General features: G+C 49.7%; 49 protein-coding genes and 1 tRNA gene (1 of these 50 running past the window's edge). 41 read left to right on the forward strand and 9 right to left on the reverse strand.

Going from position 1 to position 57671, the window contains the following annotated elements; translation table 11 throughout:
- From ABC831_RS20505 to ABC831_RS20580, 16 genes are all read left to right on the forward strand, one after another.
- A partial coding sequence (locus ABC831_RS20505; protein WP_343249933.1) for an RNA-guided endonuclease TnpB family protein occupies positions 1–459 on the forward strand: 459 nt, incomplete at its 5' end.
- 130 nt (positions 460–589) lie between these two features.
- Positions 590–1894, forward strand: coding sequence for an amidohydrolase (locus tag ABC831_RS20510; protein WP_343249934.1), 1305 nt, complete (start codon positions 590–592; stop codon positions 1892–1894).
- 172 nt (positions 1895–2066) lie between these two features.
- Positions 2067–3776 (forward strand): efflux RND transporter periplasmic adaptor subunit, encoded by a 1710-nt coding sequence (locus ABC831_RS20515; protein ID WP_343249935.1) that lies wholly within the window; start codon positions 2067–2069, stop codon positions 3774–3776.
- A 9-nt stretch (positions 3777–3785) separates the two neighbouring features.
- Positions 3786–4502: an ABC transporter ATP-binding protein gene (locus ABC831_RS20520; protein WP_343249936.1), complete on the forward strand. Its 717-nt coding sequence runs from the start codon at positions 3786–3788 to the stop codon at positions 4500–4502.
- A complete protein-coding gene (locus ABC831_RS20525) occupies positions 4489–5778 on the forward strand; it encodes an ABC transporter permease (protein WP_343249937.1) in 1290 nt (429 codons plus the stop codon). The genes ABC831_RS20520 and ABC831_RS20525 overlap by 14 nt, the downstream gene beginning before the upstream one ends.
- A gap of 12 nt (positions 5779–5790) precedes the next feature.
- The gene (locus ABC831_RS20530; RefSeq protein ID WP_343249938.1) at positions 5791–6474 is read left to right on the forward strand and encodes a response regulator transcription factor; all 684 of its coding nucleotides are present in this window, start codon (positions 5791–5793) and stop codon (positions 6472–6474) included.
- A gap of 82 nt (positions 6475–6556) precedes the next feature.
- Complete coding sequence (locus tag ABC831_RS20535) at positions 6557–7936, forward strand: HAMP domain-containing sensor histidine kinase (RefSeq protein ID WP_343249939.1); 1380 nt, start codon at positions 6557–6559, stop codon at positions 7934–7936.
- A gap of 359 nt (positions 7937–8295) precedes the next feature.
- The gene (locus ABC831_RS20540; RefSeq protein ID WP_158342600.1) at positions 8296–8613 is read left to right on the forward strand and encodes a PadR family transcriptional regulator; all 318 of its coding nucleotides are present in this window, start codon (positions 8296–8298) and stop codon (positions 8611–8613) included.
- 3 nt (positions 8614–8616) lie between these two features.
- On the forward strand, positions 8617–9303 hold the full coding sequence (locus tag ABC831_RS20545; protein WP_343249940.1) for a DUF1700 domain-containing protein: 687 nt from the start codon (positions 8617–8619) through the stop codon (positions 9301–9303).
- A gap of 3 nt (positions 9304–9306) precedes the next feature.
- On the forward strand, positions 9307–10230 hold the full coding sequence (locus ABC831_RS20550) for a DUF4097 family beta strand repeat-containing protein (RefSeq protein WP_343249941.1): 924 nt from the start codon (positions 9307–9309) through the stop codon (positions 10228–10230).
- Between the two features lie 129 nt (positions 10231–10359).
- Positions 10360–10566: a PspC domain-containing protein gene (locus ABC831_RS20555; protein ID WP_343249942.1), complete on the forward strand. Its 207-nt coding sequence runs from the start codon at positions 10360–10362 to the stop codon at positions 10564–10566.
- An 84-nt stretch (positions 10567–10650) separates the two neighbouring features.
- Complete coding sequence (locus tag ABC831_RS20560) at positions 10651–10860, forward strand: alpha/beta-type small acid-soluble spore protein (RefSeq protein WP_158351833.1); 210 nt, start codon at positions 10651–10653, stop codon at positions 10858–10860.
- Between the two features lie 319 nt (positions 10861–11179).
- Complete coding sequence (locus ABC831_RS20565; RefSeq protein WP_343249943.1) at positions 11180–11626, forward strand: GNAT family N-acetyltransferase; 447 nt, start codon at positions 11180–11182, stop codon at positions 11624–11626.
- Positions 11627–11894: 268 nt separating this feature from the next.
- On the forward strand, positions 11895–12074 hold the full coding sequence (locus tag ABC831_RS20570; protein ID WP_343249944.1) for a spore coat associated protein CotJA: 180 nt from the start codon (positions 11895–11897) through the stop codon (positions 12072–12074).
- On the forward strand, positions 12067–12327 hold the full coding sequence (locus tag ABC831_RS20575; RefSeq protein ID WP_343249945.1) for a spore coat protein CotJB: 261 nt from the start codon (positions 12067–12069) through the stop codon (positions 12325–12327). Before ABC831_RS20570 ends, ABC831_RS20575 begins: the two co-directional genes overlap by 8 nt.
- Positions 12327–12935 carry a manganese catalase family protein gene (locus ABC831_RS20580; protein WP_158342592.1) on the forward strand — a complete coding sequence of 203 codons (609 nt, stop codon included), beginning with the start codon at positions 12327–12329 and terminating at the stop codon, positions 12933–12935. Before ABC831_RS20575 ends, ABC831_RS20580 begins: the two co-directional genes overlap by 1 nt.
- Before the next feature lie 64 nt (positions 12936–12999).
- Here ABC831_RS20580 and araB read toward each other — a convergent pair whose 3' ends face one another.
- From araB to ABC831_RS20595, 3 genes are all read right to left on the reverse strand, one after another.
- The gene (gene araB, locus ABC831_RS20585) at positions 13000–14676 is read right to left on the reverse strand and encodes a ribulokinase (protein ID WP_343249946.1); all 1677 of its coding nucleotides are present in this window, start codon (positions 14674–14676) and stop codon (positions 13000–13002) included.
- 28 nt (positions 14677–14704) lie between these two features.
- Positions 14705–16201 carry an L-arabinose isomerase gene (araA, locus tag ABC831_RS20590; protein WP_343249947.1) on the reverse strand — a complete coding sequence of 499 codons (1497 nt, stop codon included), beginning with the start codon at positions 16199–16201 and terminating at the stop codon, positions 14705–14707.
- A gap of 152 nt (positions 16202–16353) precedes the next feature.
- A complete protein-coding gene (locus ABC831_RS20595; RefSeq protein WP_343249948.1) occupies positions 16354–17436 on the reverse strand; it encodes an AraC family transcriptional regulator in 1083 nt (360 codons plus the stop codon).
- A 206-nt stretch (positions 17437–17642) separates the two neighbouring features.
- Here ABC831_RS20595 and ABC831_RS20600 point away from each other — a divergent pair, with 206 nt between their 5' ends.
- The 11 genes from ABC831_RS20600 to ABC831_RS20650 all read left to right on the forward strand — a co-directional run bounded on the left by ABC831_RS20600 (position 17643) and on the right by ABC831_RS20650 (position 39619).
- The gene (locus tag ABC831_RS20600; RefSeq protein ID WP_343249949.1) at positions 17643–19154 is read left to right on the forward strand and encodes a tyrosine-protein kinase domain-containing protein; all 1512 of its coding nucleotides are present in this window, start codon (positions 17643–17645) and stop codon (positions 19152–19154) included.
- Positions 19155–19895: 741 nt separating this feature from the next.
- Positions 19896–21305, forward strand: coding sequence for an extracellular solute-binding protein (locus ABC831_RS20605; RefSeq protein ID WP_343249950.1), 1410 nt, complete (start codon positions 19896–19898; stop codon positions 21303–21305).
- 74 nt (positions 21306–21379) lie between these two features.
- Complete coding sequence (locus tag ABC831_RS20610; protein WP_343249951.1) at positions 21380–22264, forward strand: carbohydrate ABC transporter permease; 885 nt, start codon at positions 21380–21382, stop codon at positions 22262–22264.
- On the forward strand, positions 22261–23091 hold the full coding sequence (locus ABC831_RS20615) for a carbohydrate ABC transporter permease (protein ID WP_343249952.1): 831 nt from the start codon (positions 22261–22263) through the stop codon (positions 23089–23091). Before ABC831_RS20610 ends, ABC831_RS20615 begins: the two co-directional genes overlap by 4 nt.
- 8 nt (positions 23092–23099) lie before the next feature.
- Positions 23100–24113, forward strand: coding sequence for a glycoside hydrolase family 130 protein (locus tag ABC831_RS20620; protein WP_343249953.1), 1014 nt, complete (start codon positions 23100–23102; stop codon positions 24111–24113).
- Positions 24114–24143: 30 nt separating this feature from the next.
- Entirely contained in the window at positions 24144–24911 is a 768-nt protein-coding gene (locus ABC831_RS20625) for a hypothetical protein (RefSeq protein ID WP_343249954.1), read from the forward strand.
- 29 nt (positions 24912–24940) lie between these two features.
- Positions 24941–33199, forward strand: a complete 8259-nt coding sequence (locus ABC831_RS20630; protein WP_343249955.1) for a discoidin domain-containing protein — start codon at positions 24941–24943, stop codon at positions 33197–33199.
- Between the two features lie 107 nt (positions 33200–33306).
- Positions 33307–34269, forward strand: coding sequence for a type I phosphomannose isomerase catalytic subunit (locus tag ABC831_RS20635; RefSeq protein ID WP_343249956.1), 963 nt, complete (start codon positions 33307–33309; stop codon positions 34267–34269).
- 97 nt (positions 34270–34366) lie between these two features.
- Positions 34367–36109, forward strand: coding sequence for a cache domain-containing sensor histidine kinase (locus ABC831_RS20640; RefSeq protein ID WP_343249957.1), 1743 nt, complete (start codon positions 34367–34369; stop codon positions 36107–36109).
- Positions 36106–37719 carry a response regulator gene (locus ABC831_RS20645; RefSeq protein ID WP_343249958.1) on the forward strand — a complete coding sequence of 538 codons (1614 nt, stop codon included), beginning with the start codon at positions 36106–36108 and terminating at the stop codon, positions 37717–37719. The genes ABC831_RS20640 and ABC831_RS20645 overlap by 4 nt, the downstream gene beginning before the upstream one ends.
- Before the next feature lie 109 nt (positions 37720–37828).
- Complete coding sequence (locus tag ABC831_RS20650) at positions 37829–39619, forward strand: phospho-sugar mutase (protein ID WP_343249982.1); 1791 nt, start codon at positions 37829–37831, stop codon at positions 39617–39619.
- On the opposite strand, the gene ABC831_RS20655 is transcribed toward ABC831_RS20650, so the two are convergent.
- From ABC831_RS20655 to ABC831_RS20660, 3 genes are all read right to left on the reverse strand, one after another.
- On the reverse strand, positions 39616–40398 hold the full coding sequence (locus ABC831_RS20655; protein ID WP_343249959.1) for a Fic family protein: 783 nt from the start codon (positions 40396–40398) through the stop codon (positions 39616–39618). The genes ABC831_RS20650 and ABC831_RS20655 overlap by 4 nt on opposite strands.
- 146 nt (positions 40399–40544) lie before the next feature.
- Positions 40545–40730: a substrate-binding domain-containing protein gene (locus ABC831_RS26565; RefSeq protein ID WP_425524611.1), complete on the reverse strand. Its 186-nt coding sequence runs from the start codon at positions 40728–40730 to the stop codon at positions 40545–40547.
- A 199-nt stretch (positions 40731–40929) separates the two neighbouring features.
- Positions 40930–41000 (reverse strand) — tRNA-Gly (locus ABC831_RS20660).
- A gap of 201 nt (positions 41001–41201) precedes the next feature.
- On the opposite strand from ABC831_RS20660, the gene ABC831_RS20665 reads away from it, so the two are divergent.
- Positions 41202–41825 carry a DedA family protein gene (locus ABC831_RS20665; RefSeq protein ID WP_343249960.1) on the forward strand — a complete coding sequence of 208 codons (624 nt, stop codon included), beginning with the start codon at positions 41202–41204 and terminating at the stop codon, positions 41823–41825.
- Positions 41826–41872: 47 nt separating this feature from the next.
- Here the strand turns inward: ABC831_RS20665 and ABC831_RS20670 are convergent, their stop codons facing one another.
- Positions 41873–42109 (reverse strand): hypothetical protein, encoded by a 237-nt coding sequence (locus ABC831_RS20670; RefSeq protein WP_343249961.1) that lies wholly within the window; start codon positions 42107–42109, stop codon positions 41873–41875.
- A 227-nt stretch (positions 42110–42336) separates the two neighbouring features.
- On the opposite strand from ABC831_RS20670, the gene thyA reads away from it, so the two are divergent.
- The 12 genes from thyA to ABC831_RS20730 all read left to right on the forward strand — a co-directional run bounded on the left by thyA (position 42337) and on the right by ABC831_RS20730 (position 54860).
- Positions 42337–43185: a thymidylate synthase gene (gene thyA / locus ABC831_RS20675; protein ID WP_343249962.1), complete on the forward strand. Its 849-nt coding sequence runs from the start codon at positions 42337–42339 to the stop codon at positions 43183–43185.
- 60 nt (positions 43186–43245) lie between these two features.
- Positions 43246–43734: a dihydrofolate reductase gene (locus ABC831_RS20680; protein WP_343249963.1), complete on the forward strand. Its 489-nt coding sequence runs from the start codon at positions 43246–43248 to the stop codon at positions 43732–43734.
- Positions 43735–43767: 33 nt separating this feature from the next.
- Positions 43768–44964: a GGDEF domain-containing protein gene (locus ABC831_RS20685; RefSeq protein ID WP_343249964.1), complete on the forward strand. Its 1197-nt coding sequence runs from the start codon at positions 43768–43770 to the stop codon at positions 44962–44964.
- 189 nt (positions 44965–45153) lie between these two features.
- Complete coding sequence (locus tag ABC831_RS20690; RefSeq protein WP_343249965.1) at positions 45154–46224, forward strand: branched-chain amino acid aminotransferase; 1071 nt, start codon at positions 45154–45156, stop codon at positions 46222–46224.
- A gap of 569 nt (positions 46225–46793) precedes the next feature.
- Positions 46794–47516, forward strand: a complete 723-nt coding sequence (locus tag ABC831_RS20695) for a GntR family transcriptional regulator (RefSeq protein WP_343249966.1) — start codon at positions 46794–46796, stop codon at positions 47514–47516.
- A 31-nt stretch (positions 47517–47547) separates the two neighbouring features.
- Entirely contained in the window at positions 47548–48594 is a 1047-nt protein-coding gene (locus ABC831_RS20700) for a sugar ABC transporter substrate-binding protein (protein ID WP_343249967.1), read from the forward strand.
- A gap of 110 nt (positions 48595–48704) precedes the next feature.
- Positions 48705–50183: a sugar ABC transporter ATP-binding protein gene (locus tag ABC831_RS20705; protein ID WP_343249968.1), complete on the forward strand. Its 1479-nt coding sequence runs from the start codon at positions 48705–48707 to the stop codon at positions 50181–50183.
- A 36-nt stretch (positions 50184–50219) separates the two neighbouring features.
- The gene (locus ABC831_RS20710; protein ID WP_343249969.1) at positions 50220–51179 is read left to right on the forward strand and encodes an ABC transporter permease; all 960 of its coding nucleotides are present in this window, start codon (positions 50220–50222) and stop codon (positions 51177–51179) included.
- 19 nt (positions 51180–51198) lie between these two features.
- Positions 51199–51906: an N-acetylmannosamine-6-phosphate 2-epimerase gene (locus tag ABC831_RS20715; protein WP_343249970.1), complete on the forward strand. Its 708-nt coding sequence runs from the start codon at positions 51199–51201 to the stop codon at positions 51904–51906.
- Positions 51907–51932: 26 nt separating this feature from the next.
- Positions 51933–52847, forward strand: coding sequence for an ROK family protein (locus ABC831_RS20720; RefSeq protein WP_343249971.1), 915 nt, complete (start codon positions 51933–51935; stop codon positions 52845–52847).
- A gap of 73 nt (positions 52848–52920) precedes the next feature.
- Positions 52921–53982 carry an SIS domain-containing protein gene (locus ABC831_RS20725; protein ID WP_343249972.1) on the forward strand — a complete coding sequence of 354 codons (1062 nt, stop codon included), beginning with the start codon at positions 52921–52923 and terminating at the stop codon, positions 53980–53982.
- Positions 53983–53984: 2 nt separating this feature from the next.
- Positions 53985–54860 carry a class II fructose-bisphosphate aldolase gene (locus tag ABC831_RS20730; protein WP_343249973.1) on the forward strand — a complete coding sequence of 292 codons (876 nt, stop codon included), beginning with the start codon at positions 53985–53987 and terminating at the stop codon, positions 54858–54860.
- 43 nt (positions 54861–54903) lie between these two features.
- On the opposite strand, the gene ABC831_RS20735 is transcribed toward ABC831_RS20730, so the two are convergent.
- Together ABC831_RS20735 and ABC831_RS20740 are read right to left on the reverse strand one after the other, a co-directional pair.
- Positions 54904–55074, reverse strand: coding sequence for a hypothetical protein (locus ABC831_RS20735; RefSeq protein WP_343249974.1), 171 nt, complete (start codon positions 55072–55074; stop codon positions 54904–54906).
- A 137-nt stretch (positions 55075–55211) separates the two neighbouring features.
- On the reverse strand, positions 55212–56432 hold the full coding sequence (locus ABC831_RS20740) for an argininosuccinate synthase (protein ID WP_343249975.1): 1221 nt from the start codon (positions 56430–56432) through the stop codon (positions 55212–55214).
- Positions 56433–56774: 342 nt separating this feature from the next.
- Here ABC831_RS20740 and argC point away from each other — a divergent pair, with 342 nt between their 5' ends.
- On the forward strand, positions 56775–57671 hold the 5' portion of the coding sequence (gene argC, locus ABC831_RS20745; protein WP_343249976.1) for an N-acetyl-gamma-glutamyl-phosphate reductase. 144 nt of this gene lie beyond the right edge of the window; 897 of the gene's 1041 nt are visible here — the first part of the coding sequence; the start codon lies at positions 56775–56777; the stop codon falls past the right edge of the window.

Here is a 57671-nt window from a genome sequence, read left to right on the forward strand (position 1 = left end):
CGCAAGCTTTCCAAAATGCAAAAAGGTTCAAACAACCGCAACAAACAGCGTATCAGAGTAGCCAAACTCAACGAAAGGGTTGCCAATCAACGCAAGGATTTTCTACATAAAGAGTCAAGACAGATAACCAATGCTTATGATTGTATATGCATAGAAAAACTTGATATGAAAGCAATGGCGCAAGCCTTGAATTTTGGCAAATCAGTAGCTGATAACGGTTGGGGAATGTTTGTAACATTCCTGCAATACAAGCTTGAAGAAATGGGAAAACAGCTTGTAAAGGTAGACAAATTCTTTGCAAGCTCCCAAATCTGCAATATTTGTGGGTACAAAAATCCCGAAACGAAAAATCTTAGTATTCGTGCGTGGGATTGCCCTGAATGCGGTACACATCACGACAGAGATATAAATGCCGCAATAAACATAAAAAATGAGGGTATGCGGTTAGTAACTCCGTAGCGAAAATACATAAAACCGTGGGACACACGGGGTTAGCTCGCTTATGCTTAGTACATTGGTACTATCGAACGAGAAGCCCCCGCCTCTTTAGGCGGCGGGAGCATGTCACAAAACAGAGGAGGTACTTTCAGTGGAACACAACTATGAACAACAACTGCTTCACTTCCGGCGGGATTTTCACCGCCATCCGGAGACTGCATGGCTGGAGTACAGGACCAGCGCGGTTCTGGCCGGCCGGCTTGAGGAACTGGGGTATGAGGTGAGGGTAGGAGAAGAGATGATAGATTTGGATAAGATGATCTCGCCTCCAGAGGAGGAAACCCGGAACCGCCGGAAAGACAGAGTTCTGGAGGAAATGCCCGGACGAAAACCCTATCTGGCACGGATGGGAAATGCCACAGGGGTGATCGGGGTGATGGACACCCACAGGCCCGGTCCGCTGACCGCCTTTCGTTTTGACATAGACGCGCTGCCGATAGATGAGACAAAGGACAGCAGCCATAAGCCCTGCCGGCAGAAGTTCCGGTCCCTATGGGAACAACGGATGCATGCCTGCGGACACGACGGACACAGCGCCGTCGGTATCGTACTGGCAGAAGCAATTATGGATAATGCGGCCATATTATGCGGCCGGATCATGTTCCTGTTCCAGCCGGCGGAAGAAGGGGCGAAAGGGGGAAAGTCCATGTCAGATTCCTGGAAGTATCCCATTCCCGATTATCTGTTCGCCTTTCATATCGGCTTCGCTGAGCCGGATGAGCTGGTATGCGGTGTCGATCAGTTTCTGGTAACTACAAAATTTGATGTCACTTTCACGGGAGAGTCCGCCCACGCGGGAACCACTCCGAACAAAACCAGGAACGCGCTTCTGGCGGCAGCCGAGGCCACTCTTCAGTTTCAGGAGATTCCGCCCAGCCCGGAGGGAACCATCCGGGTAAATATAGGCTGTCTGACGGCCGGAGAAGCCAGGAATGCCATTGCTGCCAAAGCCTTTCTGCAGGGAGAAACCCGGGGAGAGACAGAAAAGCTGGATGCTTACGTTATAAATGAGGTGCAAAAGCTGGTACCTCAGTGCGCAGCCCGCTATCAGACGGAAGCAGAGTTTCGCGTGGTGGGCAGGACAGCCAGCGAACCCAGCGATGCGCGGCTTTGCCGGCTGATCGCCCGGCAGGCAGAAGACCTGGGCATTTACCGCAGAATTACGCTCCATAAGCATTTCCCGGCCAGTGAAGATGCTACCTGGCTGATGCGGATGGTCCGGGAACAGGGAGGAAAGGCTTCTTATCTGTTATTCGGCACCCCGATGGAGGCCGGGCATCACAGTCCGGATTTTGATTTCGACGAGGAGGTACTTACGAAAGCTTTTACACTTCTGTTCCGGTTGGCTTGTGTGGTTAACCAGGCGGGAGAGGAACTGGAATATTTGGATGATTGAGGTACAGGAGGGGCTGTCAGGAATATTTCCCGACAGCCCCTTTTTTGGTCCTTTGCTTGTGTTCGATTCCGGTTGTGTCCGGGGAGTTCATTAAATTTACATATAAAGTTTATATTGAGTTTAAACTGGCGTGATAATTTACTGAAAGATCTTAGCAGAACGGAGGATTAAGGTGAAAAATAAACTGGGTAAGGGATGGAACTTTATAAAACGTCATAAAAAGATGGGAATCGCTTTCGTGTTGATCGTGGCAGTGGGCGTGGTGATTGTCCAGGTGGTCAGCGCCATGGGGAGCAAAGCAGCCATGCCGGCGGACCTTTTGCAGCAGACAGCGGCTGTGGAGCGGCGGGATCTGATGAACACGCTGAGCGCTACAGGCACGGTAGAGAGCCAGGAGCAAAAGGAGATCAGTTCGACGCTCCAGAATTATGAAGTGAAGACGGTGAATGTGGCGGTAGGCGATCAGGTGCAGGAGGGAGATGTGCTGCTGGAATTCGACAGCACGGATCTGGAAGAGTCTTTGCAGCAGGCCAGGGATGAACTGGCTGTGGCCCAGGCACAGAACAGCCTGAGCCTGAAATCAGCCCAAAGGGATCTGGAAAGTACCAAGACGAATGTGGAATATCAGACCCAGAGTGATGATCAGAAGGTGGAGAACGCGGAACAGAATCTGAACGCGGCCCAGACCAAAGCGGCCAACGCGGCAGCACAGCACCAGGCGGCTGTCGATGATAAAAACGCAAAAAAAACCGCTTTGGATGAGGCGGTAGCTGCTCAGGCAGCCCAGGATCAGATCGATTCTCTGACCAAGGCCTATGAGGAAGCGGCGGCAGCGGAAAAATCAGCGGGGGAAGCCAGTGAATCAGCGGATAATGCGGTAACGACAGCCCAGAGTAATTATGATTCTGCCGTTACGGACCGGGCGAAAAGTTATGAAAGTAATGTCAGCAGTGTGGAGAAACAGGAAGATTCTGTGACGAACCAGCAGTTAAATAACTCGACCAGTCTCACCAAACAGGAAGATTCTGTCAAGACTTACGAGGAGGATCTGGAGAAGTGTACGGTTACGGCGCCCCGGGCCGGAACGGTCACGGAAGTAAATGTGGAAGACGGTGATATCTATTCCGGCGGCACACTGGTCAAAATCGAGGATTGCGAGGGGTATGTGGTAACTGCGAATATCGATGAATATGATATCAGCAAAATCAGCCAGGGCATGAAGGTGTATATAAAAACGGATGCCACCGGTGAGGAAGAGCTGGAAGGGGAAGTGACGCACGTATCCCCTGTACCGGTAAGCAGTTCATCCGGAACCGGCAGCGGTACATCCGGTACGAACAGTGGGATGACCACCAGCACGGATGCCTCTTATGAGATCAAAGTTTCGATCCTGACTCCGGCCGAGGAACTCAGGATCGGTATGACTGCGAAACTCAGTATCGTACTGGAATCGGCGGAAAATGTGCTGGCTGTCCCTTACGACGCGGTACAGCAGAACGCAAACGGCGAGAGTGTGATCTATGTGCTGGACAGCAGTGCAGGGGCACAGGACAGCAGCGCAGGGGCGCAGGACGGCAGCACAGGGGCGCAGGACAGCCAGGCCCCATCTGACGGCGGGGAAGGCTGGAAAGAGGGAGCGCAGAAAGCTTCCGCGGCGGGCCAGCCGGTGCAGCAGAATCAAAGGGAAATCGTGGTTACCACCGGTCTGGAGACCGACTATTACATCGAGGTACGCAGCGATGAACTCACCGAAGGAATGCAGGTGATCACCCCCACATATTCCACCACGACCGGAAGCAATACCGGCTCCGACATGTTCGGCATGGGCGGAGGAGGCGGCATGATGGGCGGCGGTGGCGGCGGAATGCCGATGGGCCGATAGGAGGTCGCTATGGAACAGGAATTTATGTTGGATTTACAAAATATCATAAAGCGGTTCTATGTGGGCAAACCCAATGAGCTGGAGATTCTGCATGGAGTCAATCTGAAGATAAAACGGGGGGAATTCGTATCGATCGTCGGCGCGTCCGGCTCCGGCAAATCGACCCTGATGAATATCATCGGTGCGCTGGACCGCCCCACGGAAGGGGAATATCATCTGGACGGCATCGATATCTGTAAGGCGAAAGACAAGGAACTGTCCAGGATCCGCAACCAGAAGATCGGATTTATCTTTCAGACCTATAATCTGGTAGCCAGAACCAATGCGCTGCAAAATGTGGAGCTTCCAATGCTCTATGGACGCAAAGGCAGGACGGACCGGAATAAAAGAGCGAAGGAGCTTCTGGAACTGGTCGGGATGGGAGACCGGATGGCCCACAAGTCCGACGAGCTCTCCGGCGGGCAGAAGCAGCGTGTAGCCATTGCCAGAGCCATGGCTAATGATCCGGCGATCCTGCTGGCCGATGAGCCTACCGGAGCGCTGGATTCCAAAACGGGCCGGCTGATCATGGATATTTTTCACCGCCTGCATCAGGAGCAGAACAAAACCGTCATCCTGATCACGCATTCCAATGAGCTGGCGGAGGAGACGGAGCGGATTCTGACGATCAAGGACGGTCTGATCACCGGGGAAAGAAAGGGGAGTCTGTCCTATGCTGGTGCTTGAAAACCTAAAACTTGCGGTGATGGGGCTTGTGACGAATAAAATGCGCGCCTTTCTGACCATGCTTGGCATTATCATCGGGATCGCTTCGGTGATCGCGATTGTGACAGTGGGAAATTCGCTGACGACTTCGATTACCGAATCCATGCAGTCCATGGGAGCGAATAACATTACGGTGGGCCTGCAGCAAAAAAGTGAAGAAACAGAAGTATCCGAGAGCGGGATGGAATTCCGCGGACCCGGAAGGCAAAAGGAACCAGCGGACGAAGACCTGATCACTGACGAGATGCTTAAAGAACTGCAGGCGGAATATTCCGCTGAAATAGAAGCGGTATCCCTTACAGAAAGCGCCGGAAGCGGGACGGCCAAAGACGGGGACAAATATGCCAATGTCAGTATAACCGGAGTCAATGACGGATATTTTAAAACGGATGAGCTTACCCTATTGAGCGGCAGAATGTTTCTGGATGTGGATCACGAAAAAGGAAAATCGGTGGCTATCGTCTCCGATAAGCTGGTCAATAACATGTTCGATGGAAATAATCAGGCGGCCCTTGGCAGCACCATCGATGTAAACCTTGGCAGCCGCTATTATACCTATACGATCGTGGGTGTCTATGAGTATACGGAATCCAGCTTTGGGTTTTCCTCTTCCTCCGAGGAGGATATCACTACGACCCTGTACCTTCCGCTGGAGACGGCAAAAAACCAGAATCATTCCAGTGACGGATACCAGCAGTTAACGCTGGTTACCAGCGTGGGCACCGACGCCACACAGTTTTTGAACCAGGTGCAGTACTTCTTCGACAGCAGATACCGGAAGAACGAAGACTTCCAGGTATCCGCCTACAGCATGGAGAGTATGGTATCTTCCATGACAGATATGCTCTCCACAGTATCCTTAGCCATCGCGGTAATCGCGGGCATCTCCCTGCTGGTGGGAGGGATCGGCGTGATGAACATTATGCTGGTATCCATCACGGAACGCACCCGGGAGATCGGGACCCGTAAGGCGCTGGGCGCGACCAATGGCTCCATCCAGCTGCAATTTATCGTGGAGGCGGTTATTATTTGTTTGATCGGCGGGATAATTGGTATTATACTGGGAGTGGGACTGGGGTCGGCGGCCGCGAAGATTTTGGGGTATGCAGCCAAAGCTTCTGTGATCAGTATCATTGTATCGGTACTGTTTTCGATGGTGATCGGCGTGTTCTTCGGATTCTATCCGGCGAACAAAGCGGCCAAACTGGACCCGATCGAAGCACTGCGCTATGAATAAACAGAGAGGGCGATGAAAATGAATACGATCTGTATCGCGGAAGACGATACGCACATCCGCGGACTCATGGTGGAATACCTGAACCGGGAGGGCTTTCGGATTCTGGAAGCCAACGACGGCCGGCAGGCGCTTGCGTGTCTGGAAAATCTGCAGCTGGATCTTCTGATCACGGATCTGATGATGCCCAGAGTCAATGGAATCGAGTTAATCACGGAAGTGCGTAAGATAGACCGGGATATCCCGGTGCTGATTATCACCGCAAAAGAAATGTTTGAAGATAAAAAGATGGGGTTCCTGGCAGGAGCCGACGATTATATGGTAAAGCCCATTGATATGGATGAGATGGTACTGAGGGTCCGGGCGCTGCTGCGGCGCGCCAAATACGCCAAAGAACAGCGGATCGAATACCACGATACAGTATTAGACTACAGCAACTATGGATTCTTTATCAAAGGCCAGCCCGTCGAATTGGCGAGAAAGGAATTCGAGATCCTCTTTTTGTTCATGTCCAATCCCAACAAGATCTTCACACGGCAGCAGATCATGGATCACGTCTGGGGAAGGGATGCCAACAGCGTCGACCGGACGGTGGATGTACATATCAACCGAATCCGTGATAAACTGGCGGAAAATGAGGATATCAAAATCAGTACAGTGAGGGGACTGGGGTATAAACTGGTAAGAAAATATGAATAATCAGACAATCAGCCAATCAGAGAATCGACATCCAACAAATAGCCGGCAAGAGAACTGTCAGTCAACGAATAACCAGCCAAAGATGAATCGACAAACGAATCGTGAGCAAACAAAGACCAGGAACAAACATATTAAGTTCTACAATTCCATAAGCTTTAAGCTGACAGTCATTGTTTTCCTGTCCTTTGCGGTGACGAACCTGATATCATCGGGTATCCTGAACCGGTTTGAAAGGCCCAGGGTAGAAGGATTAATGGAAGACCAGCTAAGAGGGAAACTACAGGATTTTAAAAAAATATACAAGGAACTGGGAATACATCCCAACGAGGCGGCCCAATATTTCGCAGACCCTTCCATAGAGGTAAGGGTCTGTTCGGATGTCCGGGAACTGGTGGAAGAAAGCTTAATCAGTGAGGAAGAGGCCCTGAAAGTGGAAAATGGCGAAACGGTCAACCTTCCGCCCGACAGAGGCAGGCGCCTCCCCTGCTCCATTGGAAAAATCGGAAATCAGGTCGTAGTGATCTCCCCCCATGTGATGCGGAACTTCGCGAGCCAGTTTGACCGGTACCAGAAGCTATTCATACTGGTCACCATGCTCTTAGGACTGATGCTTGTATGGCTGGTAGTCCATCTGGCAGTAAAGAGAATAAAAAAAGTAAATCAGGGGGTAACAGAAATCGCCGGAGGTAATTTTGACATCCTGCTTCCGGAGAAGGGAAACGACGAAATGTCGGAGCTTTCCCATAATTTCAACATCATGGCGGAAGAACTCAGATCCAACGAGTACCTGCACAAAGAATTCGTCTCCTCCGTCTCCCACGAATTCAAAACCCCTATCGCATCCATGAAAGGATACGCCAAAGCTTTAAAAGAGCAAACCCTAAGTGACGAAAAGAGGTCCGAATACCTGGATATACTGATCGAAGAGAGCGGCAGGCTTTCCAATCTGGCGACCAATCTTCTAAGAATATCAGAGTTAAACCATGTGGTAATACAGAAACAATTCCAGACAATCCAGCTGGACGAGCAGATCCGCGACATTCTCATCCGCCTGCAGAACAAATGGGAAGAAAAAGACCTGAACCTGGAGCTGGAACTGGATGAAGTCTCCTATTCCTGCGATGAGGAGCTGCTCCACAATGTCTGGTACAATCTGCTGATAAACGCAATAAAATTCAGCCCCGCCGGCGGTACTCTCTGGATCACCCTGAAACAGCAAAACACGCATATCCTATTCCTTGTCAAAGACGAAGGTCCGGGAATAGCGAAAGAAGACCAGGAACGCATCTTCCGCAATTTCTACAAAGCAGACCGTTCCAGGAACACGGAAGGCAACGGCCTGGGCCTGCCCCTGGCCTTAAAAATCGTTCTGCTCCACGAAGGAACCATCCGTGTGGAAAGCGAACCCGGCCGGGGAGCCAGCTTCATAGTAGAACTCCCGGCCCATAAGTATCCGCATTAAGGAAAAATCAATATTACTCCTTATGTAAAAGTCTCCCAAGTCTTTCGCACATAGAATCTCATATAATACCAAAGTAGGGGCGGGAAGAGGACAGGGAGGCTTTGGGAGGGAGGAGAAAAGTAACGGGCGCCGAAGCGATCCGGCGCCTGTTACTTTTCTCCTCCCTCCCAAAGCCTCCCTGTCCTCTTCCCGCCCCGGCCCTATTTCGATATATTACAATTATATTAAATCTAAAATACCTAGTTGACACATTATATTATATGATATATAGTATTGACTATAAAATAGTATTGCGAGTTGAATAATATTGAACTGTTTATATTATCATATGAGGAATACAATGTAAGGGAGTGGATTGCATGGTATTTAACACAGGTGCAGCCCTTCTGGATGCGATCGTATTAGCTGTAGTATCGAAGGAACAGAACGGAACATACGGCTATAAGATCACCCAGGATGTGCGGCAGGTTATCGAGGTTTCAGAATCGACGCTGTATCCGGTACTGCGAAGGCTGCAAAAGGATGACTGCCTGGAAGTATACGACATGGAATGCGGCGGAAGAAACCGGAGATATTATAAGATAACGGAAAAGGGAACCGTTCAGCTAAACCTTTATAAAACAGAGTGGAAAGCTTATTCTACAAAAATATCAATGTTGTTCGCGGGGAGGATATAGAGGATGAACAGAGCAGAATTTATGAAAGAATTAGAGTTCCTGCTTCAGGACGTAACCGACGGTGAGAGAGAAGAGGCTCTGCAGTACTATAATGATTATTTTGATGATGCGGGCCCGGAAAATGAATCGGAAGTCATAGAGGAGCTGGACAGTCCGGAGAAAGTGGCGGCCATAATCAAAAACGGCCTGAATTTTAACGACCGGGAAGCGGGAGAATTTACGGAAAACGGCTACAACGATATCCGGTTCAACACAAAGAAAGAAGTAAGCCGGCAGGAAAACCCGAATGAAAAACAGTATGAATACGACAAACGGCCGAAAGATACTGCCAAGATCGTCCTGATCATTATTCTGTGTCTGCTGGCCTCACCGATTATCATACCTGTGGGCGGCGGAATCCTGGGACTGTGTGTAGGGATCTTCGGAGGGGCCATCGGATTATTTGTAGCTCTTCTGGTCGGGACGATCGGACTGCTGGTAGCGGGAGTGGCGGTCTTCGCGGTAGGTATCTTCAACATGTTTTCCGGACCTGCCACAGGCCTTGTATTGACCGGAATCGGCTGTATCCTGTTTGCAGTGGGCATGCTGCTGACCATATTAGTTGTCTGGATCTGTGCAAAACTGATTCCCTGTATCATACGCGGAGTCGTAAACCTGTTCAGCAGACTATTCCATAGAGGGAGGGTGTAAGAAATGAAAAAATTTACTGGAATCTGCCTGATTGTCAGTGCGATTATCCTGGCGGCAGGCATCGCGTGCTGCACCGCCGGAGCGGCCATGGGATTTACCTGGAGTGATTTGAAATATTCTGCCCGGCTGGGGAACAGCTGGATTTGGAGAACGGTTGCCGACTGGAATGATTTGGAAGTGTTTGATGATTATGATGAAACGGATTGGGACGATTACGATCCTGATGTTGACACCGGCGATTTTAATGCGGATACCGGGGATATTGATATCAATGAGATGGAAACCAGAGACGGAGAACACATGCGTGCAGGTATGGATAATGTGCAGGAACTGGACGTGGAAATCCAAAACGGAACGCTGCGGATCGAGCCGTCGGCGGATGGAACCATGTATATGGAAGCCTGGGGTTACCTGAAAAAACTGGATTTTGGGCAGAATGACAACGGAAAATTTAAAATCAAGGACCGTTCCAAGACCAAGGACCGCTATAAAAAAAGCGTGGTCATCTATGTCCCGGAAGGTTATACATTTACCAAAACCGAAATCAGCCTGGGGGCAGGCGCGGGTTATATAGAAAACATGACGGTCAGCGAGGAGGCCAAGTTCGAACTGGGCGCCGGGGAACTGGAGGTGAACCAGTTTACCGGAGGCGAACTTAAGATCCAATGCGGAGTCGGAAAGCTTAGCCTGAACGGGTCGGTCAACGGAGATGTAGATGTAGAGTGCGGGATCGGCGATACCCTGGTACAGCTTTCCAACCCGGAGAACGAATTTAATTATGACATGCAATGCGGCATCGGAAGCATTGATCTGAACGGGAATTCATATACTGCGCTGGGAGCCCGGAAAAAGATAAATAACGATGCGGTTTATGAATTTGATCTTGAATGCGGGATCGGTACGATCCAGGTAGATATGGGGCGATAGCCGGAATACCGGAAGCGGCTGGATGAGATATCCAGAATATTTAGAATCCCATATGCGGTATGAAAAACAGGAAATATCAGAAAATAAGTGGTAATATATTAGTAAGCCAAAAGGCAGGAGGAATAAAAAATGAATGTAGAACAGAAAAAATTATACAGATCCAGAAACAAGAGAATGATATGCGGTGTCTGCGGAGGCGTTGGAGAATATCTGAATATTGATCCTACCGTGATCCGGCTGCTGTGGGTAGTCATGAGCTTTGTGGTATTTTCCGGAATCATTGCCTACATCATCGCTGCGATCATTATACCGGAGGAACCGTATAACCAGCCGTAATTGCAGATAGGGTCCGAGGTATAAAGGACGGGAAAACAGGCGATACTCCAGTTGTCAAATATTTGGAAAGGGGTATCGCCTGTTATGTCAAAGAAAAAAGATAAACCAATCAACCTTCATGAAATAGAACCGGAAGAGCAGCTGAAATATGAAATCGCTGAGGAGCTGGGACTTCTGGACCGGGTGCTGACCGACGGGTGGAAGTCGCTGTCAGCCAAGGAGACCGGACGCATCGGAGGAATGATGACACGCCGGAAAAAGCAGATTAAGGAGGAAGCGCTCAGAGAACTTTGAGGAAGAGAGCTTATGCGATATGGTGCCGGGAATGGGAGCGAAGCGGCAGGAACTTGCGGGATGCACGGCAATTTCCTCACCGCCCTGCTCTCATTTCCTATATGCTGAGAATGATCGTGCATTGTATTGCATTTTTCGTGCTAAATTTTGTACCCAATGGGTGCAAGTTTTAAATGGGTATCTCTTTCAAAATGGAAAACCAGGTTGCATAATCCTGATACATATGGCATAGTAAGAGTACGAAGCATTTGAGACATAGTTGTATTAAGAAACAAAAAGATGTGCTTCGGAAGGAATTCTAACACAGGAGGATAATGAAATGTTTTCCATAAGAGATATGAAGTTAAGTGACAAAGAGCAGGTGCTCTCTATGGTTGAGGAATTTTACCAGAGTGACGCTGTGGATCATGTGATTTCAAAAGATATCAGGGAGCGGGCGTTTGAAGCGGCTGCCGGATCTCTTCCGATGATACGGGGAGTTGTGCTTGTGGAGGAAGAGCAGATTGTCGGATATGCTTATCTGACGCCTTTCTATTCCTGCGAAGCAGGCGGTGTAAACCTGATGATCGAAGAAGTATTTCTCAGGGATGTATGCAGAGGGAAGGGATACGGCACGAAGTTTTTCCAGTGGATGTTCCGGGAATATCCGGATGTGGTCCGGTTCCGGCTGGAGGTGACGGAAGCCAACCAGGGAGCTGCTGCTTTATATAAGAAATTGGGATTTGAGTATCTGGATTACCGGCAGATGGTTTTGGACCGGTTATAGAGTTAGGGAAGAGCATTCTGAATATGGTTTCAGATGCTCTTATTTTTTCATTTTTTAAAATTTATGCATCCAATTAATTATCGGAATTAATATTTACCAACGGTGCTCTCGTGATGAATGATGTCGAAACGCGCATACTATATATGATTCAAAGATAATTCGATAATATTCTTAAAAACTTCTTTTGTAGTGGTAACAGACTGGAAAACGAAACAGGAATATTTTGAATCAATTTGAATGAATCAAGAGATAGGAAGGAGCGTTTTGAATGGATACGAATTGCGGTTGTACGCAGACACAGGCAGATCAGCTGCCGATCGCCATGGCCTATGTGCCAAAGCAGAAATGGAACGGGACGTATGAATTAGAACAGGCGCTTCAAAAGGGAACGATCTTCCCGGATCTGGACAAACCCTTTATGGTAGGAGGTGGCCTGATTCATGGATAAGAGCAAAGACGAACTGTTAAAGGAAATAACGCAGGCCAGTTTTGCGGTGAATGACCTCACCCTGTATCTGGATACGCATCCTGACGACATGGAAGCCCTGAAGATGTTTGACCAATGGAAACAGCAGCGCAAAGACGCCCTGAAACAATTTGCGGAAAAATATGAGCCCCTCTGCATCGATGATGTAGAAGCAGGCGCATCCTCATGGGCCTGGAACAACGCTCCGGTACCCTGGGAAGGAGGTGTCTGCTAATGTGGAATTATGAAAAAAGACTTCAGTTTCCCGTAAATATTAAAACTCCCTGTCCAAAAACCGCGACGCTGATCATCACCCAGTTCGGCGGGCCGGACGGAGAGCTGGCCGCTTCCATGCGGTATCTGTCCCAGCGGTATTCCATGCCCTATAAGGAAGTGGGCGGGCTGCTGACCGATATCGGTACGGAAGAGCTGGCCCATATGGAAATGATCTGCGCCATCGTTCATCAGCTGACCAGAAACCTGACGGAAGAACAGCTGAAAACAGACGGGTTTGACACGTACTATGTGGATCACACGACCGCCTGCTGGCCCACGGCCGCAGCGGGAATTCCTTTTAACGCCTGTGAGTTCCAGTCCAAAGGGGACTGTATCACAGACCTGACCGAGGACCTTGCGGCTGAACAGAAGGCCAGGACCACCTACGACAATATTCTGCGGGTAGTCAAGGACCCGGACGTTCTGGCCCCGATCCGGTTCCTGCGTGCCCGGGAAGTCGTCCATTTCCAGCGGTTCGGCGAAGCCCTCCGCTCCGTGCAGGAAAAGCTTGACTTCAAAAACTTTTATGCTTTCAATCCGGAGATCGACAAAAAATTCATGGCGTAAGCATCAATTTGATCAATTTGGGACATGTCCATTTAGAATGGACATGTCCCGTTTGTCCTTTCTGTCAGGTTTTCCTTGCATCCGCCTTAATTTTTTTCAGCCGTTTCATTACATCATTTTCCCCTCGTCCGAAATAGTCGTGAAGGAGCTTGAATTCCGCATACAGCTTCTTATAGGCTTCCACATTTTCGGGAATGGGTTTATAGAATTCATCTTTGACCTTACCCATGACTTTCGCCGCGTCGAAGATGGAATCATAACCGCCTTTTTCTTTTCCGGCAGCCACGGCACCGAACATGGCGGCTCCCAGCGCCGGCGTCTGGTCGGAGGCGCTTAAGTAAATCTCACGGTTGCAGACATCGGCATAGATCTGCATCATCATTGGATTCTTGTAAGCGATTCCGCCGCATGCGTACAGTTTGTTGATGGGTACGCCATTTTCTTCAAAGGTCTGGATAATCATATTTTTGCCGAAAGCAGTGGCTTCGATCAGCGCCCGGTAGATTTCCTCCGGCTTAGTCTGAAGCGTGCAGCCGAGCAGCAGACCGGTCAGGTCCACGTCTACCAGCACGGACCGGTTGCCGTTCCACCAGTCCAGAGCCAGCAGGCCGCTTTCACCGACTTTTAATCTGCTTGCCTTCTCGGTCAGGTACTGATGGATACCCTTTCCTTCTGCGGCAGCGGCATCCTGATAACTCTTTGGAACACAGTTTTTGACAAACCAGTCAAAATGATCGCCTACACAGGACTGGCCGGCTTCATATCCGAAATAACCCGGGAGGACTCCGTCTTCCACGACACCGCACATGCCGGGAACGATCTTTTCTTCGGTTCCGCATAAGATGTCACAGGTCGAGGTTCCCATGATCATCAGCAGGTTGCCGGGCTCGGTGATTCCTACGGCCGGCAGCGCCACATGGGCGTCTACATTGGCGATTCCCACAGCCGTTCCGGGCAGCAGTCCTATACGCCCGGCCATCTCCGGAGTGAGTTCGCCGGCTTTTTGGCCCAGCGGATAGATCTCAGTTGACAATTTTTCCTCTACCACATGATCCAGCTTCGGATTCAGGGCTTTGAAGAAGTCATTGGAGGGATACCCCTCCCTCTTACTCCACAATGCTTTGTAGCCTGCCGTACAGCTGTTGCGCCGCTCCTGGCCCGTCATCATCATGGTGACCCAGTCGGTGGCCTCCATAAAGCGGTCCATCTGATCATAGATGTCGGGCGCTTCTTCCGCGATCTGCATTAGTTTGGGGAACAGCCACTCGGAGGAGATCTTACCACCGTAGCGTTTAAGGAAACTTTCCCCGCGTTCTTTTGCCACGGCATTCAGGCGGTTGGCCTGATCCTGGGCTGCGTGGTGCTTCCACAGTTTCACATACGCATGGGGATTGTTCTTAAGATCCTCGTGAAAACACAGCGGAATCCCTTTGTCATCTACCGGAAGTACGGTACAGGCGGTAAAGTCGATTGCCAGACCGATTACATCTTCTTTCCTGATTCCGGACTCTTTTAAAATGGCCGGTATCGTCAGTTCCAGTACCTCCAGGTAATCCTGGGGGTGCTGAAGCGCCCAGTCAGGGCCCAGACGGGTAACACCGTCAGGAAGGTATTCATCCATGACCGCATGTGTATATTCTTTGACTGCCTGAGCCAGAATGGAACCGTTCTCTACGTCAACCAGCACTGCCCGTCCGGACAGACTGCCGTAATCCACACCTATGGAATATTTTTTGGACATTCTTATTCCTCCTGTTTATGCTTTTTTCTCAGCGGTACGCTGCCGCATTCCAGCGGAGCTCATTTTTGAAAGTACGGATGGTGGTATCCTGGTCAATATAAACCGCTTCGATATCCATGGCAGCGGCCCAGTCACCCATCTGCTCGGCAGTCAGATCATAGGAGAACGCCGTATGGTGGGCACCGCCTGCCAGTATCCATGCTTCCGCACCCGTGATCAGATCCGGCATCGGTTTCCACAACGCGGTGGCGACCGGAAGCTTCGGCATCGGGATATCCTGCTTTAAGCACTCCACATCATTGATAATCAGACGGAAACGGTTCCCCAGATCCACCAGGGAGCAGGCCACGCCTTTGCCGGGCTTGGAAGTGAATACCAGACGGGCGGGATCTTCCCGGTCGCCCATGCTGAGGGGGCATACCTTGATGGCAGGCCTGCTTTCGGCGATGGTGGGGCAGACCTCCAGCATATGGGACTGCAGGATCGCTTCGCTTCCCGGGGTCAGCCGGTATGTATAATCCTCCATGAAGGATGTACCCTTGGCATCTTTGACGTTGGCGGTCATCAGTTTCATCAGACGAACCATAGCAGCGGTTTTCCAGTCACCTTCCGCGCCGAATCCGTAACCGTCGGCCATCAGTCGCTGCATCGCCAGACCCGGAAGCTGCTGTAAACCGGAGAGCATCTGGAAATTCGTAACCACTGCCTGATAATCGTTCTCCGTTAAGAACTTCCGGAAGCCCAGTTCAATGCCGGCCTGCACGGCCACATGTTTTTTGAATTCCGCCGCATCCCGGCCTTCCGTCAGGATATCATAGCTGTCATAATATTCATCCACCAGCGCGTCGATCTCCCCTTGCGGCATGGCCTGTACATATTCCGCTACATCCGTAATATTGTACGCGTCGATCTCCCAGCCGAATTTAATGTGGGCTTCCACCTTGTCGCCCTCGGTCACGGCCACATTTCTCATGTTATCGCCGACTCTGACCACACGGATATGGCTGCTTTCCATCACGCCCACCGCCGTGCGCATCCAGCTGCCGATGCGGTCCTGCACCCGGGCGTCGCTCCAATGGCCCACTACGATCTTTCGCTCAATGCCCATGCGGCTGACGATATGTCCGAATTCCCGGTCGCCGTGTGCGGACTGGTTGGTGTTCATAAAGTCCATGTCGATGGTGTCATACGGGATGTCCTGATTAAACTGGGTATGCAGATGAAGCAGAGGTTTGCGGTATTCCTGTAACCCCAGAATCCACATCTTGGCGGGAGAAAAGGTGTGCATCCAGGTGATGACCCCGGCACAGTTTTCATCGGCATTGGCTTCATTGAAGAGCTTACGGATGGACGTGTTGTCGATCCGCGTACCCTTGAACTCCACCTCGTAGGGAAGACGGCCGGACGCGTTTAACCCCTCCACCATGATTTTGGAATGGTTTTCCACTTCCCTGACGCACTCGTCACCGTACAGGTCCTGGGAACCGGTTGCAAACCAGAATTTGTATTGTTTGGTCTCTAACATTGTTGTATCCTCCTTCTTAAAATGAAATGTACACGGGTTTTTGCCGTAAGAACTCATTTCAGGCAATAGCTGTATGATGTTTGCTTACCTTTTATTTTAAGAACCGGAGGCTGTAAACTCAATTTCCCTATCCTACGAAAATTGTAAAATAGTTACCTATTCCGACTTTTATTCCTGGCCTGGGCGGGCGTCAGGTGATATTTTGCTGTAAATATTTTATAGAAATAGCCTTTGTTCTGATAACCGACGCTGAAAGCCACCTGCTCTACCGTCATCTTCGTGTCGGTGAGCAGTTCCATAGCTTTTGACAGCCGGATATCCTGCACGTATTCCGAATACGTTTTCCCGCTCCTTTCCTTCAGCACGCGGTTGAAATAATCTTCGTTAAAATGAAAGCGGTCCACCAGATCACGGATCGTGATCTCCCGGTAATGGGATCGGATGTAGTCCTCGATATCTTCGTAGATCAGCCAGCGCATTTTCTTTTTCTGCTGGTCGGTCAGGGAAAATTCATATTCCGTACTGATCAGATGCAGCAGGCGCAGCAGCAGGGCCTTGCAGGCATACGTCGTGCCGATATCGTTGATTTCCAGCTCGCTGGTCAGCTGTTCGATCAGTTCTTCGGCTCTGGAATCCTGATCCCGCTTGGGCTTAAAATGGATAAACTGCTGCACATCCTTTTGCTTCATCAGCGCGTCGTGCAGGAACTTTACGATTTTGGGTTCCCCCAGCTTTTCCACCATACCTTCCTCCAGGATCGCGTGGTCCATTCCGATAAACAGGACACAGCTTTTCTGGCAGAAAAGATAGTCCTGGTGCAGGCAGCTTTTGTCAATCAGACACAGGTCCCCCTGCTGGAAGCGGACATCTTTTCCCAGAATCCGCTGCCGGAATTCTCCCTTCACCACATAGGCCAATTCGATATAGTCATGGGTGTGAAGCTGTGTTTTTTCCCCGTCCGTGAACATGCTGCAGAAGGAAAACGGGGTGAGGGAGGGCTTGATCGTAGCGTATAAACGCCCTTCCCGCTCCATATTCCAGAACAGGATATACACTGGCTGTTCAGTCGTAATAGGAAACGTCTTTACATCCTGAACCTCAAGGGAATATTCCGGACACATGATCCGCATCCCGATACTGTGATTTTCATCGATGGGGTCCGGGATATTTTTTGTGATCTTTTCTATCTTTTCCAGCAGCAAACTGTTCACCTCTATTCTTTCACTGGGTTTCATCTTTACAGGCCTTTCTATATTTAAGTATAATAAAAACCGGACCGCTTGACAACTGCATTCAGCCTGATCGAAGCAGGGGACGGTCCGCTCCCTATATATGCTATTAAACAATAAATAACAACAAACGCCCACATGAATTGTAGGTTCAATTTCCAGATGCTATATTCAGAATGTTACGGCATATTGACAGGAGGCTTACAGGGAACATGGAAGAGAAAGAACATTACAAACGAAGCGATTACGAGAATCGTATAGATAATCAGATGGACAGAGCGAACAGAGAAAAGCGGGATAACGACGGCGATGAGATAGAAATAGACCTGCGCGCCCTCTTATACATGCTGTGGAGCCGGCTCTGGCTAATCCTGTCCTTAGGAATCATGGGAGCATGCCTGGCTGCCGTCATCAGTCAGAACATACTGGTCCCCCAATACAGCGCGTCCACACAGATTTACATATTAAACAAACAGGATCAGTCTGCCGTTACATACAATGACCTGCAAAGCGGAGCTCAGCTCACCAAAGACTATATGCAGCTGATCAAAAGCAGAACCGTATTAAAGCAGGCGATCGCGGACCTGAATCTTGAGCTTACACCCGAACAGCTGGCGTCCAAGATCGACGTATCCGCCGTCTCAGAGACCAGAATCATCACCATTACGCTGACCGACGCTGACCCGTACAAAGCCGCGGAAATGGCAAACCGGATACGGGAAATATCCTCAAAACAAATTCAGGAGGTAATGGATATCGAAGCAGTCAGCCTGGTTGACGCGGCAGATATCCCCTCAAGTCCCACATCGCCGGATTTCCGGAAAAATATACTGCTGGGCGGACTTGCAATGTCGGCAATCACCATATTTTGCCTGATCCTGGTATTCTTGTTAAACGATAAAATAAAAACATCGGAAGATGTGGGGGAAAAGTTGTCTTTAAATGTTCTGGGATCAATCCCACAGTTTAACCGGAAAAACCGGAAAAAGAAGAAGCCAAAATCCAGTCGGAGAGAGGACGCGGATAAAGAGGAAAATAATATCATACCAGGAAAGATTAAAGATGATATACCCGTAAGCGAAGCTTACAACACGCTGCGCAGTAATATCCAATTCTGCGGGAAGCATATAAAAGTGATTTCTGTCACCAGCTGTCTGTCAGGAGAAGGAAAGTCCAGTGTCTCCATGCAGATGGCGGTTTCCATGGCGGATATCGGAAAAAGAGTGCTCTTCATCGACGCGGACCTGCGCAAGCCCGCTTCCTCAAAGCAGATTAAAGTAGATCGTGGGATTCCGGGCCTGACCCAGTATCTGTCTGGTATGTGTGAAACCAGAGAGGTGCTGTTAAAAACAAACAGGAAAAATATGAATATGATTCACTCAGGTCCGGTACCGGCCAACCCATCGGAGCTGCTGGAAAACGGAAGACTGGAAGAACTGCTTGATGAGGTAAAATCGCAATACGATTACATAATCATCGACACGCCTCCGCTGGTTCCGGTCATCGACAGCGCCATTATCTCCAACATCTGCGACAGGATCATTATGGTCATCGAATGTAACCGGATCAGCTGCCGGCTGGCAGCTTCCGTGACGAAACAATTAAACAAAACCAATTGCCGCATTCTGGGTGTCATCTTAAATAAAGTAGATAACAATAAAAAATCCTCTTACGAAAAATATTATGACAGTACCTATTACAGGGAATATTACGGAAGGCATTGAGGGGGTCTTAAAAGGGCTGGGCTGAGAGGGAATGGGTGTACCCGGGCGGTACCCGGCGGCAGCTCTCGTGGGGACAAATCACTTCGGCCGGACCTAAGAACGTCTAACTCCGAAGGCAGGAGAACCTCTTATTAGCAGGGCCTGAAACAAACTCGCCAAAGGGCGGCTCGGACAGTGTTTCAGACCCTGCGAGGTTCTCCAGCCTTCTGCGTAAGACGTTCTAAGGCCCGGCCTCAAGTGATTTGTCCCCACGAGAGCTGCCGCCGGGTACCGCCCGGGTACACCCATTCCCTCTCAGCCCTATTTTACTATAAGCTTATTTACAGATTTATTTACCGGATATCTTATACTTAAGATTCATACACCGAAAACACTCACAGAAACCGGACGCAGGACGCTTCTGCTTTGGTGACCCGCTGGTTCCATGTTATGAATGTTCAGGATTCTGCGGGCGGATAAAACTTTGGGTCATTTTTAATATATGAAGTGCTATTTTTACTCTGTGAAACAGAACTTAATTTCCCGGGTGGGGAATTGGTTCTGATTCATGGGGTATTTTTGTTTGGTCATATTTTGCCGGGATGCTGCCGGCAGGCTACGGATCTTATGGAATGGAAGGTTTTACCAAAACTGGACAAGATTTTGGATATTTTCACAAGATTCTTCCCTGCGAACTCTTAGGGATTTTGATTACGATAGTATTGTAAAAATAATTCAATCCTTTAAGAAGGGGGAACAACTATGAAAAAAAGACAAAGACGCATCGCACTGCTGCTGGCAGGTGTGTTGACGGGAATGACACTGTTCACGGGATGCGGAACAGGGGATGGACAGGACACTGCTGCGAAGCCCGCTGCGCAGACGGAGGCGCCCGCAGCCAAAGATGATGCACAGCCTGCGCAAACTGACGACGCAAAGGGGGGCGATGGAGAAAAAGTTGAGATTTCCATGATGACCTTGTGGGCGGAGGACAATACCGAAAATATCGCGACTGGTGTCCGGGAGATGCTGGACAAATTCCAGACCGAGAACCCGAATATCGTGGTAAATGTGGAGGCGATCGGGGATCAGACCGCTTATTATACAAAATTAAAGACATTGGCTGCATCTAACAGCCTCCCGGATGTATTCGTTTGTAAAGGCTCCGAATTGGCCGCTTTTGCCAAGAACGGGCTGGTAGCTTCCCTGGATGATGTGCTGAATGCAGATCCGGAATGGAAGAACGGTTTTATTCCTTCCGCTTTTGCTGATATCTCCACCGGCGGAAGTATCTATGCGGTACCGTATTCCATGTTGAGTACCCATGTGATCTATTATAACAAGCAGATCCTGGCTGACGCCGGATATGACGCGTTCCCGGCGACCTGGGACGAATTCGATAAAATGATCAATGACTTAAAAGGCAAGGGGGTTACCCCCATCGCACTGGGCAACAAAGAGCCGTGGGTGGCGGAATCCTGTATCATGAGCTGCCTGGGTGACCGTTTCACCGGTTCTGACTGGTTCGCTTCCATCATGGACGGTTCCGGCGCCAAATTTACTGATCCCGAGTTCGTGGAAGCACTGGGCGCAATGCAGGAACTGGGAACAATGGGAGCATTTAATTCCGATATGAACAGCCTGAACAGTGACCAGCAGAAAACGCTGTACTTTAACGGCGAAGCCGCCATGTTTATGGAAGGCAGCTGGGCGGTAGGCGCAGTAACTGCCGGACCTGAAGAGATCGCTAAGAACACGGAAGTTGCGGTACTGCCCTCTGTGGACAAAGGAAAAGGGGAGGCGAAAGCGACCTCCGGCGGTTCCGGCTCCGGCTTTGCGGTTGGTATCAATAATTACGATGGAAAGAAAGAAGCGATCGCTTCCCTGTTAAAAGCTCTCAGCGGCGAAGACTACTCCAAGAACATCGCAGCCAAAGGCGAGCCGGTTGCTTACCTGGTAGACGACTATGATAAGAGCAATGTCTCCGAACTGGCTATGAAATACAACGCAATGGCGGAAAGCCTCGCCTTCACCCCGATCTATGATTCCTTCCTGGACCCTTCGGTCGTGGACGTGATGAACAGCAACCTTCAGGAGCTGCTGATCGGTGTCATCACACCGGAAGAATGCGCACAGAATATTCAGGATGCCCAGGATTCTCTGGGAAATTAATTGTACTTGTATAAAAGGAATGCAGACTGCGGTAAACGCCGGCAATCTATTAGAATCAGGAAGGCACTTTGAACATGAAAAAAGGAAATTCTCGTAAAATCAATCCCGCGACTCTGACCGCACTGGTCGGGCCGGGACTTGCAATTTATCTCTTCGTCATATTGATCCCGCTGTTTACGGCTTTTGGCTACAGCCTGACGGACTGGTCGCTGGGACCGGTTAAGAACTTCATCGGCCTTGACAACTACGCGGCTCTTCTGAAGGATAAGGTATTCTGGAGCTCTCTGACTCACAATCTGATTATTGTATTTGCCAATGTGACGATACAGATGGCTCTGGCATTTCTTCTGACCGTACTGTTTTCCTCGAAGGCTACGAAGTTCCGGGCTTTTCACCGGACAGTCATCTTCCTGCCGGTGGTGCTCTCAGCGGTAGTTGTGGGTTATATCTGGCAGATGGTGTACAGCAGCAATTACGGGATTCTCAACGCACTGCTGCGGGGAATCGGACTGGAGGGTTGGATCAGACCGTGGCTGGATGATCCGAAAGTAGTGCTGGCTTCAGTTACAGTTCCGCTCATCTGGCAGTATATCGGGGTTCCGCTGATTATATTCATGTCGGCGGTCCAGGGGATTCCCAAGGACATCTATGAGGTGTGCGAGCTGGACGGAGTGACGGGAGCCAAGAAAGCGATGTATATCACATTTCCGCTGATCCTGGATTCGATCAAGGTGGCCATTATGCTGAGTATCGCATCGAATATGCTGGTATTTACCCATATCTTTGTGCTGACGGGCGGAGGGCCCGGGACCAGTTCGATGGTTCTTGCCCAGTATGCCTATAACGTATCATTTGTGAGAATGAGATATGGATACGGCAGCGCGATCTCCATCGGGATCTTTGTGATCAGTTTTGCTTTGGTTATTATCTTTCGGAAACTGACGGAGGTAAAGGAATGAGACCGGTACGTAAAATTGGAAATTGTGTTTATAACCTCATACTGCTTCTCTTCTCTATCGCCTGTATTTTTCCGATTATATGGGTTGCGTACTCTTCGCTTAAGACAAAAGAAGAGTTTATGCTGGATATCGTATCCCTGCCGGCTCATCTGCAGTTTGAAAATTACCGGTCTGCGTTTATTGACGGAAAGCTGTATGTGAACTTTCTAAGCAGCGCGCTGAACACGCTGGTGACGGTGGCATTTGTCCTGATCTTTGCCTTTTGCATCGGCTATGTGCTGTCCCGCTATCAGTTCCGGGGAAGAAATGCGATCTATACATTATTCCTGGTGGGAATGATGACGCCGGTGTATGCGCTGCTGGTACCGTTGTTCGTACAGATGAAAGCGTTACATATGGAAGATAAATGGTTTACACTGATCATCCCTTATATCGCGATCCGGCTGCCGCTTGCGATCTTCCTGTTTGAAAGTTTTATCAAGTCCATCCCATGGGAGTTGGAGGAGGCGGCCTATATGGACGGGGCCACGGTCTTAACAACGATGAGCCGGATTATCCTGCCGCTTTGCAGGCCGGTTATGTCCACGTCACTGATCCTGGCGTTTCTGGATACGTGGAACGAGTTCCCGTTTGCGCTGGTCCTGGTGACTAAGGACAGGCTACGGACGCTTCCGGTGGGGCTTACGAATTTTAACGGACAGTTTACGACGAATTATACGACACTGATGGCGGCCATGATGATTTCTATTATTCCGGTTATCGTCGTGTACCTGCTGTTCAGCAAGAAAATTATTGAGGGAATGACGGCGGGAGCTGTCAAAGGCTAGGTGAGTGAATGATAAAGATAAATCGACATCCCGGCAATCCGATCGTCACGACGGGAGGCAGTGAGTGGAGAAGGGCGGCGGTATTTAATCCGGGTGTGCTCTATGATGACGGGAAATTCTATCTGTATGAGCGCTCGGCGGGATCGCTGACCCCTTTTCAGACAGCCATCGGACTGCTGGTCAGTGAGGATGGCATCCATTTTTCCCAGGCAGGGGAGGAGCCGGTTTTCACCGGAGCTATGCTGGGATATCCCATGGGCAGCGTAGAGGACGCCAGGGTAGTGAAGATCGACGGCACGATCTATATGTGTTACGCCCTTCAGCCATATGCGTTTGACTGCTGGCCCACCGGCTATACGCTGCCGGATTATTTCCCGGAGCATTATCCGCAGTGGAAGGAAAATGATACGGAACCGATGATCACCCGGTCCGGAATCGCAGTCTCCACGGATCACCGGCATTTTACACAATTGTGCTATACGACGCCGGCGGACATCGATGACCGGGATAACGCGCTGTTCCCGGAAAAGATAGACGGGAAATATGCGATTCTCAGACGACCGCTCTCCTATGTGGGCGAAGAGTACGGGACGGACATCCCGGGAATATGGATCTCCTATTCCGACGATCTGATGGAATGGTCGAAGCCGGAGCTGGTGGCTGTGGCGGAAAATCTCGAATGGGAGGGCACGAAGATCGGAGCGGCAGCGTCGCCGGTGAAAACCGAAGCGGGCTGGCTGTTGTTCTATCACGGCGTGGATGAATTCCATGTATACCGGGTGGGCGCCATGCTGTTGGATTTAGAACAGCCGGGAAAGGTATTGGCCCGGTCAAAGGATTTTCTGATGGAACCGGAAGAATATTATGAAAAGCATGGCCTGGTGATACCCAATACGGTATTTCCCACAGCTGCTATCTTGGTGGAAGATCTTCTGTATCTCTATTATGGCTGCTGTGACACCAGTATCGGACTGGCGCAGGTGCCGGTCCGGGATGTATTAAGCGCGCTGGAGCCGGTCTGATGACACGGACAGGATAAGGAAGGAATGCGAATGAAACAGAATTTATGGAAGAGGTTTTGCATGGGCTGCCTGGTGTTGACGATGATCGGTACACTGGGCGGCTGTTCCTCGAAGGAGACAAAACCGGTGGCCAAAGTCGGTGACGAAGTGATCGAGCAGGCCCTGGTCGAGGAACTGATGAACGGGAGGAAAGGCAGTATAAAGCTTTACTTTGAAGAGAAATACGATGTTGATCTGAGTGAAGATCCGGATGCCTGGACGAAAGCCTACGGCAATGATGGAACTCCCCTGGATTGTCTGAAGGAAGAGGCGCTTGAGCAGGCTGTTCGGATAAAAACCGAAATGGCCTACGCAAAAGAAAAAGGCCTGATCAAAACCACGGATTTTGACGAGCTGATGAATTACCAGCCCGAAAATATCACGGAAGCCTTCTGTGTTCCGGTGGAAAAAGAGGAGATACCGACTCTGGAACTATATGATACGGATGTATTCGGCAGCTACCAGGAGATTCTCGATTATGTCCTGAACCGGACGGTGCGCAATGATATCAGCGACCAGGAAGTGAAGGACTATGTGGCCGCCGAGAAGGCGGAAGGACTGAAAGCGTACATACGGATCAGTGAGGAAGAGGCGGCAGACATGGAACTGTTGACGGAAAATATCCTGAACGACGCACAGAGACTGAGCGTGGTCAGAGACCTGATCGTATCAGACAAATACGAAGCGCTGATGCAGGAGAAAACCGAGGGGCAGAAAGTGGAGCGTAACGCGGATGTTTATGAGGATTTGACATTGTAGATAAAAAAAGGAGAAAGAGAGGTTAGGGGATGCAGACAAGTAACTTGAAAAGATTGTCGCAGACACTGCTGTTTGGCCTTCTGTGTGTGATGGCCTGCCTGTTTATGGACAGCCGGGCGCTGGCGGCTGAAACGGGAAAAGTGATCTATGTCTCAGCAGAGACCGGAAGCGACAGGAATGACGGAAGCAAAGACGCTCCGTACCAGACGATTAACAAGGCTGCCCAGGAAGCGTATCCGGGGGATACGGTCCTTGTACAGGCAGGGATTTATCGGGAGACGGTAAGGCCGGCCCGGGGCGGTACCAGTGAACAGAACCGGATCACCTATGTGGCAGAAGATCCTAAAAATGTGGTAATCAAAGGTTCCGAGCAGATCACCGCCTGGGAGCAGGAGGGAGACATATGGAAGGTCGAGCTTGAGAATGATTTCTTTGGCGATTATAATCCATACACCAAAGGACATGGGAAAGATACGTTTGACTATTTTCCCATCTATAACTGCGGGGATGTCTACTTAAACGGGGAAGCCTATTACCAGAAGAAAGACAGCTCCGACGTAGCGAAAGACTCGAAGAGCTGGTGCTCCGTGGTGGATGAAAATACAGGTAGCACGACGATCTATGCCAACTTCGGAGATGCCGACCCCAATAAGGAGCTGGCGGAGATCAATGTGCGCCAGCAGTGTTTCGCGCCGGCCGAATGGGGACTGGCCTTTATCACAGTGGATGGATTCCGGGTGGAGCACTCGGCAAATATGTATTCGGACTTCCCGGGATATCCGGAGCATTGCCAGTCCGGTGCGATCAGCACCAACGGCGGACTCAAATGGATTATCGAGAACTGTACGATCATCCATGCGCGTTCCATCGCGATCGACATCGGCCTGCGCTGCGATATGTGGGCAGGTAACCGGGACCCCAGAAATAATCATCCCGAGGATAAAAAATATTTTACCAGCTACAAGGATATCGATAAGTACGGACAGCATATTGTCAGAAACAACCTGATCCAGAAAAGCGGCCAGTGCGGAATCGCCGGCGTGTTTTCCTGGAAATCCCAGATTCTGAACAATGTGATCGAAGACACCAACTACCGGAATGAATTCGTCGCGGCAGAGACTGCAGGAATCAAGCTGCACTACTGCAATGACGGTCTGGTGAAGGGCAACTATGTCCGCAATACCACCGGCGGCGGCACGGCAGGAATCTGGACTGACTGGGGCAACCAGGGTATCCGGATTACCCAGAACGTGGTTATCAAAAGCAACTGGGGTTACTACTGTGAAGCGGTCGTTGGACCGATCCTGGTAGACAACAATATCTTCATCGACAGCAACCAGTTCCGTTCTCTGGACGGCGCCGGTGTTGTATTTGCCAACAACTTATTCTTCAACGAAGGCATGGCCTACGACGGAGAAGGACGGAACTGTATGGTATTTGAGCCCCATACGATGAATGACAGGGAAGTGTATTCTTCTCCTCAGTATTTTATGTGGTATAACAACATTTCCATCAAAAAACCGATCGCCAAACCCAAAGGCACAAATAGCCGAATGGAAGGCAATGCGTCGAACGTTGGATCGAACTTTACCTACAGAGCCGGCACGGATTCGGTTACCATTTCATTTGACATGGATGATTCCGTATTCGGCGGACGCCAGATGGTAAATCCTGCTCTGATCGGAGATATCTATCCGGCAGGCGAAAGTATCCGGGCGATTGTGAATAAGGACTTCTTCGACAAGAAATATGATCAGGACAACATGGTGGCGGGACCCTTCGCGGATATCAAAGAAGGAAAAAATACCTATACCATTTGGCCGAGGGCAGATGTGACAGCTCCGGAATCCTCTGCGGTAACCGCTGAGAATCTTGCACTGGATAAGAAAACCGAATGTTCTACCCTGACAGGGGATAACACCTCCGGCAATGCGGTAGACGGCAACACCGGTTCCCGCTGGGAATCCGCCCAGACGGATAATGAGTGGTTCCTGGTAGACTTAGGCGACATCTATGATCTTACAACAGTGAAGATTATCTGGGAAAACGCATATGGAAAAGGGTATAACATCCAGGTATCCGAGAATAAAGAGGACTGGACGCCGGTTTATGCCACGGATAACGGAGACGGGGGCACGGATTTAATCGAATGCAAAGCCAAGGCCCGGTATGTGAAATTAACAGGGACAGAGCGCGGAAGCAAATTCGGCTATTCTATCTATGAGTTTGAAGTTTACGGAGCTCAGGATGAAACCACAACCGTCGCGCCGGTATTCGAAAAAATGGATGACCAGAACGTGGATGAGGGCAAGAACCTTACTTTCACCGTCCATGCAAAGGACAGCCAGAGCAAAGCCATCACCTATGGTGTGCTGGGAAGCCTGCCAAGAGGCGCGCAGCTGGATTCTGTGACAGGTGTATTCAACTGGACGCCGGACGCGGATCAGAGCGGCAAATATCCGATCAGCTTTACCGCTGACAACGGGGAGGAAAAGGCAACCAGGACATTGTTAATCACGGTAAATGACAAGCTGGCTGCGGACACGGCAGCTCCCGTATTCGAGGATCAGACCCTTACCGCATCCGATATCGGCGAGACCAGCGCAGTTTTGAGCTGGACAGCGGCGAAGGATGACAGCGGTGTGGCGGAATATCTGCTCTACCGGGATGGAAAGCTGATGAAATCCCTGGAAGCGGATCAGACCAGCGCAGAAGTAACCGGATTAAGCGCCGGCCAGAACTATCATTTCCGGGTACAGGCTGTGGATACTTACGGCAATGCCAGCAGCGAGGGGGAAGGACCTTCCTCCGAGGTAAAGACCCTGAGCGCAAATTATGGAGCGGCCCTCGGAATCTCAAAGACTTACCCGAAACAATATTCCGACTGGGCGAATTCCTTTGTAGCCGGAAACGGAAAGATCGGTATCATGGTATTCGGTGATCCGCTGAAAGAGACCACGATATTCAATGACAGGAAGTTCTTCATGGCTGCCACCACGGACAGACCTACCCGGCAGATCAATGATGTGAGCCAGGAAGATCTGGATCAGATCAAAGAGTACCTGGTGAACGAACAGTGGAAGGAAGCCAATACGCTGGCCAATCAGGTACATGGCTGGAAGGATGGCGGCGAGGGCGATAAGCACCCTGGTTACAAAATGATGCTGGAAATGCTGGGAGACGGAGGAACCGTACAGGATTATTCCCGGATCTGCGATTATTCTACCGGCGAGATCTCCGTAAACTGGACGGATGAGAGGGGAACATGGAGACGTACTTCCTTTGTATCCCGTCAGGACAACGTGGCCGTTCAGTATCTGACCAAGCCTGATCAGGCGGATGATTTCAGCTGTACCGTACAGCTGACCACAGACCCTGATATGCATATGGTGGACAGAGGCGTGACCTATACAGATGCTTCGACAGAGGATTATCTGAATATCCGTGCGGTCTATCCCAATGCGGGCGGCGCGGGATACGAAGGTGTCACGAGAGTAGTTACCGACGGAACCAAGAGCCTGGATGCTGATGGCAAGATGACCATTTCCAACGCTACCTATGTGCTGCTGTTAACGAAAAATGAAAAGTATTACACCGACTGTGAAGCTGGCTTTCGTGCCGGGACTCTGCAGGCGGAGCTAGCCAAAGTGACCGATAATTATGACACGCTGATGGAAGGCCAGATCGCTACACACAAAGAGATCTATGACCGTGTCAGTATGGATCTGAACGCACCTTCCGAGGAACGGATGCTTCCCAACGAAGAACTGCTGGCCATGCAGAAAACATCTGCGACACCGGTGCTGGCGCTTTACGAGAAGATCTTTGCGGCGGGAAGATATCATTATCTGTCTTCCAGCAGCGAGGTGGCGCCTCCGGATCTGTTAGGACTGTGGACCGGTGACAGCAAGGTTGGCTGGAGCGGATATTACCATCTGGATGCGAACTTAAATCTGCAGATATCCAGCGGAAATATCGGTAACATGCCGGAAGCGATGGAGGGCTACTTCCATCTGATCGAAGCCTGGAAAGATGATTTCCAGACTAACGCAATGAAACTGCTGAAGTGCCGGGGCTTATTGACCGGAGGTAATTCACCGGGAGAAATCTCCGGAATCATATCGTCACTGAATTACGATTATCCTTACCAGTATGTAACGGGCGGGGAAGCATGGTTATTGTACCCGTTCTGGGAATACTACCAGATTACCAGGGATGAGGACTTCCTTAGGAACGACCTGTATCCGATGATTAAGGAACTGGGCTATTTCTACGAAGACTTCCTGACCGAAAAAGATGAGAACGGCAACTTTATATTCGCAGGATCGATCTCTCCGGAAAACCGTCCGGCAGGATTGGACGCTGTTCTGGTGAACAATTCCACCTTTGATATCACGGGTGCCAGGTTCGCCCTGGAGACTCTGCTTGAGACCTGCGAAATCCTTGGAATAGAGGAAAGCGAAGATGCGCCGATCTCCAAATGGCAGTCGATCCTGAACGATCTTCCGCCGGTGCTGATCAATGACGACGGCGCCCTGGCCGAATACTCCTGGCCGAGCCTGATGAACAGGGAACAGTACGGACACCGCCATTCCAGCCAGCTGATTGGGGTATGGCCCTATGGAATGATCAATGCAGAGGATACGCCGGAGCTTTACGACGCAGCCCGGATTACCCTGCAGAAAAAAGACGGCGGCAGTTATGAAAACGCAGGACATGGCCTGCTCCATGCGGCTATGAATGCGGCGAAATTAAACAACGGGGAATCCGTGGGCGCGAAACTGATGCGGTTCTTAAAAGACGGGTTCTATTATGACGGCCTGACCACCGCTCACTATAACAACCGCGGAACCTTCTGTACCGACGTAGCCAACACCGTACCGGGTGTTATGATGGAAATGTGTATGTCTTCGGATGAGAATTCCATCGAACTGGCACCCGCCATCCCTTCTGGCCTGGCGACTGGCTCCATTTCCGGGCTGAAGGCTAAATGTCAGGTAACCCTCGACAATATGACATGGGATATGAACGAAGGAACCATCAACTGCACACTGACCTCAGATGTGGACCAGACGATCACCGTAATCGAGCGTTCCGGTATCGGAAGCTTCGAGACATCCGCGGATGTGGAGAATTCCGGGCTTGGGGACATCGCGAAAAAAGTTACCCTGAAAGCGGGAGAGAGTACGGATATCAGTATCCGCGTTGCCCAGGAAGTGGAGAGAAACCTGGCTCTGAATAAGCCTGCCTTTGCTTCCTCCCAGTCCAATGATGAGCAGCCCGCGCAAGCGGCCGTTGACGGAAGCATGGGAACCCGCTGGGGAGCAAGCGAAGAGCCTGACAACTGGTTCTATGTGGATCTGGAGCAGGAATATAACATCCAGAAAGTGAAGATCAACTGGGAAGATTCCTATGCGAAGCAGTATAAACTCCAGGTATCCGGTAACGGAACAGACTGGGAAGATGTGTATCTCAATGAGGATAACCAGGGAGGATTAAACGAAATAACCCTGGATGTCAACGCACAGTATGTGAAAATGCAGGGAATACAGAATTCCGGCCAGTGGGGAATCTCCATCTGGGAGTTCGAAGTATACGGGGAAACCCCGAAGCCTCCGGTGAACCTGGCATTGAACAAGCCGGCAGCAGCCAGCAGCTTTTCGGAAGGCCAGCAAAGAGATCCCTTCTATGCGTTTGACGGAGACACGGGAACACGCTGGGGATGCTCGGAAGACCCGGACAACTGGATCTATGTGGACCTGCAGGATACCTATCTCATAGACTCTGTAGTTTTGAACTGGGAGGATTCTTACGCCAGAGAATATAAGATCCAGGTCTCGGATGACGCACAAGAATGGACGGATGCCTATGTAGTGACTGACAGTCCCGGCGGTGTCGAAAAAATAAAACTGGATCAGCCGGTAGAAGCACGCTATGTGAAGATGCAGGGCGTCAGAAAAGCTGGCCAGTGGGGCTACTCTATCTGGGAATTTGAAGTGTACGGCAGGGAACTGCCTCCTCCGGAGAACGTAGCATTGAACAAACCTGCTTACGCCATGAGTCAGTCCAATGAAAACCAGGGACCGGAGAAAGCATTTGACGGTATCACAGACAGTAATGATTCCAGATGGGGCGCCAGCGAGAAGGAGGACAACTGGATCTATGTAGACCTGGAAGCCTACTATGATATTTCCAATATCAAAATCTTCTGGGAAGCTTCCTATGCAATGGAATATAAAGTACAGGTATCCATGGACGGCAAAAACTGGACCGATGTCTATGAACAGACGAATTTCGAAGGCGGACTGGATGACATTGCGCTGGAAACCACGGCACGCTATGTGAAGATGCAGAGTGTACGCAAGTCCCTGCAATGGGGAATCTCGATCTATGAGATGGAAGTCTACGGAAGGCTGTCCAAGGACCAGAATCCGGATCTGAACCATGCGCCTGTATTTACGGAAATGGAACCTCAGACAGCAGCCGTGGGAGAAGAGATCACGTTCCAGGTAGCGGCAGCAGATGAGGATGGCGACGAGCTGACCTATGCACTGACAGAAGGACAGCCCGACGGAGCCGAGTTCGATGCGGCCACAGGAACTTTCCGCTGGACACCGGAGGAACCCGGAAATATCGAGCTTACGTTCACCGTAACAGACGGAAAAGAGACCGCAGAGATGACCGTTACCATTCAAGTAAGCGGTCTTACAGATACCACAGCACCGACATGGCCGCAAGGCAGCAGCCTGACCGCGTCCGGGATAAGTGCGCAGGCGGTTAAGATTACCTGGCCCCAGGCACAGGATGACACAGCGGTCATCGCTTATCTGGTCTATCTGAATGACGAATTGACAGATACACTGGAAGGCAGTGCGGTCGATTATACTTACCTGAATCTGAGTCCGGAAACGGAATATACACTTAAGGTGGCAGCAGCCGATGCAGCCGGTAATCTAAGCGATGCTCTGGAAACCAAGGTATCTACCACCGCACAAGGCACAACAGATAAGAACCCGCTGATCGATGCGGTTGCCGAAGCCAGAGCAAAAGATGAGACATTATATACGGCGGATACCTGGGAAGCTTTACAGAACGCCATATCCGAAGCGGAAGGTGTTATATTGGATGAGAATGCGACGCCGGAAGCTGTAGCGGAGCAGCTCACGAAGCTGGATGCCGCGGTAGCAGGACTGGTGAAAAAGCCGGCGGATACCAAAGCGTTGACAGATGCACTGGCAGAGCTGGAAGGCAGGGATTTGACCCAGTATACGGATGAAACTGTGCAGGCATTAAACGCGGCGGTACAAGAGGCGCAGGATCTGCTGGCACAGAATCCGGGCATCGATGACCAGGAACTGGTTAATCAGAAATTGGATGCCCTTAATAATGCGGTTGACGGATTAGTGAAAAAACCGGCGGATACGAAAGCACTGGCGGATAAACTGGCAGAAGCGCAAGGCAAGGACCTGACCTCGTATACGGATGAAACTGCCGGAGCCTTAAAGGAGGCGATCCAGGCGGCGAAAGATCTGTTGGCCCAGAATCCGACGATCGATGCGCAGGAACAGGTAAACCAGAAACTGGAAGCCCTGAACCAGGCAATCGCGGGACTGATCGAAAAAGAACCGGAACCGACGCCTACGCCGACCCCTACGCCCACACCGACGCCAACCCCGACGCCTACACCCACACCTACGCCAACCCCTACGCCAACCCCTACTCCTACGCCAACCCCGGATGGATTCTATGACCTTGACGAGACTACGGGAATTTATGCACAGGCAGTGAGCAAAGTAGTGCCGGAGGATACACAGCTTCAGACCTTTGTACTCACGGAGGAGGAGCAGATTAAGGATATCGAAGCTGCACTTGACCAGGTAAGCAGTAAGTTCACGGTATTTGATATCAGCCTGATCAAAGACCATTCAGCCGTAAAACCCAACGGAAAGGTTCAGGTAAGCATACCGGTTCCGGCGGGATATGACACGACTAAACTGGCGCTGTATCACTTTGGCAGCGGAGAAGGCATCCATTTTGAAATAATCGATGGATATCTGGTATTTGAGACCGACAGTTTCAGCAGATATGTGGTCGCGGAAAAGAACAAGACACCGCAGCCGTCCACGGATGACCAATCCTCTGGACAGTCCCACAGCCAGGATTCCCAGACCACAGCGGCGCAGACTTCCGATGAAGCGCCGGTTGGATTCCTGATCATGCTGACAGCAGCAGCTGGAATCGCGATTCTGGTGATCTGGAAAAAACGCAGAAGTTTAACACAGGAATAAGCAGCAAAACTCCCGGCCAGGAGGGTGTCCCAAATCATCCGGCAGATGCAGGAGGGCACCCGGCTGACGGGAATACCAGGAAAAAGCACAGATAGGAAGGACGGGACATGAGTCAGGAGCTTTTATTCCTGGAGCCGATTTTTAAAGAAAAGATATGGGGCGGGGGACGTCTGAAACAGGAATTCGGTTACCCCGTCCCTTTTGAAAAGACCGGGGAATGCTGGGCGGTGAGTGCCCGGCAGGATGGGGACTGCCGTGTGATAAGCAAAACCTACCGGGATTGGACCTTAAGTGAGCTGTGGAACAGGAAGCGGCAGCTGTTCGGGAATCTGCCGGGGGACCAGTTCCCGTTGCTGATCAAGATTCTGGACGCCAGGGAAGATTTAAGTATCCAGGTGCATCCGGATGATACTTATGCCAGGCTCCATGAAAACGGCCAGGCGGGGAAATCTGAATGCTGGTATATCCTGGACTGTGAGCCCGGGGCATCTGTCATACTCGGGCACCGGGCGGCCAACAGACAGGAATTAAGAAAACTGGTCCTGGAGAAACGATGGGAGGAACTGGTGCAAAAGATCCCGGTACACAAAGGGGACTTTTTCCAGATCGATCCTGGCAGTATCCATTCGATCGGGGGAGGAATCCTGATCCTGGAGATCCAGCAGAACAGTGATCTGACCTACCGGGTCTATGATTTTGACCGGTTGGACGATAAGACGCCCAGGGAGCTTCAGCTGGAACAGAGCCTGGAAGTGATGCAGGCCCCTTACCGGCCGGTACCCATCGAGGCCAAAACCATCAGCGGACGGAATTACAGAAGGACTGAGCTATATCAGTGCAGGCATTATAGTGTCGGCAAACTGGAGACATTCGGACATACGAGATTGGAAACGGGCAATTTTATATGCCTCAGTGTGATCGGAGGAAACGGATGGATCGACGGAGTTCCATTAGAAAAAGGAGACCATTTGATTATACCAAATGGTTACGGCAGCTTTATTTTGGAAGGAAAGCTGACCATCATTACATCGGCACCAGGGGTGCGAAAAGCCGTAGCGCAGGGGTACTGACGCGTACGGCTTTTGGCCGTTTCTATGCCTGTACCGGAAAGTAGACGTTCATTACTGTTTGTGCCGCCAACGAAAAGGCGGCGGAATGGAGTTTGGGATGAAAAATAAATTCAGCAGCCTGCAGTACAAAATAAATATCATCGTACTGCTTATCGCGGTAATTCCGATTATTTTGGTGGGGACGATCTCTTACCGGCAGTCTGTGAAAATCGTCAACAATCAGATTACGCAGGCGAATTTGAATACCGTCCAGCAGACGGCGGATAATATCAATTCCATGTTCGTGGCTTTGGACTCTATGGTAATGGAGATGTGGAGGGATGAAGCGTTTATGGAATGCCTGCGTCCGTCCTCTCCGACCTCCAGGGAATTAGTCTATGATCTGCTGGCGGCGCAGCAGCGGGTCAATCACTATATTGTATTCAATACAGATGTATACTCCGTCTATGTAAAAGCTTATAACGGGCTGGAGTTCGACACCATGAGCGCGAAAAATACGATCGAACCGGAACTGGAGCAGCAGCTGGTAAAACAGCAGGGGAAATGTACGATCATCCAGGATCAGATCCTGGATTTTGACGGTTCTCCTCAAAATGTATTTTCTCTGCTGAGGGTCTTAAAAGATCCAAGTGACCTGTCCAGGGATTTCGCGATTATTAAGGTAAATGTGCTGGAAAAAGACGTGTCCGGTATTTATCAGTCGAATTTGCTGTGCGAGGGCAGTGAGACAGTCATCGTGGATCAGGATGAAAAGATCGTATCCGCTGTGAAGAAGGAAGATATCGGAAGCTTTCTGGGGGAGAAAGGGTTTAAAATAGAGGATACGGACAAGGCCGGTAATTATTTTACAAAAGAGATCAACGGGGTGAAATGTCTGCTGACTGCGGTCAACTTAAAAGCAACGGGATGGAAGCTGGTAAATTATGTTCCGTTAAAAGAACTTACCAGGGACAGCCGCATCATTCAGCAGGTGACGGTACTGACCATCGTGATCAGTATCTTTTTCTGTTTCCTGTGTACCAGTATCTTCACCAAGAGTGTGCTGAAGCCTTTGCGGGAGCTGGCCCGGTCCATGAGTAATCTGGAGAAGGAAAATTTCAATATCGTATTGCCGGAAGAGGGACAGGATGAGGTGGCTTTGGTTTGCCGCAGCTTTAATAAAATGACGAAAAAGTTAAATGAGCTGATCAATGAGGTATATGCAGTTCAGATCAAACAGAAAGAGGCACAACTGCAGGTGTTATATGAACAGATCAATCCTCATTTTTTATATAATACGTTAAATACGATCTACTGGATGTGCAAGATCGAGAAAGCATGTGAGAGTGCAAAGCTGGTGGACAGCCTGTCCAAGCTGTTCCGGCTGAGCCTGAACAGCGGGAGCGAATTTACCACAGTGGAGAAGGAGATCGAATATCTGAACTATTATATCGCCATACAAAAGAAGCGGTATGAAGAAACGATCGCGTTCGAACTGGATATCGAAAAGGGCACACAGGAATGCAGAACGATCAAGCTTGTATTCCAGCCCCTGGTGGAAAATGCCATTTACCATGGAATCGAGAAGAAAGGGAGTAACGGGACGATCCATATATCGGTCTGGCGGGAGGAGAAAAGCCTGTATTTCCAGGTGCAGGACGACGGAGCCGGGGCGGACGAACGAAGTGTGGCCAGGCTGCTGACCCAGCCGGGTGAGGATAACCGGGGGTTTGCCATTCGAAACGTACACGACCGTGTCCGGCTTCATTATGGGGAGCCCTATGGACTTAAGTTTAGGAGCAAGATCGGGTCAGGGACGGTAGTGACTGTGACACAGCCATTAGAGGAGGAGAATCTATGACAAAGGTTATTCTGGTAGATGACGAGGCGATCGTCCGCAGAGGGATCGCCTGCAGTGTGGGATGGGAAAAATATGGAGTGGAAATAGCGGCGGAGGCTCCCAATGGGGAGATCGCACTGGAAAAATGTCTTGAGATAAAGCCGGATATCGTGATCACAGATATCCGTATGCCCCAGATGGATGGGCTGGAATTAGCGCGCAGATTAAAGGAACAGCTTCCGGACACCCGAATCATTATTCTGAGCGGATACGAGGATTTTGCCTATGCGAAACAAGCGATCGTGATCGGTGTGAATGAATATCTGGTAAAACCGGTCAATGAGCAGGAACTGATCGATACGATCCGCAGGCTTCAGGAACAGATCCGGGAGGAACAGACGAAAGACGATGGCAGAAAGCAGTCGGAAAACCTGGTCAACCGGAATATCGCCGCCCTGCGCACCAGATTTGCCCATCGTCTGTTGATGCGGGAATTTAACGAGCGGGATGTGATCCTCAGTGAGGCATCGGAACTGAAAGTGAACCTGTCTGGCTGCCGCTACGGGGTTTTTCTGATTGATCTGGATATCGCATACGAAATACTGGGAAAGGGCATGGAGAAAGACAGGGAAATCTACAAATTTGCGGTTTGCAACATCGGGGAAGAAATCCTGTTCCGGAACACATCCGGCAAAGGCATGGTCATCTGGACGGAGCGGATGAGTTTTGTGGGAATCATGAGTATGGAACGGCTGGAGCGCTTCTCGCAGCTGGATATCTTAAGGGAGGTGCAGGAAGCCCTGGAACTTTATCTGGAGCTGGATGTCTCCATTAGCCTGGGGAACATCTATCCATCGATCCTGTCGGTTCCCGACTCTTATGAGGAAGCAAAGGAAGCCATGGCGGAACGTTTTTATACCGGAAGGCGCAGTATACTGGCATATTCTGAGTATCAGGAGGAGAAGAAGAGGGACTATCATTACCCGCTGTCTGAAGAGAAAAAAGCGGTAAAATATCTGGAGGCCATGGATGAGGAAAGCCTGTGCCGGCTCTTGAATGATATCTTTGAAGCATTTGCCCAGGCACGAATCCAGGAGACGAAGGTAAAGGATTTTTGCTGCCGGCTGGTCAATGCGCTGACCAACCGGGCGGAAGAGCTGGGAGTTGACAGTTTTGCCTGTCTGGAAAAATCCCTGAATGTCTATGTGGATATCCAGAAATTCAGGCTGCTGGATGAAATCCGGGTGTGGGTTCTGGACCTGGCGGGAAAACTGCAGCAGGGAATGCGGGAAAAAAAGAGCAGAAATTATTCCAATATCGTCGGGATCGCTATGCGTTATATGCGCGAGCATTACCAGCAGGACCTGACTCTGGCGGAGATATCCGATCGGATCGGGGTCTCTCCCAGTTATTTCAGTAAAGTATTCAAGCAGGAGACCGGGATTAATTTTGTGGACTGGCTGAACCAGCAGCGGATCGAGAAGGCCCAGCAGATGATGCGGGAGGGAAACAGCAAGATCTATGAGATCGCGGAGGAGGTCGGTTTTTCCGATTACAAATATTTCTCCATGATCTTTAAGAAATACACCGGCTGCACGCCGAAACAGTATCAAAAAGGAAGAATGAAATAACCCGGCGCATCTGCTGTGCCGGTCATTGGAAGATCAGTTATCAGAGGATCAGTTCATGGAGGATAAGACATTGGAGGATAACAGGAAGAACGGGAAGAGGGTTGAACAGATGATACACTCTCCCCTGAATATAAGGCGCGCTAAAAGCGCCGCGGAAAGAAAATATGAGGAATGGTGCGCCAGTCCATATTATGATGAAGAAACCAAGAGGGAATTACAGGGGCTTACGGCTGCCAAGATCGAGGAACAGTTCGGCAGCGATCTGGAATTCGGAACCGGAGGGATGCGGGGCATCATGGGAGCAGGCACGAACCGGATGAACCGCTATGTGGTGCGCAGGGCTACCCAGGGATTGGCCAATGCGCTTCTGAAACAGTACAAAACCCAGGGGGAAAGAAGGGACAGCCAGGAGGGGAAGGAGGCCCGGCCAGCGCTTCAGGTGGCCATCGCCTATGACTCCAGGAACAATTCGGCGAAGTTTGCCATGGAGGCCGCGGTGTGCCTGTGTGCCAATGGAATCAGGGTCTGGCTGTATGAATCCCTGCGTCCTACCCCGCAGCTGTCGTTCACCGTACGGCGGCTTTCCTGCGCGGCCGGGATCGTGATTACAGCCAGCCATAACCCCCCGGAATACAACGGCTATAAGGTATACGGCGGTGACGGGGCCCAGATCACAGCTCCTATGGACCGGGAGATCATGGAGCAGATTCAGGACATACACAGCACGGCCCGGATCCGGATTATGGACGAGACGAAGGCCCGGGAGAGCGGCTTGCTCCGCCTGGCCGGAGATGATATGGATGTCCGGTACCTGCAGTCGGTAAAAAGCTGCCTGTTGGAGGCGGAAGCCGTAAGACAGACGGCAGGCAGCCTGAGGATCGTATATACACCGCTCCATGGCACCGGAAATGTTCCGGTGAGAAGACTGCTTAAGGAATTGGGATTTGTGAACACATTTATCGTAGAGGAGCAGGCAGTGCCGGATGGTGATTTTCCCACCGTATCCAGTCCAAACCCGGAGAATCCCGAAGCCTTCTCCCTGGCCTTGCGGCTGGCAAAGCAGGCGGATGCGGATCTGGTGTTTGCGACGGACCCGGATGCGGACCGGTTTGGCGCCTATGTGAAAAAAGGCGGGGGCGGATATCTGGCGCTTACCGGTAATATGGCGGGGGCCCTCATCTGTGAATACCGGCTGGAACGCTTGAAGGAAGCGGGGAAGCTGCCGGAAAACGGTGCCATCGTGACAACCATCGTGTCCGGTAAGATGACGGAGGCTATCGCCGCCCGATATGGTGTCCACCGGATGGAGACTCTCACCGGCTTTAAGTATATCGGGGAACAGATCCGGCGGTTTGAGCAGGAGGGTAATTATGAATTCTTATTTGGTTACGAAGAGAGCTTCGGCTGTCTGGCCGGAACTTATGCCAGGGATAAAGACGCGGCCTGCGGCGTGCTGTGCCTGTGCGAGGCAGCGGCTTATTACAGGAGCCGGGGCATCAGTCTGGCAGAGCAGATGCAAAAGCTTTGGGACACATACGGATACTATCAGGAACATCTGGTCAGCAGAACCGCAGCAGGCATGGACGGTATGGAGAAAATCCGGCAGACCATGGAAAGGCTGCGCAGAGAACAGCCAGACGAAATCATGGGATATCAGGTACAAAGAGTCCGGGATTATCTGACCGGAACCGTCTATAATAAGACAGGACATCCGATGGGGAAAACAAAGCTTCCCGCATCCAATGTCCTGTACTATGAGCTGGAGGATTCAGCCTGGTGCTGTGTCCGTCCCTCCGGCACAGAGCCCAAAGTGAAGTTTTATTGCGGCGTCAGGGGAAAATCCGGGGAGGACGCCATTAAGAGGTCGGAGGAGCTCTGTAATTGGAACGGCTGGCTTTAACCTTCCAGCTTCAGCAGCCTGCAGTAATCCTTCTGCGTATCCAGCACACACTGCCCGATCAGTTCGATAAAGGGATCGGGGTTTTTGCGGGTCTGGGCTTCGATCAGAGCATTCACATATTCCTCTTTCCGGTCGGGAGAGATCGAGACAGCGCTGTATCCGTCGCGGATCAGCAGATAGTTCATCAATAATCTGCCGGTCCGCCCGTTTCCGTCGGTAAACGGATGGATATCCAGCAGCCGTTTCAGCGCCATAGCCGCCCGCTCGATGGGATGCAGTGTGGCTGCGGAGGATAGGATCTGATCGATAAAGTGGGACATCAGATGAGGAACATCCTCCGACAGAGGGGGGATATATTCCGTTCCGGGTATATAGACCGGCATATCCCGGTATACACCGGCGGTATCCAGATCGATTTTCTGGTAAAATAGAAAATGCAGTTTTTTGATCATATCTTCGGTCAGCGTGGCCTGCGGGTCTCTGGCACAGGAGAGCATGTAATCATAGGCGTTGGCGTGCCCCACCACCTCAAGATAGGCTTTCAGAGGTTTTTCACCGGATACGGTTCCTTTTACCAGCAGCAGCCTGGTTTCCTCCAGTGTCAGTGCGTTGCCTTCCAGAGCGTTACTGCTGTAGGAGAGGCCGGTTCGGAAATAGCGGTCCAGGGAAGCCTGTTCATCCGCCGGTATGGAGCGGGCGGTCTTAAGCCGGTCCCTGTAAGTGTCTGCTTCCTGGAAAAGATTCTGTTTCATCATGTCGATCACTGCCCTTTCTTGCATATAATATTTTTAACGGATTCATTCTGGTGTTCCATCCGGCCAGAAACCATAGTATCAGCACTAGGTACTTACTAAATTATAACACCGGGAAAAGTGTGCAGCAAGGGGGCAGGGTGATAAACGGATGGGATCTAAACGGATGGGATCTATATTGGCTTACGTGAATTGTTTGCCAGTTTTTTCACACTGTTTCGTTCAACCAGCTCGGTGGAGATTTCAATTTTAATATGATTTTCCGGTTTCTTATAAAGCTGCCGGTCCAATAAAGCAACAGCAGCTTTTCCCAGAGCTTCTTTCGAAACCCGCATGGTGGAAAGAGGAGGGTCCAGCATATGGGGTGGAAAAAAGCGGTTGAAATGGTTGTGACAGGTAAGAAATCCGCAGAGTAAGCTTACAGATATTGCCTAAAAGAGGCTGGCGGGAAATGAACAAGTCATACCAGATATGGAAATAATAGCAGATTTCACATCAATATCTGGTAGGCTAATTCTATTTCCCGACAGCCCCTTGCCGCAATTTTGCATCAAAAAAAGCGGATAACGGGAATCGAACCCGCCTATCCAGCTTGGGAAGCTGGTGTTCTACCAATGAACTATATCCGCATCGCATATACTATTATGTGTGGTTTTATGCAAAAAGTCAAGAAAAAATTTTAATTCGGCAGTATAACCAAATCTTCCAGAAACTACGTGGAGAAAAGGGCCTGTCCCCGTATACCGGCCCATCCGAAAAAAAACGCCAAAGCATATTTAACCCGGGTCCTGACATATAATGAAGCAACCGCCAATTTAACCGGAGAACCTATGCAGGATATCGTAATCAAAATTATGAATGAATATGGTTATCTGGGCATCATATTCCTGATCTTTATTGAAAATATATTTCCGCCCATACCGTCCGAGGTCATTTTAACCTTCGGCGGCTTTCTGACCACCTGTACCGTGATGAATGTACCCGGCGTGGTCGTTTTCGCCACGGTAGGGTCCGTGATGGGCGCCTTTCTTCTATACTATTTAGGCTATTTTCTTTCCCCATCCAGGCAGGAACAGCTGATCAACGGAAAAGCAGGAAAATTCCTGCACCTGAAAATGGAAAGCTTCCAAAAGGGACAGTCGTGGTTCGAAAAACACGGGAACACGACCGTCTTTTTCTGCCGTTTTATCCCCATTATCCGCAGTGTCATATCCGTACCGGCAGGGATGGCAGGAATGGACATCGGAAAATTCACGATACTGACGACCCTCGGGTCCTTCGGCTGGAATCTGGTATTAGTATCCCTGGGAGCCTGGGCCGGCAAGTCCTGGGAAAGAATCGCAGGCTACATGAAGGAATATGCGCTGGTGGGAAAAGGAATCCTGATCGCGGCCGTAGTAATCTGGATTTACCGCTGGCTTAAGCGCAAGAAGAAAACTATCTGTGAAAAATAATTGGCTCCCCTGGAGGATGGCTGCAATAATGGTTAGCACCGAAGGTTTCAAAGCTCCCAGATGCCCTTTTGACACAAACGGGCATCCTTCATACGATTGGCCTTTCGCAACTCAGTAGCTGCCCAACGAATATCATACTGCCAGGTGTAGAAAAGATCTCCGGAATTCCTAAGTTCATCCTGATAATGCTCCCATACATATTTACATACTCCGATAATATCCGATTGTCCTCCCAAAGCCCTAAGCGATTGATACAGAACTTCCGCTAAATCGACTCTAGTCATGGCGTTACCTCCCTTAACTTTATAACATTAGGTTCATTATAGCATATCGCAGCCAGAGCGAGAGAAACTATTTTCTGTTTTTCGTTATATCAAGTATAAAGTGCCGCCTATTTCTTTAATTTTCAAAGAGAATTCCTCCTCCCCTATGGATGAGTAAAAAATTTCATGCTATAATGAAACAGACTTGCAGATTCGTAATCCGGGAAAAGAACAGGAGGTAGGAAACGATGAGCTATGCAGACGATTTATTTATCCGTATGTGTAAAGACATACTGGAAAACGGGACAAGTACGGAAGGAGAAAAGGTCCGCCCTCACTGGGAGGATGGGGCCTCGGCCTATACGATAAAGAAATTTGGTGTTGTGAACCGGTATGATTTATCCAGAGAATTTCCGGCGCTGACCTTAAGGAAAACCGCGGTTAAGAGCGCTACCGATGAAATGCTCTGGATCTGGCAGAGAAAATCCAATAACATCCAGGATCTGAACAGCCATATCTGGGACAGCTGGGCCGATGAGGAAGGTTCGATCGGGAAGGCGTACGGTTACCAGATGCAGGTGAAACATCAGTACCGGGAAGGGCTGATGGATCAGGTAGACCGGGTGATCTATGATCTGAAACATAATCCGTACAGCAGACGGATTATGACAAATCTGTATGTACATCAGGATCTGCATGAGATGAATCTGTATCCCTGCGCATATAGTATGACTTTTAATGTCACGAAGGAAAAGAACAGTGATAAGCTTAAGTTAAATGCGATTCTGAATCAGCGGTCCCAGGATATCCTGACGGCAAATAACTGGAATGTGGTACAGTATTCGGTGCTGGTATATATGCTGGCCCAGGTCTGTGACATGGTCCCGGGGGAACTGGTACATGTCATCGCGGACGCCCATATTTATGACCGGCATATACCACTGGTGGAGGAACTGATTACCCGCCCCACATATGCAGCTCCTACATTTAAGCTGAACCCGGAAATTAAGAATTTCTATGACTTTACAGTCCGGGATATTACAGTGGAAAATTATGAGGCCGGACCTCAGATTACCAATATACCGGTGGCCATATAAGCCGAAGGATTTGATAAAGGAGCAGACAAAAAAGGTGCTTGGAAAAGGAGTTATCAGAATATGAATATAATTGTAGCAGTAGACAGCAACTGGGCGATCGGAAAAGATAACAGCCTGCTGGTCAGCATTCCGTCGGATCACAAATTTTTCCGGGAGATGACTACGGGTAAAGTGGTGGTGCTGGGACGTAAGACACTGGAGACGTTTCCCAATGGCCTGCCGCTTAAGAACCGCACGAATATTATTCTTTCCACGGACCCGGCTTATCATGTAAAGGATGCCATTGTGGTACACAGTGTGGACGAGCTGTTGGAAGAACTGAAGAGATATCCGTCCGGGGATGTATTCATTATCGGAGGAGAGAGCGTATACCGGCAGCTTCTGCCTTATTGTGATACGGCCCACGTGACCAAAATCGATCACGAATATGATGCCGACAGCTATTTCCCGGATCTGGATCAGATGCCGGATTGGGAGATTACCGGAGACAGCGAGGAACAGACGTATTTTGATCTGGAATACCGGTTTTTGCGCTATCAAAAGAAATAAAAGTAAGAGTACGGAATAAGGTTGGAGAAAGACATGGACGTAAAAGACAGGATCAGGCATGTGGTAGAGCCTGTATTGACAAAAGAACAAAAGTGTCGCTTCCGCGAATATTATCCGGGTAAGATCTATAGAGTGGAGCGAAATATCGGCTTGGTTGTTGCAGGAACCCAGTTCTGTATGATGCTTATCTTCTTTTTCCTGAAGGGTGACTACGTAATGGAGGGAGACGGAAGATTTTATTTGTATTTATATCTGTATCTGTTTCTGGTGACAGTCATCCTGATTCCGGTTTATATGAATCTTGTGAGACGAAAAAAATATGCTGTTCTGGCCTGGCTCAGACGGGGGTATGTGCTCGCCATGTGTGTCTGGGTTATGGGGATCACAGTACTTGACCAGATACATGGCAGCGGACTGGGAGTATTCTGTTATCTGATTCCTACCATGGCGGCTGTTTTGCTGATGTCACCGGCGGAGAGTTTTGTGATATTCGGCGGCCAGTGGATTGTCCTTTTGCTGATCCTGACCATGATGGGTATCAATCCGGACAACCTGTTTTCCAGCATTGTGAACAGTTTCTTTGTCACTGTTCTGGCTGTCTTTATTTCTATGAGGTATTACCGCAGTATGGAGGTGGAATTCCGGGACAGGGATATAATCGAGTCCCAATATAAAGAGATCGAAAAAGTAAATGAAAAACTGAGTGTCATGGTGAATACGGATCAGCTGACCGGTTTAAATAACCGAAGGTATCTGTCGGAGGTGATCTCCGGCAAGTTTGAAGAGTATAAGACTCAGAATTGTTTTATGGAGATACTGATGCTGGATATTGATTTTTTCAAACAGTATAATGATACTTACGGACATGTACAGGGCGACGCCTGCCTGCGGGAGATATCCTCCATCATCAGAGATTGCATCAGTCAGGAGAACGTAGTGGTAATTCGATATGGCGGGGAAGAGTTTCTGATTATGCATTGCCTCCCTGGAGACTGCCATTGCATCGGTGAAAACGGCGCAGGGGACAGTCTGGCGGATTGCATCCAGGCCAGGATTCGTAAGGCGGGGATTCCAAGAAATGATACCTTCCGGGATCATGTTACTGTAAGTATCGGAATCTGGCGGGGCCGGCTGCAGCAGTCGGATCATATGGAAAAACTGATATCCCACGCGGATGAGGCTCTTTACAAGGCGAAGAAGGCGGGAAGGGACTGCGTTCAATATTATTGATACAACATTATATCTTGATTGCGCGCAATCATGCCCCTCCTAGGGAATGCACACTTCGCGCTAAGGAAAGTGCTCCGGCGCAGACATAATGTCTGTCGACATTATTTCATATAAATAAACATTGACAATCAAAGGAAAAAGGTCAATAATAGGAAAATAAATTCAGTATACGGAAGGAAGAGGAGCAGTATGTTAGATATCAGAGTTGAGAAAACCACAAGTCCGAAGCCGATTCCGGACAAAGATAATCCGCTGGTATTCGGTACGATCTTTACGGATCACATGTTTGTCATGGATTACGAAAAGGAAAAGGGTTGGTATGACCCCAGGATCGTGCCTTATGCACCGATCTCCTTGGAGCCCTCCGCCATGGTATTCCATTATGGCCAGGAAATGTTCGAGGGACTCAAGGCATATAAGACCGAAGATGGCAGGACCCTGCTGTTCCGCCCTGATAAAAATATAGAGAGAGCTAATAATTCTAACAGAAGGCTGTGTATCCCCGAGATCAATCCGGAGGATTTCCTGCAGGCCATCAAAGCTGTGGTAAAAATGGACGAAGCCTGGATTCCCGTGAAAGAGGGTACCTCCCTTTACATCCGTCCCTTCGTGATCGCAACCGATCCGTTCCTGGGGGTCAGACCGTCCGATACCTATAAGTTTATGATCATCTTATCGCCGGTCGGCGCTTATTATCCGGAAGGCTTAAATCCCGTGAAGATCTGGATCGAGGACGAATACGTCCGTGCGGTCAAGGGCGGAATCGGAGAGGCTAAGACCGGAGGAAACTACGTGGCCAGCCTGGCTTCCCAGGTAAAGGCTCATGATGAGGGATATTCCCAGGTACTCTGGCTGGACGGCGTGCACCGCAAGTATATAGAAGAAGTCGGTGCCATGAATATTTTCTTCAAGATCAATGGAACAGTAGTTACACCCAAACTAAACGGCAGTATCCTTCCGGGTGTTACCAGGAATTCCTGTATCGCGCTTTGCAGGGAATGGGGCCTGCCGGTGGAAGAACGGCAGATTTCCGTGGATGAGATCCTGGAAGCGGCCAAGAGCGGTACCATGGAAGAAGTCTGGGGAACCGGAACCGCGGCAGTGATCTCGCCGGTTGGCGCCCTTCGGTTTGAAGACGAAGTGATGCAGATCCAGGATGGAGGAATCGGTCCGGTCAGCCATAAACTGTATGATACGGTGACCGGTATCCAGACAGGGAAGATCGATGACTTTATGGACTGGACGGTGGAGGTTAGATAGAGAGAAAGATAAGGTTCTGAGCGGGCAGTTCTTGCGGTTGCCGCGAAGATTTCCTCTTGATGAAAACAGACAGACGTGAAAGTGCTTCTGATCAGACTTAAGGACGGATTGAACAAAAGTCGGGAGAAACCTGATTCACAGAGCATGGGACAATCTTGCCAATCGGCAAGACAAATACCGGGCTATGCGAATCAGGTCTCTCCCGACTTTTGTTCGATCCGTTCTTAGATCTGGCCTAAATGACAAGGATTTGCGTGATATGATTACTATTCATGGCAAAATGGTATCGTTATATGTGTAAGAGATTTGCATAGTATGTTGACATGACAACAAGTCAAGATTATAATGGAAATATATTTTTAGAATTAAAGAAGGAGGATAAGAGAATCGGTAATAGATAAGGAGAAGTGAGGTATTTCATGCGTTTTACCCGATTTTATTGAAAACTCAACTTGATATATTAACATATCAAAAAAGTGCTTGACAAATATAAAATAAGAGAATATTATATTGATATATCAAGTATGTCAATATAATAACCTCTTCAAAAATGATATGAGGTGAAAGAAATGATTGACAGAACGAATCCAATCCCAATGTACCTGCAGGTTAAGCGTGAATTGGAAAAGATGATTAAATCCGGGGAGTTAAAACCCGGAGACAGGATCTATTCGGAAAGCGAACTGTGTGAGAAATATAATGTCAGCCGGATAACGGCGAAGAAATCCCTGGATGAATTGGTGCAGGATGGCTGTGTTTACCGTATGCAGGGACGAGGCAGCTTTGTGCAGGGGCCGAAGATCGACCATAAGCTTTCGAATTTTTATTCCTTTACGGAGGAGGTGAAAGCCAGAGGGATGATCGCACAGTCGATCATTCTGAATACAGAGGTTGTAGTTCCAAATCAGGAAGTAGTTGAAAATTTAAATTTGGAATCAGATGAAAAAGTTTACTTTATACGGCGTTTACGGATGGCAAATGATGCGATTATCGCCTTGGACCATTCCTACATTCCTTGTTCCATGTGTGAACATCTGACGAAAGAGGATCTCACAAACCATTCACTGTACGAAATGCTGAATATGCAGGGAGTGGTACCGGATAAAGCGGTGGAATCCTTTCTAGCTGTGGGATTAAATGAGGAAGAAGCTAATTTGCTGGGGGAAAAAGTTGGCACAGCCTCATTGAAAGTATGTCGTAAGACTTATAGCAAGAACCGTTTGATTGAGTATAATTACCGGTTCTATAAGGGGAATCAGTATTGCTATACCGTAGAGCTGAATGTGAAATAAAATAGCTGGAATAGCAAAGGAGAGAGTATTGATGAAGAAGAGAGTTTCGATGTTTGCAGGGCTTTTGATGGCGGTGGCACTGGTATGCACAGCCTGCTCCGCGAAAGCGGAGGACGCTTCCGCTCAGGCTAAAGACACGCCGAAGGAAACAGCGCAGGCAGAAACGCCGGCTGCGGTGGAAACACCGGCAGACAAGAAAGATGCTTCAAGCGGGGAATTTAAAACAGAAGGCCTGAAGATCGCTTATACTTGTCAGGACTTGACGAATACATATTTTGTGGAGGTATCCAGAGGGGTACAGGCCCGGTGTGATGAGCTGGGGATCGAAGTCAACATCGTAGACGGTAAAGCGGATGTGGCGAATCAGATAACCGCATTCGAAAACTTTATATCCCAGAAGCTGGATGGTATTATCATCAGTCCCATCGATGAGACTGCGCTGGTGCCGTCTGTGAAGTCGGCGCAGGATGCCGGAATCCCTGTCATATCCGGAAACCAGCTGGTAGAGGGAAGCGATGCGTTTATCACTGTACCGGAGTATGAATATGGTTTTGCGATCGGTGAGGAAGCCGGCAAGTGGATCAAAGAGAAACTGGACGGAAAAGCCAAGGTGGCAATCTTTGATTATCCGGAACTGGAATCGGTCATTGAACGGGGAAACGGAATCCAGGATGGGATCTTAAGCCAGGCTCCCGACGCGGATATCGTGGCGAGACAGAGCGCTAACAACGCGGAGAAAGGCATGGCGAACATGGAAAATATCCTGCAGGCAAATCCCGATGTGGAAGTACTGGCCTGTGTGAACGACGCGGGAGCGTTAGGAGCTTACGAGGCTGTCATGGCTGCCCATAAGGACAGCGACCGTTTCTTTATCGGAGGGCTGGATGCCACGGATGAAGCTCTGAATAAGATCAAAGAAGGCAGCATCTACCGTGCGACGGTGGACATTCAGCCCTTTGAATCCGGCAAATTATTCGTAGATACCTTGATCAAGGTAATGCAGGAAGGCCCTATCAAAGAGACGATTAACATTCCCATGAAGGTGGTTAACGCTTCTAACATCAGCGACTATAAGTAATTGATGAAGGGATTATTATCTGCAGTATAAAATTTAATTCCCCACTATTCTAAAATGGTGGGGAATTCTTTTACAAAAAACGCGCAGTAAATGCGCTGCTGGAGGAAACTATGGCAGAAAAATTATTGGAGCTTAGGCATATATCCAAAAAATTTTCCGGAGTAACCGCATTAGAGGATGTTTCCATCGATATCGAGCCGGGAGAAGTACTGACCCTGGTCGGAGAAAATGGCGCGGGGAAGTCAACCCTTATTAAAGTAATCACCGGCGCGCATCATCCCACGGAAGGCGAGCTCTGGTTTGAGGGAAAGAAAATAGAGAACAACAGCCCTGCCAAAGCCAAAGAACTGGGAATTGGCGTCATATACCAGGAATTGAATATGATGCCTACATTGACCGTGGCGGAAAATATATTTTACGGAAAAGAATTGAAAAAAGGGATCATGCTCCGGCGCAGAGAAATGCTGGAAAAAAGCAATGAAATTATACAGGAACTGGGGGCCGGCATCGACGCGTCCAAAAAAGTCTCGGAGCTGTCCATCGCGGAACAGCAGATCGTGGAAATCGTAAAGGCCGTGTCAGAGGATATTAAGCTGTTGATCATGGATGAGCCTACCGCCCCTTTGACAAACAGTGAGATCGAGAAAATGTTCGATATCGTGGAAAGATTACGGAAGCGCAATGTGGCCATTCTCTATATTTCTCACCGCTTGGAGGAAGTGTTCCGGATCTCAGAACGGACTGTGGTACTGCGGGACGGCAAGCATGTGATTACGGTTCCGACCCGGGATATAGACCGGCAGATGCTGATTAAGTATATGGTGGGGCGGGAGCTGGGACAGGAATATCCGGCCCGCACGACGGAAATTGGAGAAGTGATACTGAAAGCAGATCATTTGATCAACGATCATCTCAAAGACTGCAGCCTGGAACTAAGAAAAGGAGAGATATTGGGACTGGCCGGTCTGGTAGGCGCGGGGCGTACAGAGATGGCGAGGGCGATTTTTGGGGCGGACCCCCTAAGATCCGGTGAACTGACCCTGTATGGCAAAAAAGTCAGGATTAAGAGCCCGGAGGACGCGATCTCACATGGGATCGGGCTCATCACGGAAGACCGTAAGAATCAGGGGCTTCTGCTAAATCAGGGAATCGACTATAACGTATCCTATGCCAACTTAAAAAGTGTATGCAGATTCGGGGTTATCAATAAAAAGAAAGAAAACCAGGTCGCGGAGAAATATGTTGAGGCGATGGATATAAAAATACATTCGCTGGGGCAGATGGCAAAAACTCTTTCCGGTGGAAACCAGCAGAAAGTTGTATTGGGAAAATGGCTGGCAACTAATTCAGAAATCCTGATTTTTGACGAACCGACCAGAGGTATCGATGTAGGCGCAAAATCTGAAATCTATCAGCTGATGCGAAGACTAATTGAGGAAGGAAAATCGATTATTATGATTTCCTCGGAAATGCCGGAATTGATCGGAATGAGTGACAGGATTCTGGTCATGCACGACGGCCGTATCACGGGTGAGATCAACGATTCGGAAGTGACACAGGAAAAGATTCTGGAGTTTGCCACACGATGAGCAAAAGATATGATACTGGAAAGGGGTATACTGTAAATGAATAAAAGAGGAAATGGCGGCGTGTCTAAAATATTGTCGCAATTTGCCATATTAATCGCCTTAATAATATTACTGATCTTTTTTTCGGTCACCACGAACGGATTTTTGAGTACCACCAATATTTTCAATATTATGCGGCAGGTGGCCGTCAATGGGATCGCTGCCGTTGGGATGACCATGGTCATCATTACCGGGGGAATCGATATCAGTGTGGGTTCGATGATGGGTGTGGCCTCCGTATGCTGCGCCACGCTGATGGTGCGGGGGATGCATCCGGTTCTGGCCGTTCTGCTGGTACTAATACTGGGGCTGGCGGTTGGTACCGCTCACGGATGTTTTGTCTATGATATCGGGCTTCCGCCAATGATCGCGACGCTGGCCACCATGAGTATTTTAAGGGGAGTGACCTATATTATATCCGGAGGGCTGCCGGTCTATGGGTTCCCGGAAGGGTTTAACGTGATCGGACAGGGCTATATCGGACCGGTACCGGTGCCGGTGATTATCATGGTGATCTGTTTTATCATCGGCTGGTTTATCCTGGAGCGCACCTCATTTGGACGTTATGTATACGGCGTGGGAAGTAACAAAGAAGCGTCCCGTCTAAGCGGGGTAAATGTGCGGAAGGTCATCTACGGAGTTTATGGACTGTGCGGTATGCTGGCCGCTATGTCCGGCGTCGTGCTCTTAAGCCGTGTCAACAGCGGACAGCCCAAGGCCGGGGAGAGTTATGAGATGGATATTATTACCGCTGTTGTTCTGGGCGGAGTCAGCACCAACGGCGGGGAAGGCAGGATCGGAAATGTCATCATTGGTCTGCTGCTGATGGGAGTTCTGTTAAACGGTATGGTCATGATGAATATTCCGGATTACTACCAGAGGGTCGTGAAGGGCTTTGTCCTGCTGCTGGCTATCAGTTACGATAAAATTAGCCAGAAACGGGCAAATAAAAAATAGTAAAGAGAGGATTAATCATATGAAGGCAGAAGAATTAAAAAAAGGACTGATCGTCTCCTGTCAGGCTACGTCAGAAGAGCCCATGCGGGAAAGCTCCATTATCGGGAGATTCGCATTGGCCGCGGAAATGGGCGGAGCTGTGGGTGTCAGAATCAACGGTATCTCGGATATCCTGGCGACTAAGCAGATCGTAAAAATTCCGGTTATCGGACTGGTAAAACATACATATCCGGGCTACTGGAGCTATATTACACCGACGCTGCGTGATGTGGAATCCGTCTATGTCACAGGCGCTGAGATTATCGCGGTGGATGCCACCAGACTGCCCAAGCCTGAGGGGAAGGATGTGCGTCAGCTCTTAAGAGAGATCAAAAAGGAATTTCCGGACGTACTGCTCCTGGCGGATGTATCCACGCTGGAAGAAGGGCTGGCTGCCATTGAGGAGGGCAGTGATCTGATATCCACCACACTGGCTGGTTATACGGAGTATACGAGAAACTACGAGGACCCCAGAATTATCGAGCTGCAGGACCCCGATGTGCAACTGGTGCGGGAACTGGCACAGAGAGTAAAGGTGCCGGTAATCGCCGAGGGGCGCTACTGGGATGACACTCTGGCCATACAGGCATTTGAGGCAGGTGCCCATAATGTGGTCATTGGCGCAGGCATCACCAGGCCGCAGATTATCACGAAAAAAATTGTGGATAACATTCAGGCTTATCTGTAGAGCGCGGCATGTTAGGAGAGGAACTTATGATAGCGGCGGCAATTGACACTGGAGGAACGAAAATCAACGGAGCGGCCGTTGATGAGGACGGGAAGATCCTGAAAAAGATCAGGATTGAAAATACCGGAAGGACAGGAGCGTTTATCATGGACGCGTACCGGAAAATTCTGCGGGAGCTGACAGAAGCTTTTCCTATAAAAGCGGTCGGTATCGGAGCCGGCGGGCGCATCGACGAGAGAGCGGGTAAGGTACTCTACGCAGTCGGAATCTACCGGGATTATATCGGCCTGCCAATGAAACAGCTGTTAGAGGAGGAGTTCCGGCTGCCGACAGCTGTTACCAATGACTGCCGGGCCGGCCTGATCGGAGAAAAATGGAAGGGAAGTGCTGCGGGATATGAGAATGTGGCAGGAGTTATCCTCGGTACCGGAGTCGGCGGCGGAGTAATTTACCACGATCAGATTCTGGACGGTACCTTTGGAGGGTTCGGAGAAATCGGACATATGATCCTGCATCCTGGCGGCCGCCTGTGTACCTGCGGGCAGAAGGGGTGTGCCGAGCAATACATATCAGGAACGGCTCTGTGGCAGCTTTATAACGAAAAAACTAAGAGTGAAAGCCTGAGTTCGGGATATGAGTTCTTTGCTCGTGTTCAGGAGCAGGATAGCACCGCGCTGGAGGTTTTAAAAGGATTTCAGCAGGATCTGGCCAGCTGCGCGGTGAGCTGCGCGAATCTCTTGGACCCGGAAGTGATCCTGATCGGCGGAGGGCTTACGGATACGGCGGATTATTGGTGGGACGGGTTCCTGGCGTACTATCGGGAGTTTGGAAATCAGCATACGCAGAATCAGAAACTGATTCTGGCGGCCAGAGGGAACGACGCGGCTCTTCTGGGGGCGGCCCGTATTGCTTTTGATTTGTACAAACCAAGGTATAATTAATGAAACACCCTGCGGGTATACCTGTATGCCTTAAAAAACAAGGCAGAATTAATGAAAGGAGATTATCGCGAGTATGTATCGTACACAACAGGAAATTAAGGATCAATTTCAGGCATTGGATAAAACATTAAACTATATTAATGAAAAAGAGGCATATCTTATGCCGTTTTACCGGAATGCCAAAAAAGTAATTGTTTTTGGGTGCGGTTCCAGCTATATGCTGGCTAAGTCGGCAGCTTTCCAGTTGGAGCAGATGGCGGGAATTCCGGCTGTAGCCATTGCGGCGGGGGATTATCTGGTAAATAAGGCTTCCTATAAGAAGATGATTCAGGGAAGCAGCCTGATCAGTATCTCCAGATCGGGCAGTACATCGGAGATTATTCGGGCCGTGCGGCTGGCAAAAGATAACGGGGCGGCGGACTGCCTGTCCGTTTGTGCCAGGGAAAATGCAGAGATTGCCGCTATTAGTGAGTATCATCTGGATCTGCCATGGTGCTATGATACCTCTGTTTGCCAGACCCGTACTGTGACGAACCTTTATGCGGCTCTGCTGATGAGCGTGGCTGTCTTCTGCAATGACCGGGAACTGACCGGATACCTGATGCAGGTTCCGGGCGCGGCGGAGGCTTTTCAGATCAGATTTGACAGCGTGTTCGAAGAGATAGCCGGATGGAACTGGAAACGGGGCATTGTGCTGGCGGATGCGGGGATGGCAGGAATCGCGGAAGAGGGCGCACTGGCATTTAAAGAAATCTGCCAATGCAACTCTAACTATTATCACTTGCTGGATTCCAGACACGGACCTATGGTTATGATAGGGCCGGAGACGCTGGTGCTTGCCCTGGTGACGGACCAGGCGCCCGGACTGCAGTATGACCTGCTGCGGGATATCAGGAAAAAGGGCGCTCCCTGTGTATATTTTGACACCAATGTGCGGGAGCCGGAGATGTTTGCAAAGGAAGAAACGATGATTCGGATCCAGCTGCCATGCGGGAAAAGACCGGAGGCCGCCGTACTATTCATGATGTATGGAATCCAGAGCATTACTTATGCGCGGGCGGTGAACAGCGGGATCAATCCCGATGAACCAAATGGCCTGGATGCCTGGATCGAGTTAAAAGAAGGGGAAGCTTAACCATGCCGCTTACCACATTGCCGGAATTAAGGAAAGAGACCGCATCCGTTCCCGCCGCGATAGCAGCCTTTCAAACCGACTTTGTGGAAATGATACAGGCTGTCTGCCGGGAAGCCCAGGCCGCGCAGATGCCTGTGATCGTTCAGACCACGCCGAAATGCTGGGGGTATAACAGACCGGTATTTGCTGCCGCGTTGAAGGAAATGACGGCCCGGAACGATATGCCGGTCTGTCTGCATCTGGAGCGTGCCAAATGCCTGAAGCAGATAGAGAAGGCAATCGAATACGGATATACTTCGGTAATGCTCGAAGAAATAGAAGAAGCCGGCCTGATCGATGGAGAACCGGAGAATTCGGCAATGATAAGCGGTAAACGGATACCGGGAACGCAGCTGGAAGAGGCGGCCGGCCTTTGTGCCGACGCTGGGATCAGTCTGGGGGTCCGGATGAATCCGCCAACCACTAAATTTGGAAACAGATATACCGGGGAACTAAACGAAAGACTGGAGTATTTGCGGTCATTGAAAATCGGTATATTGGGGATTAACTTAAAGGAAAGTCATTTTATCCGTAAAAGCGGTGGAGAAACGCTATTAGACAGAAAGATAGCGGAACCATTACAAAGTTGTCTCGGGAAAAAGTTTTCCCTGATTCTGCAAAATGGGAGCGAGTTATCGGACCGGGCTATACAAGCTGCGGTGAATGAAGGTTTTTACGCGGTTAATTTCGCGGATGAAACAGGGAGGGTATACTGCGATGGAATGAAAGAAGCTATCAGGTTAAGTCCATGTGAAACAGATCCTTCCATTTATACTGCAGAAGCTATGAGATATGTGAGACAGTTGGTGAGGGAGAGGATTTCGCTATGCGCATCCTGATCCTGTAAAAATGCAAGGCGGCAAACATTTTGCCGCCTCATTTCTATTTTAAAAGCCAATCCAGTACATGAATCTGTTTGATCCCGTTGTGGGACACTATCGGCCCCAAATTCATCGTCAGCAGGTATTTCGGGTTATGATCGCGGATGGATTCCAGCGGTATAAGCTCTCGCTCCAGCGTTTTGCCGTCCGCATCGACTACTGTGTAAGCCACTTGATAATATTCTTCTCCTTCATCACCTATGGCGATAAAATCAACCTCTGAAGCCCCAACTTTACCAATGCAGAACTCGTATCCCCGGCGTAAAGCTGCCGCCAGGATAACGCAGGTAACATACCTAAAGTATCTGACTATTTATTCCGGGCTTCCGCCATTTTCATAGCGCGGACTTTCAACGGCAGGCCGAACAGGTTGATAAATCCTTCCGCATCGTGATGGTCGTAAAGTTCGCCGGTGGTGAAGCTGGCCAGAGTCTCACTGTACAGGGAATAGGGGGAAGTAGTGCCGGCTTTGATAATATTACCCTTGTACAGTTTGAATTTCACTTCTCCGGTTACATATTCCTGCGTGGAGTCCACGAAAGCCTGGACAGCCTCGCGCAGCGGAGTGAACCATTTTCCCTCATATACGATATCGGCAAATTTATTGCCCATTTCTTTTTTCACGGTATAGGTGGCGCGGTCCAGGATCAGTTCTTCTAACTGCTGATGTGCTTCCATCAGGATCGTTCCGCCGGGGGTCTCATAGACACCGCGGGATTTCATGCCGACCACACGGTTTTCCACGATATCGATGATGCCGATGCCGTGCTTGCCGCCCAAGGCATTTAACTCACGGATGATATCGGAAACTTTCATTTCTTTTCCATTAACACTTTTGGGAACACCTTTTTCAAAGGTCATGCTGACATATTCCGGTTCGTCCGGCGCTTCTTCCGGGGTGACACCCAGTACCAGCAGGTGGTTGTAATTCGGCTCCTGGGCGGGATCTTCCAGTTCCAGACCCTCATGGCTGATGTGCCATAAGTTCCGGTCTCGGCTGTAGCTGGAATCTGTGGAGAACGGAAGATCGATGCCGTGTTCTTTGCAGTAGTCGATCTCATCCTGTCGGGACTGCATCTTCCAAGTCTCGTTGCAGCGCCAGGGAGCGATGATCTGGATGTCCGGGGCCAGCGCTTTGATACCCAGCTCAAAACGGACCTGGTCGTTACCCTTTCCGGTAGCGCCATGGCAGATGGCTACAGCATTTTCTTTCCGGGCGATCTCCACCAGTTTTTGGGCGATCAGCGGGCGGGCCATAGAGGTTCCCAGCAGATATTTGTTTTCGTAGATGGCGTTTGCCTTTACACAGGGCATGATGTAGTCATCGCAGAATTCGTCAACCACATCCAATATGTATAATTTCTCAGCGCCGGATAATTTAGCCCGTTCCTCCAGGCCGTCCAGTTCGCTTTCCTGTCCTACATCGATACAGCAGCAGATGACTTCATAGTCATAGTTTTCCTTTAACCAGGGAATAATGGCGGTGGTGTCCAGGCCGCCGGAATAGGCTAATACGACTTTTTCTTTCATAATCTAAGTTCCTCCTGTGATTGAATCTTTCTATTTTTTTATCATTTCATGAACTTCCTTCGAGCTAAAACTATGATACAACATTCTTTTTGATTATGCAAGTGAAAAAATATGCAAAAAAACAGATTTTTTATACATAATACCTGAATATTATTCACAAAAGATGTATAATTATGCAAATATAAGGGGCAAAATTCGGAAAATCCCTTTACTTCCGGTACAAACTGATATAATATAGGAAAAGAATAAAGACATCGGGGAAATAAAATTAAGGAAACACCCTGCGGGTATACCTGCATGTCTTAAGAAACAGACAATAATAAGGAAAAGAGGAGAAGTGGGATGATAAGAGTGGGAATCATCGGAGCCACCGGTTATGCGGGGCAGGAGATCGTCCGGCTGTTGATGGGACATAAGGAAGCGAAGATCCAATGGTATGGGTCCAGGAGTTACATAGATAAAAGATACTGCGAGGTATTCCAGAACATGTTCCAGATCGTGGACGACACTTGTCTGGATGATAATATGGAAGAACTGGCAAATCAGGTCGACGTTATTTTCACGGCCACGCCCCAGGGGCTGTGCGCTTCCCTGGTAAATGAAGGGATTCTCTCAAAAACAAAGGTTGTGGATCTGAGCGCGGATTTCCGTATCAAAGATGTGAAGACCTATGAGCAGTGGTATGGAATCCAGCACAAGACACCGCAGTTTATACCGGAAGCTGTCTACGGCCTGTGTGAAATTAACCGGGAAGAGATAAAGAAGGCCAGACTGGTGGCGAATCCGGGCTGTTATCCTACGTGCAGTACTCTGTCGGTGTATCCCTTATTAAAAGAAGGGCTGATCGAGCCGGACACGATTATCATCGATGCCAAGTCGGGTACGTCCGGAGCAGGAAGAGGTGCGAAGTTAGATAACCTGTTCTGTGAAGTGAATGAAAATATCAAAGCTTACGGCGTTGCGACACACCGTCATACACCGGAGATCGAGGAGCAGTTAGGATACGCGGCCGGTTGTGAGATCCGGATTAATTTTACCCCGCATCTGGTCCCCATGAACAGGGGGATCCTGGTAACGGCTTATGCTTCGCTGAAAAGACCGGTTTCCTACGGGGAAGTCAAAGCGGCATATGATAAATATTATGCCAAAGAGACCTTTGTCCGGGTGCTGGATCAGGATGTCTGCCCCCAGACAAAATGGGTGGAGGGCAGCAATTTTGTGGATGTCAATTTTAAGATC

The sequence above is a fragment of the Diplocloster hominis genome (assembly GCF_032380655.1).
Taxonomy (GTDB): Bacteria; Bacillota; Clostridia; order Lachnospirales; family Lachnospiraceae; genus Diplocloster; species Diplocloster hominis.

What these genes read in the sequence shown, in the direction of transcription:
- ABC831_RS20520 (WP_343249936.1), top strand. Translation starts at nt 3,786, where the DNA reads ATGGAACAGGAATTTATGTTGGATTTACAAAATATCATAAAGCGGTTC.
- ABC831_RS20525 (WP_343249937.1), top strand. Translation starts at nt 4,489, where the DNA reads ATGCTGGTGCTTGAAAACCTAAAACTTGCGGTGATGGGGCTTGTGACG.
- ABC831_RS20530 (WP_343249938.1), top strand. Translation starts at nt 5,791, where the DNA reads ATGAAAATGAATACGATCTGTATCGCGGAAGACGATACGCACATCCGC.
- ABC831_RS20535 (WP_343249939.1), top strand. Translation starts at nt 6,557, where the DNA reads ATGAATCGACAAACGAATCGTGAGCAAACAAAGACCAGGAACAAACAT.
- ABC831_RS20540 (WP_158342600.1), top strand. Translation starts at nt 8,296, where the DNA reads ATGGTATTTAACACAGGTGCAGCCCTTCTGGATGCGATCGTATTAGCT.
- ABC831_RS20545 (WP_343249940.1), top strand. Translation starts at nt 8,617, where the DNA reads ATGAACAGAGCAGAATTTATGAAAGAATTAGAGTTCCTGCTTCAGGAC.
- ABC831_RS20550 (WP_343249941.1), top strand. Translation starts at nt 9,307, where the DNA reads ATGAAAAAATTTACTGGAATCTGCCTGATTGTCAGTGCGATTATCCTG.
- ABC831_RS20555 (WP_343249942.1), top strand. Translation starts at nt 10,360, where the DNA reads ATGAATGTAGAACAGAAAAAATTATACAGATCCAGAAACAAGAGAATG.
- ABC831_RS20560 (WP_158351833.1), top strand. Translation starts at nt 10,651, where the DNA reads ATGTCAAAGAAAAAAGATAAACCAATCAACCTTCATGAAATAGAACCG.
- ABC831_RS20565 (WP_343249943.1), top strand. Translation starts at nt 11,180, where the DNA reads ATGTTTTCCATAAGAGATATGAAGTTAAGTGACAAAGAGCAGGTGCTC.
- ABC831_RS20570 (WP_343249944.1), top strand. Translation starts at nt 11,895, where the DNA reads ATGGATACGAATTGCGGTTGTACGCAGACACAGGCAGATCAGCTGCCG.
- ABC831_RS20575 (WP_343249945.1), top strand. Translation starts at nt 12,067, where the DNA reads ATGGATAAGAGCAAAGACGAACTGTTAAAGGAAATAACGCAGGCCAGT.
- ABC831_RS20580 (WP_158342592.1), top strand. Translation starts at nt 12,327, where the DNA reads ATGTGGAATTATGAAAAAAGACTTCAGTTTCCCGTAAATATTAAAACT.
- araB (WP_343249946.1), bottom strand. Translation starts at nt 14,676, where the DNA reads ATGTCCAAAAAATATTCCATAGGTGTGGATTACGGCAGTCTGTCCGGA.
- araA (WP_343249947.1), bottom strand. Translation starts at nt 16,201, where the DNA reads ATGTTAGAGACCAAACAATACAAATTCTGGTTTGCAACCGGTTCCCAG.
- ABC831_RS20595 (WP_343249948.1), bottom strand. Translation starts at nt 17,436, where the DNA reads ATGAAACCCAGTGAAAGAATAGAGGTGAACAGTTTGCTGCTGGAAAAG.
- ABC831_RS20600 (WP_343249949.1), top strand. Translation starts at nt 17,643, where the DNA reads ATGGAAGAGAAAGAACATTACAAACGAAGCGATTACGAGAATCGTATA.
- ABC831_RS20605 (WP_343249950.1), top strand. Translation starts at nt 19,896, where the DNA reads ATGAAAAAAAGACAAAGACGCATCGCACTGCTGCTGGCAGGTGTGTTG.
- ABC831_RS20610 (WP_343249951.1), top strand. Translation starts at nt 21,380, where the DNA reads ATGAAAAAAGGAAATTCTCGTAAAATCAATCCCGCGACTCTGACCGCA.
- ABC831_RS20615 (WP_343249952.1), top strand. Translation starts at nt 22,261, where the DNA reads ATGAGACCGGTACGTAAAATTGGAAATTGTGTTTATAACCTCATACTG.
- ABC831_RS20620 (WP_343249953.1), top strand. Translation starts at nt 23,100, where the DNA reads ATGATAAAGATAAATCGACATCCCGGCAATCCGATCGTCACGACGGGA.
- ABC831_RS20625 (WP_343249954.1), top strand. Translation starts at nt 24,144, where the DNA reads ATGAAACAGAATTTATGGAAGAGGTTTTGCATGGGCTGCCTGGTGTTG.
- ABC831_RS20630 (WP_343249955.1), top strand. Translation starts at nt 24,941, where the DNA reads ATGCAGACAAGTAACTTGAAAAGATTGTCGCAGACACTGCTGTTTGGC.
- ABC831_RS20635 (WP_343249956.1), top strand. Translation starts at nt 33,307, where the DNA reads ATGAGTCAGGAGCTTTTATTCCTGGAGCCGATTTTTAAAGAAAAGATA.
- ABC831_RS20640 (WP_343249957.1), top strand. Translation starts at nt 34,367, where the DNA reads ATGAAAAATAAATTCAGCAGCCTGCAGTACAAAATAAATATCATCGTA.
- ABC831_RS20645 (WP_343249958.1), top strand. Translation starts at nt 36,106, where the DNA reads ATGACAAAGGTTATTCTGGTAGATGACGAGGCGATCGTCCGCAGAGGG.
- ABC831_RS20650 (WP_343249982.1), top strand. Translation starts at nt 37,829, where the DNA reads ATGATACACTCTCCCCTGAATATAAGGCGCGCTAAAAGCGCCGCGGAA.
- ABC831_RS20655 (WP_343249959.1), bottom strand. Translation starts at nt 40,398, where the DNA reads ATGCAAGAAAGGGCAGTGATCGACATGATGAAACAGAATCTTTTCCAG.
- ABC831_RS26565 (WP_425524611.1), bottom strand. Translation starts at nt 40,730, where the DNA reads ATGCTGGACCCTCCTCTTTCCACCATGCGGGTTTCGAAAGAAGCTCTG.
- ABC831_RS20665 (WP_343249960.1), top strand. Translation starts at nt 41,202, where the DNA reads ATGCAGGATATCGTAATCAAAATTATGAATGAATATGGTTATCTGGGC.
- ABC831_RS20670 (WP_343249961.1), bottom strand. Translation starts at nt 42,109, where the DNA reads ATGACTAGAGTCGATTTAGCGGAAGTTCTGTATCAATCGCTTAGGGCT.
- thyA (WP_343249962.1), top strand. Translation starts at nt 42,337, where the DNA reads ATGAGCTATGCAGACGATTTATTTATCCGTATGTGTAAAGACATACTG.
- ABC831_RS20680 (WP_343249963.1), top strand. Translation starts at nt 43,246, where the DNA reads ATGAATATAATTGTAGCAGTAGACAGCAACTGGGCGATCGGAAAAGAT.
- ABC831_RS20685 (WP_343249964.1), top strand. Translation starts at nt 43,768, where the DNA reads ATGGACGTAAAAGACAGGATCAGGCATGTGGTAGAGCCTGTATTGACA.
- ABC831_RS20690 (WP_343249965.1), top strand. Translation starts at nt 45,154, where the DNA reads ATGTTAGATATCAGAGTTGAGAAAACCACAAGTCCGAAGCCGATTCCG.
- ABC831_RS20695 (WP_343249966.1), top strand. Translation starts at nt 46,794, where the DNA reads ATGATTGACAGAACGAATCCAATCCCAATGTACCTGCAGGTTAAGCGT.
- ABC831_RS20700 (WP_343249967.1), top strand. Translation starts at nt 47,548, where the DNA reads ATGAAGAAGAGAGTTTCGATGTTTGCAGGGCTTTTGATGGCGGTGGCA.
- ABC831_RS20705 (WP_343249968.1), top strand. Translation starts at nt 48,705, where the DNA reads ATGGCAGAAAAATTATTGGAGCTTAGGCATATATCCAAAAAATTTTCC.
- ABC831_RS20710 (WP_343249969.1), top strand. Translation starts at nt 50,220, where the DNA reads ATGAATAAAAGAGGAAATGGCGGCGTGTCTAAAATATTGTCGCAATTT.
- ABC831_RS20715 (WP_343249970.1), top strand. Translation starts at nt 51,199, where the DNA reads ATGAAGGCAGAAGAATTAAAAAAAGGACTGATCGTCTCCTGTCAGGCT.
- ABC831_RS20720 (WP_343249971.1), top strand. Translation starts at nt 51,933, where the DNA reads ATGATAGCGGCGGCAATTGACACTGGAGGAACGAAAATCAACGGAGCG.
- ABC831_RS20725 (WP_343249972.1), top strand. Translation starts at nt 52,921, where the DNA reads ATGTATCGTACACAACAGGAAATTAAGGATCAATTTCAGGCATTGGAT.
- ABC831_RS20730 (WP_343249973.1), top strand. Translation starts at nt 53,985, where the DNA reads ATGCCGCTTACCACATTGCCGGAATTAAGGAAAGAGACCGCATCCGTT.
- ABC831_RS20740 (WP_343249975.1), bottom strand. Translation starts at nt 56,432, where the DNA reads ATGAAAGAAAAAGTCGTATTAGCCTATTCCGGCGGCCTGGACACCACC.